At 33.9% G+C, this 55,353-nt stretch carries 50 protein-coding genes and 6 tRNA genes; 44 read left to right on the top strand and 12 right to left on the bottom strand.

What is annotated here, in order from left to right; translation table 11 throughout:
• Positions 1–574: 574 nt before the first annotated feature.
• The 23 genes from GJV76_RS09705 (at position 575) to recN (ending at position 21,610) form a co-directional block, all read left to right on the top strand.
• The gene (locus tag GJV76_RS09705) at positions 575–1,150 is read left to right on the top strand and encodes a DJ-1/PfpI family protein (RefSeq protein ID WP_155092417.1); all 576 of its coding nucleotides are present in this window, start codon (positions 575–577) and stop codon (positions 1,148–1,150) included.
• Positions 1,151–1,238: 88 nt separating this feature from the next.
• Positions 1,239–2,099: a carboxylating nicotinate-nucleotide diphosphorylase gene (nadC, locus tag GJV76_RS09700; RefSeq protein ID WP_155092416.1), complete on the top strand. Its 861-nt coding sequence runs from the start codon at positions 1,239–1,241 to the stop codon at positions 2,097–2,099.
• Positions 2,100–2,109: 10 nt separating this feature from the next.
• Positions 2,110–2,469, top strand: a complete 360-nt coding sequence (locus GJV76_RS09695) for a hypothetical protein (protein ID WP_155092415.1) — start codon at positions 2,110–2,112, stop codon at positions 2,467–2,469.
• Between the two features lie 168 nt (positions 2,470–2,637).
• Complete coding sequence (locus tag GJV76_RS09690; RefSeq protein ID WP_155092414.1) at positions 2,638–4,029, top strand: hypothetical protein; 1,392 nt, start codon at positions 2,638–2,640, stop codon at positions 4,027–4,029.
• 3 nt (positions 4,030–4,032) lie between these two features.
• Positions 4,033–5,040 carry an SPFH domain-containing protein gene (locus GJV76_RS09685; protein WP_155092413.1) on the top strand — a complete coding sequence of 336 codons (1,008 nt, stop codon included), beginning with the start codon at positions 4,033–4,035 and terminating at the stop codon, positions 5,038–5,040.
• A complete protein-coding gene (locus GJV76_RS09680) occupies positions 5,037–5,276 on the top strand; it encodes a hypothetical protein (protein WP_155092412.1) in 240 nt (79 codons plus the stop codon). The genes GJV76_RS09685 and GJV76_RS09680 overlap by 4 nt, the downstream gene beginning before the upstream one ends.
• Positions 5,277–5,307: 31 nt before the next feature.
• A complete protein-coding gene (locus GJV76_RS09675) occupies positions 5,308–6,207 on the top strand; it encodes a YihY/virulence factor BrkB family protein (RefSeq protein ID WP_155092411.1) in 900 nt (299 codons plus the stop codon).
• 39 nt (positions 6,208–6,246) lie between these two features.
• On the top strand, positions 6,247–6,675 hold the full coding sequence (locus tag GJV76_RS09670) for a DUF2147 domain-containing protein (RefSeq protein WP_155092410.1): 429 nt from the start codon (positions 6,247–6,249) through the stop codon (positions 6,673–6,675).
• A 470-nt stretch (positions 6,676–7,145) separates the two neighbouring features.
• On the top strand, positions 7,146–9,596 hold the full coding sequence (priA, locus tag GJV76_RS09665; RefSeq protein WP_155092409.1) for a replication restart helicase PriA: 2,451 nt from the start codon (positions 7,146–7,148) through the stop codon (positions 9,594–9,596).
• Positions 9,597–9,704: 108 nt separating this feature from the next.
• Positions 9,705–10,247 carry a DMP19 family protein gene (locus GJV76_RS09660; RefSeq protein ID WP_155092408.1) on the top strand — a complete coding sequence of 181 codons (543 nt, stop codon included), beginning with the start codon at positions 9,705–9,707 and terminating at the stop codon, positions 10,245–10,247.
• 133 nt (positions 10,248–10,380) lie between these two features.
• Positions 10,381–10,722 carry a 30S ribosomal protein S6 gene (gene rpsF / locus GJV76_RS09655; protein WP_155092407.1) on the top strand — a complete coding sequence of 114 codons (342 nt, stop codon included), beginning with the start codon at positions 10,381–10,383 and terminating at the stop codon, positions 10,720–10,722.
• A gap of 5 nt (positions 10,723–10,727) precedes the next feature.
• Complete coding sequence (gene rpsR, locus GJV76_RS09650; RefSeq protein WP_155092406.1) at positions 10,728–11,024, top strand: 30S ribosomal protein S18; 297 nt, start codon at positions 10,728–10,730, stop codon at positions 11,022–11,024.
• 64 nt (positions 11,025–11,088) lie between these two features.
• Positions 11,089–11,532, top strand: coding sequence for a 50S ribosomal protein L9 (gene rplI, locus GJV76_RS09645; RefSeq protein ID WP_155092405.1), 444 nt, complete (start codon positions 11,089–11,091; stop codon positions 11,530–11,532).
• Positions 11,533–12,054: 522 nt separating this feature from the next.
• The gene (locus GJV76_RS09640) at positions 12,055–12,528 is read left to right on the top strand and encodes a DUF6495 family protein (RefSeq protein WP_155092404.1); all 474 of its coding nucleotides are present in this window, start codon (positions 12,055–12,057) and stop codon (positions 12,526–12,528) included.
• 11 nt (positions 12,529–12,539) lie between these two features.
• Positions 12,540–14,537, top strand: coding sequence for an NAD-dependent DNA ligase LigA (gene ligA / locus GJV76_RS09635; RefSeq protein WP_155092403.1), 1,998 nt, complete (start codon positions 12,540–12,542; stop codon positions 14,535–14,537).
• Positions 14,538–14,599: 62 nt separating this feature from the next.
• A complete protein-coding gene (locus tag GJV76_RS09630) occupies positions 14,600–15,115 on the top strand; it encodes a DUF6913 domain-containing protein (RefSeq protein WP_155092402.1) in 516 nt (171 codons plus the stop codon).
• A 15-nt stretch (positions 15,116–15,130) separates the two neighbouring features.
• Positions 15,131–16,015, top strand: a complete 885-nt coding sequence (dapA, locus tag GJV76_RS09625) for a 4-hydroxy-tetrahydrodipicolinate synthase (protein ID WP_155092401.1) — start codon at positions 15,131–15,133, stop codon at positions 16,013–16,015.
• A 5-nt stretch (positions 16,016–16,020) separates the two neighbouring features.
• Positions 16,021–16,536 carry a ferritin gene (locus GJV76_RS09620; protein WP_155092400.1) on the top strand — a complete coding sequence of 172 codons (516 nt, stop codon included), beginning with the start codon at positions 16,021–16,023 and terminating at the stop codon, positions 16,534–16,536.
• A 165-nt stretch (positions 16,537–16,701) separates the two neighbouring features.
• Positions 16,702–17,508: an outer membrane protein assembly factor BamD gene (locus tag GJV76_RS09615; protein ID WP_155092399.1), complete on the top strand. Its 807-nt coding sequence runs from the start codon at positions 16,702–16,704 to the stop codon at positions 17,506–17,508.
• A gap of 10 nt (positions 17,509–17,518) precedes the next feature.
• On the top strand, positions 17,519–17,836 hold the full coding sequence (locus GJV76_RS09610; RefSeq protein ID WP_155092398.1) for a DNA-directed RNA polymerase subunit omega: 318 nt from the start codon (positions 17,519–17,521) through the stop codon (positions 17,834–17,836).
• A 15-nt stretch (positions 17,837–17,851) separates the two neighbouring features.
• Positions 17,852–19,060 (top strand): bifunctional phosphopantothenoylcysteine decarboxylase/phosphopantothenate--cysteine ligase CoaBC, encoded by a 1,209-nt coding sequence (gene coaBC / locus GJV76_RS09605; protein WP_155092397.1) that lies wholly within the window; start codon positions 17,852–17,854, stop codon positions 19,058–19,060.
• The gene (porD, locus tag GJV76_RS09600) at positions 19,053–19,937 is read left to right on the top strand and encodes a type IX secretion system protein PorD (RefSeq protein WP_155092396.1); all 885 of its coding nucleotides are present in this window, start codon (positions 19,053–19,055) and stop codon (positions 19,935–19,937) included. Before coaBC ends, porD begins: the two co-directional genes overlap by 8 nt.
• Positions 19,938–19,954: 17 nt before the next feature.
• On the top strand, positions 19,955–21,610 hold the full coding sequence (gene recN, locus GJV76_RS09595) for a DNA repair protein RecN (RefSeq protein WP_155092395.1): 1,656 nt from the start codon (positions 19,955–19,957) through the stop codon (positions 21,608–21,610).
• Between the two features lie 55 nt (positions 21,611–21,665).
• On the opposite strand, the gene GJV76_RS09590 is transcribed toward recN, so the two are convergent.
• A complete protein-coding gene (locus GJV76_RS09590) occupies positions 21,666–22,508 on the bottom strand; it encodes a DUF4249 domain-containing protein (protein WP_155092394.1) in 843 nt (280 codons plus the stop codon).
• A 4-nt stretch (positions 22,509–22,512) separates the two neighbouring features.
• Positions 22,513–24,840 (bottom strand): TonB-dependent receptor, encoded by a 2,328-nt coding sequence (locus GJV76_RS09585; protein WP_373425579.1) that lies wholly within the window; start codon positions 24,838–24,840, stop codon positions 22,513–22,515.
• 245 nt (positions 24,841–25,085) lie between these two features.
• Here GJV76_RS09585 and GJV76_RS09580 point away from each other — a divergent pair, with 245 nt between their 5' ends.
• Complete coding sequence (locus tag GJV76_RS09580; protein ID WP_155092392.1) at positions 25,086–26,087, top strand: sensor histidine kinase; 1,002 nt, start codon at positions 25,086–25,088, stop codon at positions 26,085–26,087.
• Positions 26,063–26,755, top strand: a complete 693-nt coding sequence (locus GJV76_RS09575) for a LytR/AlgR family response regulator transcription factor (RefSeq protein ID WP_155092391.1) — start codon at positions 26,063–26,065, stop codon at positions 26,753–26,755. Before GJV76_RS09580 ends, GJV76_RS09575 begins: the two co-directional genes overlap by 25 nt.
• 144 nt (positions 26,756–26,899) lie before the next feature.
• Here the strand turns inward: GJV76_RS09575 and GJV76_RS09570 are convergent, their stop codons facing one another.
• The 6 genes from GJV76_RS09570 to GJV76_RS09545 form a co-directional block, all read right to left on the bottom strand.
• Positions 26,900–29,122, bottom strand: a complete 2,223-nt coding sequence (locus GJV76_RS09570) for an NADP-dependent isocitrate dehydrogenase (protein WP_155092390.1) — start codon at positions 29,120–29,122, stop codon at positions 26,900–26,902.
• Positions 29,123–29,363: 241 nt separating this feature from the next.
• A complete protein-coding gene (locus GJV76_RS09565) occupies positions 29,364–31,769 on the bottom strand; it encodes a GumC family protein (RefSeq protein WP_155092389.1) in 2,406 nt (801 codons plus the stop codon).
• 5 nt (positions 31,770–31,774) lie between these two features.
• The gene (locus tag GJV76_RS09560) at positions 31,775–32,563 is read right to left on the bottom strand and encodes a polysaccharide biosynthesis/export family protein (RefSeq protein ID WP_155092388.1); all 789 of its coding nucleotides are present in this window, start codon (positions 32,561–32,563) and stop codon (positions 31,775–31,777) included.
• 220 nt (positions 32,564–32,783) lie between these two features.
• The gene (gene lptB / locus GJV76_RS09555) at positions 32,784–33,524 is read right to left on the bottom strand and encodes an LPS export ABC transporter ATP-binding protein (RefSeq protein WP_155092387.1); all 741 of its coding nucleotides are present in this window, start codon (positions 33,522–33,524) and stop codon (positions 32,784–32,786) included.
• Positions 33,525–33,526: 2 nt separating this feature from the next.
• Positions 33,527–34,345 carry a twin-arginine translocase subunit TatC gene (gene tatC, locus GJV76_RS09550; RefSeq protein ID WP_155092418.1) on the bottom strand — a complete coding sequence of 273 codons (819 nt, stop codon included), beginning with the start codon at positions 34,343–34,345 and terminating at the stop codon, positions 33,527–33,529.
• 37 nt (positions 34,346–34,382) lie between these two features.
• The gene (locus GJV76_RS09545) at positions 34,383–35,348 is read right to left on the bottom strand and encodes a KpsF/GutQ family sugar-phosphate isomerase (protein WP_155092386.1); all 966 of its coding nucleotides are present in this window, start codon (positions 35,346–35,348) and stop codon (positions 34,383–34,385) included.
• A 90-nt stretch (positions 35,349–35,438) separates the two neighbouring features.
• Here GJV76_RS09545 and recQ point away from each other — a divergent pair, with 90 nt between their 5' ends.
• Positions 35,439–37,634, top strand: a complete 2,196-nt coding sequence (recQ, locus tag GJV76_RS09540) for a DNA helicase RecQ (RefSeq protein ID WP_155092385.1) — start codon at positions 35,439–35,441, stop codon at positions 37,632–37,634.
• Between the two features lie 200 nt (positions 37,635–37,834).
• Here the strand turns inward: recQ and GJV76_RS09535 are convergent, their stop codons facing one another.
• Together GJV76_RS09535 and GJV76_RS09530 are read right to left on the bottom strand one after the other, a co-directional pair.
• Complete coding sequence (locus tag GJV76_RS09535; protein ID WP_155092384.1) at positions 37,835–38,218, bottom strand: DUF805 domain-containing protein; 384 nt, start codon at positions 38,216–38,218, stop codon at positions 37,835–37,837.
• Positions 38,219–38,230: 12 nt separating this feature from the next.
• A complete protein-coding gene (locus GJV76_RS09530) occupies positions 38,231–38,485 on the bottom strand; it encodes a hypothetical protein (RefSeq protein WP_155092383.1) in 255 nt (84 codons plus the stop codon).
• A 673-nt stretch (positions 38,486–39,158) separates the two neighbouring features.
• On the opposite strand from GJV76_RS09530, the gene idi reads away from it, so the two are divergent.
• The 12 genes from idi (at position 39,159) to GJV76_RS09470 (ending at position 45,096) form a co-directional block, all read left to right on the top strand.
• Positions 39,159–39,686, top strand: a complete 528-nt coding sequence (idi, locus tag GJV76_RS09525; protein ID WP_155092382.1) for an isopentenyl-diphosphate Delta-isomerase — start codon at positions 39,159–39,161, stop codon at positions 39,684–39,686.
• A 3-nt stretch (positions 39,687–39,689) separates the two neighbouring features.
• On the top strand, positions 39,690–40,103 hold the full coding sequence (locus tag GJV76_RS09520; protein WP_155092381.1) for a 6-pyruvoyl trahydropterin synthase family protein: 414 nt from the start codon (positions 39,690–39,692) through the stop codon (positions 40,101–40,103).
• 105 nt (positions 40,104–40,208) lie between these two features.
• Positions 40,209–41,177 carry a type I phosphomannose isomerase catalytic subunit gene (locus tag GJV76_RS09515; RefSeq protein WP_155092380.1) on the top strand — a complete coding sequence of 323 codons (969 nt, stop codon included), beginning with the start codon at positions 40,209–40,211 and terminating at the stop codon, positions 41,175–41,177.
• A gap of 68 nt (positions 41,178–41,245) precedes the next feature.
• Complete coding sequence (locus GJV76_RS09510; protein WP_155092379.1) at positions 41,246–41,509, top strand: hypothetical protein; 264 nt, start codon at positions 41,246–41,248, stop codon at positions 41,507–41,509.
• Positions 41,510–41,640: 131 nt separating this feature from the next.
• Positions 41,641–41,714 (top strand) — tRNA-Thr (locus GJV76_RS09505).
• A gap of 41 nt (positions 41,715–41,755) precedes the next feature.
• Positions 41,756–41,829, top strand: a tRNA-Thr gene (locus GJV76_RS09500).
• A gap of 43 nt (positions 41,830–41,872) precedes the next feature.
• Positions 41,873–41,946 (top strand) — tRNA-Thr (locus GJV76_RS09495).
• Positions 41,947–41,989: 43 nt separating this feature from the next.
• Positions 41,990–42,063: transfer RNA gene (locus tag GJV76_RS09490), tRNA-Thr, on the top strand.
• Between the two features lie 41 nt (positions 42,064–42,104).
• Positions 42,105–42,178, top strand: a tRNA-Thr gene (locus tag GJV76_RS09485).
• Between the two features lie 36 nt (positions 42,179–42,214).
• Positions 42,215–42,335, top strand: a tRNA-OTHER gene (locus GJV76_RS09480).
• Between the two features lie 188 nt (positions 42,336–42,523).
• A complete protein-coding gene (cls, locus tag GJV76_RS09475; protein ID WP_155092378.1) occupies positions 42,524–44,002 on the top strand; it encodes a cardiolipin synthase in 1,479 nt (492 codons plus the stop codon).
• Between the two features lie 155 nt (positions 44,003–44,157).
• Positions 44,158–45,096 carry an alpha/beta hydrolase gene (locus GJV76_RS09470; RefSeq protein WP_155092377.1) on the top strand — a complete coding sequence of 313 codons (939 nt, stop codon included), beginning with the start codon at positions 44,158–44,160 and terminating at the stop codon, positions 45,094–45,096.
• Between the two features lie 94 nt (positions 45,097–45,190).
• Here GJV76_RS09470 and GJV76_RS09465 read toward each other — a convergent pair whose 3' ends face one another.
• The gene (locus GJV76_RS09465; RefSeq protein WP_155092376.1) at positions 45,191–47,590 is read right to left on the bottom strand and encodes a TonB-dependent receptor domain-containing protein; all 2,400 of its coding nucleotides are present in this window, start codon (positions 47,588–47,590) and stop codon (positions 45,191–45,193) included.
• A gap of 172 nt (positions 47,591–47,762) precedes the next feature.
• Between GJV76_RS09465 and GJV76_RS09460 the strand changes: the two genes are divergently transcribed.
• The 4 genes from GJV76_RS09460 to GJV76_RS09445 all read left to right on the top strand — a co-directional run bounded on the left by GJV76_RS09460 (position 47,763) and on the right by GJV76_RS09445 (position 51,956).
• Positions 47,763–48,338, top strand: a complete 576-nt coding sequence (locus GJV76_RS09460; RefSeq protein WP_155092375.1) for an LOG family protein — start codon at positions 47,763–47,765, stop codon at positions 48,336–48,338.
• Positions 48,339–48,444: 106 nt separating this feature from the next.
• On the top strand, positions 48,445–49,191 hold the full coding sequence (locus GJV76_RS09455; RefSeq protein WP_155092374.1) for an NYN domain-containing protein: 747 nt from the start codon (positions 48,445–48,447) through the stop codon (positions 49,189–49,191).
• Positions 49,192–49,260: 69 nt separating this feature from the next.
• Complete coding sequence (locus GJV76_RS09450) at positions 49,261–49,824, top strand: DUF1572 family protein (RefSeq protein ID WP_155092373.1); 564 nt, start codon at positions 49,261–49,263, stop codon at positions 49,822–49,824.
• 98 nt (positions 49,825–49,922) lie between these two features.
• Positions 49,923–51,956: a dipeptidyl-peptidase 3 family protein gene (locus GJV76_RS09445; RefSeq protein WP_155092372.1), complete on the top strand. Its 2,034-nt coding sequence runs from the start codon at positions 49,923–49,925 to the stop codon at positions 51,954–51,956.
• 60 nt (positions 51,957–52,016) lie between these two features.
• Here GJV76_RS09445 and GJV76_RS09440 read toward each other — a convergent pair whose 3' ends face one another.
• Complete coding sequence (locus GJV76_RS09440; protein ID WP_155092371.1) at positions 52,017–52,793, bottom strand: AraC family transcriptional regulator; 777 nt, start codon at positions 52,791–52,793, stop codon at positions 52,017–52,019.
• A 101-nt stretch (positions 52,794–52,894) separates the two neighbouring features.
• Between GJV76_RS09440 and GJV76_RS09435 the strand changes: the two genes are divergently transcribed.
• Positions 52,895–54,091, top strand: coding sequence for a CynX/NimT family MFS transporter (locus tag GJV76_RS09435; RefSeq protein ID WP_155092370.1), 1,197 nt, complete (start codon positions 52,895–52,897; stop codon positions 54,089–54,091).
• Positions 54,092–54,586: 495 nt separating this feature from the next.
• Positions 54,587–55,291, top strand: a complete 705-nt coding sequence (locus tag GJV76_RS09430) for a DsbA family oxidoreductase (RefSeq protein ID WP_155092369.1) — start codon at positions 54,587–54,589, stop codon at positions 55,289–55,291.
• The last annotated feature ends 62 nt before the right edge of the window (positions 55,292–55,353 follow it).

Raw genomic sequence — 55,353 nt, 5'->3', positions numbered from 1 at the left:
ACAATCCTACTATGTATGCTTATGTATGGGATAGTAATGGGCAGGTGGATGTTTTTGGGTTGATTACTTCTGAAGCATTAAAAGAATTACAAAGTGAAATAAATTCTGTTTTTAGTAAATATGTACCTGATATAAAAGCTATTGATCCTGATGCTATTATTGGCTATAGATGAAGTACAGCTAGTGGTATTAGTACAGCTCATTTATCTTTAGATCAACAGAAGCCATTGAATTTAAATAGCTTTGATATTGACGCTTTTATACAATCGGATAAACTTTATAAGCAGTACAAGAAGAATCCATTATTTAAAAAGTCAGTAGAGTATTTAAAAATAAAAGAACTTCAAATGCAAATTAATAGTGAGTTAAAAACAAAATTTCCTGGGAACGATTTTAAAAAACAAAAATTTAGTTTTTACTTTTTAGTCAAGGAGCTTTTGATTTTAAAGAGATAGAGTAAGTAGCAGTATTGGTTTCTTTTTCGAGAGCTTTCTTACAATTTTACATTCCCTTAATACTACTGTCTAAATAAAACTGTAAATTACAAGGGTATAACTAATAATATCAAAACAATATGGCAAAAAGAGTTTTAATGTTGGCAGGTGATTTTGTGGAAGATTACGAAGTAATGGTTCCTTATCAAGCACTTTTATCTATTGGAGTACAAGTGGATGTAGTATGCCCTGGAAAGAAAAAGGGAGAAGTAATTGCTACTGCAATTCACGATTTCGTTGGTTTTCAAACTTATGCTGAATTAAGAGGGCATAATTTTGTAATCAATAAATCTTTTGATGAAGTAAAAGAGGGGGATTACAGTGGATTATACATTTGTGGAGGGCGTTCTTCTGAATATATTAGGTTGAATAAGAAAGTGATTGATATCGTTAAGTATTTCTTTGCACAGAATTTACCAGTAGCAGCTATCTGTCACGGTATCCAAGTGTTAACTCCAGCAAATGTGTTAAAAGGAAGGACATTGACAGCTTATCCTGCAGTAGGACCAGATATTGTACTGGCAGGAGGTAAGTATGAGGAGGTAGGTGCAGATAAAGCAGTAGTTGATGGGAATTTGGTGACTTCACCAGCTTGGCCTGGTCATCCCGATATTCTTAGAGAATTTTATAAAATGTTGGGCATTGTGATTGGCTAACATTCGAATAAATTATCCACATTTGCGATGCTAAAAAAGGAGAATTGATTTAACATTTCTTATTTTAGCATCGCAAATTTTTTTAAATATGATTACGAAAGAACAATTTCAAAGGGAATTAGATATAATTATCAGTAATGCTATTCGAGAAGATGTAGGTGATGGGGACCACAGTTCTTTGGCTTGTATTCCCAGTACAGCAACAGGTAGAGCAAAACTACTTGTAAAAGAAGATGGGGTAATAGCAGGAGTGGAGTTTGCTAAAATGGTATTGAATTACGTAGATCCAACTTTGGAAGTACAGGTGTGTATCGAAGATGGAACTCCTGTGAAGATTGGCGATATTATTCTTTATATATCAGGTAATTCTCAGTCAATTCTAAAAGCGGAACGTCTTATGTTAAACAGTATGCAGCGCATGAGTGCTATTGCAACTAAAACCAAGTTTTTTGCTGATTTATTAGAGGGGACTAATACGGTAATATTAGATACGCGTAAGACAACTCCAGGTGTTCGTGCTATTGAGAAATGGGCAGTTAAAATTGGCGGTGGTGGCAATCATCGATTTGCTTTGTATGATATGATTATGTTGAAAGATAACCACATTGATTTTGCAGGAGGGATTAAGGAAGCTATTGAAAAGACAAATCAATATTTAAAAGACAATAATAGAGATTTAAAGATTATTGTAGAGGCAAGAAGTATTGATGAGGTTAAGCAAATCTTGGCTTGTGAGAACGTTTATAGAATTTTGTTAGACAACTTTGATTATGCTATGACTCGTGAGGCTGTCGCTTTAATAGGAGATCAATGTCAAACAGAGTCTTCTGGCAATATTGATGAAACTACTGTTAGAGAATATGCGTTATGCGGTGTGAATTACGTTTCTTCTGGAGCATTGACACATTCAGTGCACAATATGGATTTAAGTCTAAAAGCAGTTGTTTAACCCGTAAAAGATGGTTGACGGTCAAGGTAGAGTAGTTTGTCCTTCTTGTGGTAGTACACAGGTAATGGAGTTTAAATATGAGCAATATTCTTGTGCTAATTGTAGGGAGTTATTTGTTGTCCTCGAAGGAGAGAAGACTGGTGAACTTAAGACTGAAGCTGTTGAACACATTCCTTTGAGCAATGAAAGTGGACGAAAGATGATTTCTATAGGGCTATTAATTTTTATGGCCATTGTCACCACAGTTGGTCAAAGATATAAGGAAAGTAAAAAGCCTGCAAAAAGCCTGAAACTTCACAAAGAAATGAAGATCTATCATATACCAAAGGTTTCAACGGATACAATTGCGTTGCGTTTGAAAAAAATGTAATCTAAATTATTATAATCTATACTACGCACTATTTTTATTGAGTTATATTTTATAGATAATGGTAATTTAAGTTGAATAGATTGCCTTGACTTAATGCTGTGTTCGGTGATTTTGCAGAGGTGATTTTGAGAAAGATAAAAAGAGAATTAGTAAATATACTGTTTCATAATGGCAAAGACATTAAAAAAAATAATTTGTCCACAATGTGGAAGTAATAAGATAAAAGAGTTAAAGGATGATTACTATAAGTGTGAAAGTTGTCAAACCAATTTTTTCTTAGATAGTGATGATATTAATATTAATCACAAATACACTTATAATGACAGTTATGATCCTAATGCAGAGAAGAATAAGAAAGCTGCCATAAAGTTTGTAATTATCTTTTTAGCTGTGATTTTGGTGTTAAGCTTTATAGGGCCAATTATCAGTGTAATTTCATCTTCAAAATCTAAGAATACGACAATAGTAGAACCTGTTCAAGAAATTGTACCTCCTAAAAAAGAGGTTAAGATGGTTCCTATGAGTATTAAGGCAAATACACTTTATAGGTTAAAAGAGAATAAAGTAACCTTAGTACAAGTGGCAACGACTAATGATTTTTTCGCAAAAAGAGATAAAGTTCGTTTATTTTTAATACTAAACGATGTGATAACGGGAGAAGAACTCAGTAGGAAACCAATTGATGTTGACTTGTCACTGAAAGGCGTTGGTCTAATGACTGACTTTTCAGTTGAGTTCTTTAAGATTTCAGATCGTGATTTATACCTTATTGTAAATAATTATCACTTACTGAAATTCAATGATGTTTTACAATGCTTTGAGAAAGTAGACGAAGAATTGTTTAGAAGTCACAAAGAGTTTAGTGAAGGTATCGCAGGATTAAAATACAATACTTTTGATGAAGGTATAGAAGTCACTAACAACTTGGGTAAAAAGTTTATGTATTATATATATTTGAACAAGGTGTATTCAAGTGATGAAGTCTATAAAGTCTATGATTTGCCATTGCCAAATGGAGTTAAAAAGACTGGTTACCTTTTTACAAGAAAGAGTTTTGATTATCCAGATGAAGCGAGACAACTAATTCAATATGATTATTGGTATCAAGAAGGATATCCGATGTATTATTTTTACTTTGAATGGAGGAGGGATTATGGTGGATCTGGTGTGTTTTCAAGTAGTTCACCACACAAGAAGGTATTAATATTGGATTATACGCGAAAAAAAGCGAGAATAGGAAAAGTAAGGGACTTTACGCCTAATCGAAAATATGCAGTAGGTACTGTTGTCGGATCAGATGAGGAAGGGGTGATCATTGCAATCAAACAGTCTATATTGGAGAATGAAACTTATTCTTTGCAAAAATTATCAAGCAAAGATGGCTCGATTTTATGGACGAAGAAAACAGAAATGAAAGGATTTAGAAATGTTGAAATGATCGATGGCGTATTCAAAGTAGGAGTAGATTATAATGTGTTTCAAATCTTTGATACAAAGGGTGAAGTACTTTCAACAATCGATCAATCCAATTTAAAAACACCAGTAGAAGAAAAAGAGTAAATTATGGGAATATTCAATTTGTTTAAAAAGCAATTGGCTACTGTTATTGAGTGGTCAGAGCAGAACAGAGAGATATTGTGGTTTCAATATCCCTCAGCAACAAGTGAAATTAAGAATGCTTCTAAGCTAATTGTCGGACCTGGACAAGGGTGTGTATTAGTCTATGAAGGAAAAGTGCAAGATACAATCACAGATGAAGGAGTGTATAGTCTATCTACTGATAATCACCCTTTTATTACTACACTGAAGAAGATTCGTCAGAATTTCGAAAGCGAACATAAGTTGTGCGTATTTTTCTTCAGAAAAGCACAAGTTGTGAATCAACAATGGGGAACTGCTACCCCTGTTAAGTATGTGGATAAAACCTATAATATCCCTATTGAGATGGGAGCTAATGGTAATTTCTCTTATAAAATCAACGACGTTGCTTTTTTATTTAATGAGCTATTGGGACAAGAAACTCACTTTGAAACCAAGGATATGAATGAGGTAATAAGTGGTAGAATACCTCAGGCAATTTCATCCTATTTGGCAAGTCAAAGTTTCGGTTATCAAGAAATTGATAGTCAATTAGAACTGATATCAAGTGAGGTCACTGCTAAATTAAATAATGAGTTTGCCAAATTAGGGTTAGAGTTAACTGATTTTAGAATTGTAGGAACTCTATTCGATGCTAATACCCAAAAGCGAATTGACAAAGTATCAGATATTGCTTCGGATGCAAAAGCTGCAGAGATGGCTGGTCTGTCTTTTGTTGAATTAGAGAAATTAAAAGCATTGAGAGATGCAGCTCGTAACGAAGGAGGAATGGCAGGAATGGGGATGCAGTTAGGGGCAGGTATGGAGTTGGGAAAACTATTTTCGGCAGAAACAAAATCTATTTTGGACGATGAAGGAGAAGATGTCTTAGAGAAGTTAAAGAAACTACATCTCTTGGTGAAAGAAGGAGTACTCTCTCAAGTGGAATTTGACGAGTTAAAATCAGAAATACTAAAAAAATATAAGTCATGAAATATATAATTGGAGTGCTTCTTACTTTGCTATTGCTTCTTGTGACAATGTATTTGGCACTTGGTTTTTGGGGGATTAGCATGTTTGACGCAATGCATTTAAACAATGCGTTTAAGACGATTGGAATTTTATTTGTTGCATCTATATTGTTAGTTCTGATTGTGTCTTATTTCTTTAAGAATCCTCACAAAGGATATGATACAACAAAAGGCAATATTGCGCATCCGAAGAAATAATCACTACCTTTGAATAGTAAAGAAGTAGAGTATGTCAAAAGAGATAGAGGATAAATTAGAACGTATTCCTATTCTCAATCAAATTGTATGTTTTTTTAAGAATATTAAGTTTTCTTTTTTAGAAGGATATTCTTTGTACGATTTGATTGAGTTGTATTTTGTGGGAATTGTCAAGGGAGCTTTTTCTTATAGAGCGGGGTCTATTGCCTTTAGTTTCTTTATGGCTCTGTTTCCTTTTGCCTTGTTTATTCTTAACTTGATACCGTATATTCCTGTAGATAATTTTCAAGCTGACTTTATGCAGTTTATTGCAGATTCGGTACCACCTACAACATTTGAAGCTGTGAAGTCCACGTTGGATGATATTATGAATAATAGTTACAAATCCCTCTTGTCTTCTGGTTTTTTGTTGTCTATTTTTTTAATGACAAATGGTGTTTTTGCTATCATAGGAGGATTTGAGTCATCATATCATATTACAATCTCTCGCAATATCATAAGACAGTATTTGGTAGCATTAGTACTGTCTGTTTTTTTAGCATTCCTACTTATTTTCTCAGTAGCTTTTTATGTGGGGTTAGAAGTTTTGATGTTTAAATTTGAGATTGATAATACTTTGATACAATGGTCGAGAAGTCTATTTTTATTGTTGATCGTCTTAGTGACTACTTCTATACTCTACAAGTTTGGCGCTAAGGAAACGAAGAATGTTTCATTTATCTCGATAGGATCCGTTTTTACTACTATTTTATATATTCTTACTTCCTTTTTATTTGGTGTGTATGTACTTCGTTTTGCGCGATATAATGAACTCTATGGGTCTATTGGAACTTTGCTTGTTGTGATGTTTTACCTTTGGATTAACTGTATGATTCTATTGTTAGGTTTTGAATTAAATTTAGCTATAAGTAAACTTAAGTCAAAAAAATAATTATATTTGGTTATAAACCTTAAACCAAAACGATATTTTATGAGAAACTCATTTTTGACAATAGTGTTTTTGTTCGTAGCTGTATGCACGGCAAATGCACAAGGCATAGTAGGTAAGTGGAAAACGATAGATGATAGTACAGGAAAAGAAAAATCTATTGTAGAGATTTATGAGAAAGACGGAAAGTACTACGGTAAAGTAGCTAAACTACTTAATCCGAGTAAACCAAATCCCAAATGTGAGAAATGTGAGGGAGATGAAAAAGGAGCGCCAATAGAAGGATTGGTTATCATTAAAGGCTTGCAGAAAAAAGGAGAGGAATACACAGGAGGTAAGATTACAGATCCAGAAAGTGGTAAGCAATACAAGTGTACTGTAAAGCTCAATGGAAAGGACAAATTAGACGTTAGGGGGTATGTTGGAATTTCTCTAATGGGGCGAACTCAAACTTGGGTGAAGGCAAATTAAGATTGTAGGATTGAAAGATAAGATAAAGAAAAGGTCATTGGCTATTGCCAATGACCTTTTTTATTGGATGTAAGTCTTGTACGGTATATAATTGGGTAAAAAAATAGAAGGGACTGCGCATTGTGCTATTTATACTTGGGATTATTCATAAATATTCATCGCTTCATTACATATAGGGCTATCTATATTTAGGAAATTTAAGACACTGTGTTATTTCGGTGTAACATAGGTTGAGTTATCAGTGAGCTCTATTGGTGTGGCGGTATAAATTTACACCAACCTGAAACATACTGATGTGTTGTTGTATACTATAGTGTTTTTTATGTAGATTATAAATTATATTGGCTGTATGTGATAATTATATATTTGTTTGTGTATTCAATCTTGCGATAAATAAGTACGAATGCAGTGAGGTTGGGAATGATGTAAACTGAAAAAGTTATCTTTGTATTTAGTATTAAAAAAGTGAGATGAATTATTTCGTTGAGGTTATTATTCCGTTAGCATTAGAGCCAACATTTACTTATCAAGTAAGTGAAGCTGAATTTGAGTTTATCCAAGTAGGGATGCGCGTAGCCGTTCCCTTTGGTAAATCAAAAGTTTACACTGCTTTAGTGATAGAGAAGCACAATAGAGTTCCTCAATTGTATCAAGCTAAGGAGATTAATGAAATCATAGATATTACTCCAGTGGTGACTGAAAAGCAGATTGCTTTGTGGAAGTGGATGGCAGAGTATTATATGTGTACGATTGGAGAGGTTTATCGTAGTGCAATGCCTTCTCGTTTACTTTTGGAGAATGAAACACTTGTACAGTATAACGATAAGGTGACGATCAATACAGACGAATTAGATGATTCTGAATATTTAATTTACGAAGCCCTACAATCGCAGGCTATACTTAAAATAGAAGAGATTATAGCTATTTTAAATAGGAAGAAGGTGTTTCCTGTCATCAATACCCTCTTGGAAAAGGGAATTATATTCCTTCAGGAGGAGATGATAGAGAAGTATAAACCAAAGCAAATACGCTATATTAAATTAGCTGATCAGTATATTCAAGACAATGGTTTGGCAGATTTGATGGAGATGGTGTCAAGAGCCGAAAAGCAAAGGGAGATGATCTTGAAGTATTTTCAATTGAACGCTTCGATGAAAAAACCAATAACTGCAAAGCAGTTAATGGACGAGTCAAATACAACCAATGCCGTACTAAAGGCGTTATTAGATAAGGGAATCTTTGTTGAATATTTCTTACAGCAAGATCGCGTTGTTTTTGGTGAGGCTACACAAGAAGTCATTGTTTTAAATGATGAGCAAAGCAAGGCACAATGGGAGATTGAAGAATCATTTAAACAAAGAGAGGTAACCTTGTTGTACGGGGTGACAGCATCAGGTAAAACAGAAATTTACATCAAGTTAATTGAAAAGTTAATTGCCCAAGAGGGACAGGTGTTGTTTTTGGTACCTGAGATAGGGTTGACAACGCAGTTGGTACAACGCTTGACAAATTATTTTGGCAATCAAGTGGCCGTTTATCACTCCAAGTATTCTCATAATGAGCGCTTAGAGGTGTGGGATCAGGTATTGAATCAATCAGAAAAGGCGAAGGTAGTGATAGGTACTCGTTTGGCGGTTTTTTTACCTTTTCAAAATTTGAAGTTTCTCGTTATTGATGAAGAGCAGGAACCGAATTATAAGCAGCATGATCCTGCTCCTCGATATCACGGGAGGGATTGTGCAGTCGTTTTGGCAAAACAACATGGTGCAAAAGTATTAATGGGTTCAGCTACGCCGAGTTTAGAGACGTATTACAATGCCAATCAAGGTAAGTATGGATTAGTTCAATTGCGCAAACGATACACTAATGTTCGCTTGCCAGAGATAGTCTTAGTTGATATCAAGGACAAGTATAAGCGCAAGCAGATGACAGGCCATTTTTCTGATTATTTGATTGATGCAATTAATATGTCTTTGTCTTTGGAGGAACAGGTTATCTTGTTTCAGAACAGAAGGGGATTTTCTCCTGTAGTTGAATGTATGACATGTGGTGCTGTACCAGAGTGTCCACATTGTGATGTGAGTTTGACCTATCACAAGTATCGAAATGAATTGAGATGTCATTATTGTGGGTATACTTTGCCAATGCCTAAGCAGTGTTATCGCTGTCATAGTGTTGATTTGAATACAAAGGGGTTTGGGACAGAGCAAGTAGAAGAAGAGTTGAAAGAGTTGTTTCCCAATAAGCGCATCGGCCGCATGGATCAAGATACGACTCGAGGTAAATATGGTTATGAAAAGCTGGTAGAGGCATTTGAGAAGAAGGAGATTGACATCCTTGTAGGTACACAGATGTTGGCGAAAGGCTTTGATTTTAGTAATGTGAATTTGGTAGGGGTGATGAACGCTGATAATAGTTTGTATCATCCAGATTTTAGGGCACATGAGAGAGCTTATCAAATGTTAGTGCAAATCTCTGGAAGAGCGGGAAGAAAGGATAAAAAAGGGAAAGTTATCATACAGACATTTAATCCATATCACAATATCATACAGCAAGTGACTAATAATGATTATTTAGGTATGTTTAAGGAGCAGATGTATGAAAGACATAATTTTAAATACCCTCCTTTTTATCGCTTGGTAAAGTTGACTTTAAGACATAGGGAGTTTGAGAAGTTAAAAGAGGCCTCTTTTTGGGTGTATAACAGTTTGAAACAACAGTTTCAAATTCCAGTATTAGGGCCAGAAGAACCTGCTATCAATAGAATAAGGAATCAGTATATTCGCGTGATTTTAATTAAGATTCCACAGCAAGTGTCATTGAATAAAACAAAATTAGAGATCAAGCAGATTTTGAAAAGCTTTGAGGCTATTGGCGCTTATCGCTCAGTAAAAGTGACTATTAATGTAGATTTTTACTAAAGTAAGAGAATTAGGTAAAGGTGTATTTGATGCAAAAGTATTACCTTAGTTTAGAAAATAATGTTAGGAGGTGTTTTGTGTATAGCGCTCCATTTAAAAGAAATAAATATGAAAGATTTAAAGATTGTTGTTTCAGAGAATGCAATGAAAAGTGAGGATGCGTACGATGTAGTGTATTCAAATATTACATTTATTAACTTAATCAGAGAAGAAGCTGAAACAGATCCAGCAGAGTTTATTCATCCAGATGCATTTTTAAGTTATTATGTAGATTACTATTTGGCAGAGTATAATAATGGCAATTTCTCTCAATTAGTTTGGAATACACAAGCTGATTATGATTTCTTCGATGTAGTTATCGAGGGATTAGAAAAAATGGGAGCTGTGAAACATTTGGCTTTTTTACAAAAACAAGTAGCGTTTTTGAAAGACTATGATGAAGTGGCATTAGAAGCTTTTATTGAAACGGATTATTTTGGTGAGAATCCAACGAGAGATGCTTTAAAGAATGATGAGTTTTACGATATTGAAGAAGACTTAGTTGAGTTAAATGCGAAGTGGTTAAAAGCACACCCTGATTTATTGGTACTGTCAATAGAGGGAATGTATGAAAGAGCAGAAGCTTTGTTAGGTAAGGAAATAGAACGATAATAGATTATCGTGTTGATAGCTTATTCTAACTATTAGAATTAGAATGAAATAAAAAAGCAAAAATAGCTTGTGTTGAATGATATTAATACTTATTTTTGCACCCAATTTTTATAACAAATAAAATTTTTTATTTATGAATCATTATGAAACTGTTTTCATCTTGAATCCCGTTTTATCTGAAACTCAGGTAAAGGAAACAGTAGCGAAATTCGAAGAATTTCTTACTTCTAGAGGAGCTGAGATGGTAGCTAAAGAGGACTGGGGCTTGAAAAAATTAGCTTATGAGATCCAACACAAGAAAAGTGGATTCTACCACTTATTCCAATTCACAGCACCAGCTGATATCATTATCAACTTAGAGACTGAATTCAGACGTGACGAAAGAGTTATGCGTTTCTTAACTGTAGCTTTAGACAAACACGCTGTAGCTTGGGCTGAAAGAAGAAGAGAGAAATTAAAATCTAAAAAAGCTTAATTGTTATGTCAAGTATAGAGCAATCTGCAAAAGGTAAAAAAGACGGAGATATCAGATATCTAACGCCTTTAAACATTGAAACAAACAAAACTAAAAAGTATTGTCGTTTCAAAAAATCAGGAATCAAATACATCGATTATAAAGATGCTGATTTCTTATTAAAATTCGTAAACGAGCAAGGTAAAATTTTACCACGTCGTTTAACAGGGACTTCTTTGAAATTCCAAAGAAAAGTTTCTGTAGCAGTAAAAAGAGCACGTCACTTAGCTTTAATGCCGTACGTAGCTGACTTATTAAAATAATTAAAAACTTAAGTTGTTGGTTTTCATTCGTGAAACCTAACTTCTTCTTAAAAGGACATCAACAATGGAAATTATCTTAAAACAAGACGTTCAAAAGTTAGGATTTAAAGATGACGTAGTAACTGTAAAACCAGGATACGGACGTAACTATTTAATTCCTCAAGGAATGGCTGTATTGGCTACTCCTTCTGCTAAAAAAGTATTAGCTGAGAACTTAAAACAAAGAGCGCACAAAGAAGCTAAATTAATCGCTGACGCACAAGTTATTGCAGAAGCTTTGAAAGCTTTGGAAATCAAAATCGCTGTTAAAGCTGGTGGTGAGAAATTATTTGGATCTGTAACTAATGCAGATATCGCTGAAGTTTTCGCTAAAAACGGACAAACAGTTGATAAAAAATTCATTACTTCAGGAGTTATCAAACGTTTAGGTAAATATACTGCTAACGTTCGTTTACACCGTGATGTAATCGTTGAAGTAGATTACGAAGTAATCGCTGAGCAAGAATAGTCTTAAAAGATTATATATAGAAAAGGCCTCCTAATTTAGGGGGCCTTTTTTGTTTTGTGAAGTGCTTACTACGTACAGGTATCATAAGTGAGTTTTTTAGATTCAATCTCCAGTATTTTGATAAGGTGTAGTGTGGTGAAGGTTTTAGGGTTGTGTATTTTTTTGAATAGTGTAAAGAATCAACGTGAAAGTTGTAGAATCCGTTTTGTTTGAATTTTATTTGAAATCGTTTACTAATATTTGTTATTGTTTTTTAACAATAGATAAGGATGTCTACTTTTGAATTGTAATAATCATTTTTCATGGGTGATTTAGATTATTAACGATTAGATTTTTTTTGAAGCAAATAGGTTTGTCGGCTATTTGTTAGAAAGTTTTAGCTTTAGTAGAGAGTTTTTAGGCCCTTTGGTTTACCAAAGGGCTTTTTGTGTTTATTTAAGATATTATATTGTATTGTTGTATTTGCTTTTGGTTTTTATGTTCATTAGAATTAGTATTTTTGACAGTTGAAATTAAGTAATCATGAAATATACACGTCTTACAAAAGAGCAATTTGAAGAAATGCACCCGGAATTCACTAATTTTCTTGCTTCTCAGCAGATAGATAAGCATGAGTGGGATAAATTGAAGGAAGAGAAACCAGAAGTCGCAGAACAAGAGTTAGATGTTTTTTCGGATTTAGTATGGGAAGGAGTGTTGAGTAATGCTCGTTTTTTAGAGCACTATTCAAAAAATCATATATTTCTTTTTGGTTTTGATGAGAAGCACATACATACAATTGTTATAAAAGCGTTATTAACAGATATCGACTTTATGACTCAAGAAGGATTACAATGGTTAAGTGATGCTGTTTTTACAAACGATGTAGAGATAAAGCACGGAGGTAAAGACTTTGGAAGTGACAGAAATAAGGAGGTTTTTGATATTATCCAACAAGGAGCTATCCTGAGTGATGGAGTGCTGTATCAGCAGTTTAAAGATTTGTTGAAGTTGTAATTTTGCTTAGAATGAATGTACAAGAACAGATTATTGCGTTAAGAGAGGAATTGAATTTACATAATTATAATTATTATGTATTAGATACGCCTACCATTTCTGATTTTGAGTTTGATCAAAAGTTAAAGGAATTAGAAAAATTGGAGCTTGCTCATCCAGAATATTTTGATAGTAATTCACCAACACAGCGTGTTGGCGGGGCTATAACTAAGAATTTTGATACAGTAGTTCACCGTTATCGTATGTATTCTTTGGAAAATTCTTATTCTAAAGAAGATTTACTGGATTGGGAACAACGCATTCAAAAGAACTTGGGCGATGTTCCTGTAGAGTTTACCTGCGAGTTAAAGTACGATGGAGCATCTATAAGTATTACTTATGAAGATGGCGAGTTAATAAAGGCAGTTACTCGAGGAGATGGTGTACAAGGAGATGATGTGACAAATAATATTCGCACTATTCGTTCTGTTCCAATAAAATTGAAAGGTGATTATCCAAAGAGTTTTGATATACGCGGAGAAATAGTTTTGCCATTTGCAGGTTTTGAGAAAATGAATCAGGAGTTGATTGAAATTGGAGAAACTCCTTATTCAAATCCCAGAAATACCGCTTCTGGAAGTTTGAAATTACAAGACAGTGCAGAAGTTGCCAAACGACCTTTGGATTGCTTGCTTTACTATGTTGTAGGAAGTGATTTAGGTTTTGCAACCCAGTATGAAGGCTTAGAGAAGGCTCGTGAATGGGGGTTTAAGGTTCCAATAGTGTCTAAATTAGCAAAGAATATAGATGAGGTTTTGGAGTTCATTGCCTATTGGGATGAACACAGACATGAGTTGCCTTATGAGACAGATGGTGTGGTAATTAAGATAAACTCACTTCATTACCAGGAAGAATTAGGATATACTTCTAAGTTTCCACGATGGGCTATTGCTTATAAGTTTAAAGCAGAGCAAGCAGAGACAATATTGAATACTATTTCTTATCAAGTAGGTAGAACAGGGGCAATAACACCCGTTGCAAATCTGGAGCCAGTGCAATTAGCGGGTACGATCGTTAAGAGAGCCTCTTTGCACAATGCAGATCAAATTGCTAAATTAGATATCCGAGAAGGTGATTCTGTATATGTAGAAAAAGGAGGAGAGATTATACCAAAGATTGTAGGGGTGAATTTAGAAGCAAGACCAGCTGACTCTCAGCGTACCGTTTATATAAAAGAATGTCCGGAATGTCAAACTAAATTGGTTAGAAATGAAGGAGAGGCACAACATTACTGTCCTAATGTATATGGTTGTCCTCCTCAAATCGCTGGTAGAATTCAACACTTTATTTCCCGTAAAGCGATGGATATTGATGGACTTGGAGAAGAAACAGTTGTATTGTTGTATAAAAATGAATTAGTGGAGAACTATGCGGATTTATATGAACTTAAGAAAGAACAGCTTTTGGGATTGGAACGCATGGGAGAGAAGTCCGCAGATAATCTAATAAAAGGGATAGAACTATCTAAGCAAGTTCCTTTTGAGAGAGTATTGTATGCTTTGGGAATTAGATTTGTTGGAGAAACCGTAGCTAAGAAGTTAGCAGCACATTATAAGAATATAGATGCTTTATCTCAAGCACCTTTGATGGAGATGATAATGGTGGATGAGATTGGAGAAAGAATTGCACAGAGCGTAATAGATTTCTTTAGCAATGAGAAAAATAAAGAAATTATAGAGCGATTAAAGTCTTATGGTCTACAATTTGTAATAGAGGAGAAAGAATCAACTGTAGTGTCTGATATATTAAAAGGAAAGACAATTGTGGTTTCTGGTGTTTTTACTAAAATGTCCAGAGATGAGATAAAACAAGCTATAGAAGATCACGGAGGAAAGAATGGAAGTTCGATTTCTTCTAAGACTGATTATGTTGTAGCAGGAGATAAAATGGGACCATCTAAATTAGAGAAAGCAAATAAGTTAGGAATTACCATTTTGAATGAAGAGGAATTTTTAAGTATGATTCAATAAATCGATGTTAAATACGCAACATGGTTTACGAATTTTTTTAAATTTACAAAAATCACAATGGTATGTTGTTTAATGCAGTAAAAAAGAAAGCTTTACGCAAGGCGGTGGAAGGGACAAAATTACCTTCAGTTCCTTTAGAATTTAATTATCAAGTAAAGACAATAGGAATTTTGTCTGAGAAGAAGGAACAGTCTACTGTAGAGAGTATGATAAATATTTTAGTAGATAGAGGTTTTAAGAGGGAAGATATTTTAGTTTTGTATTACGATGGAAGTAATTCGAAGGTAAAAGAGGAGGATGCGTATGTTTTTAAGTTGAGAGATTTTGAGTCAAGTTTGAAAACATCAAATGAATCGTTGAAGGTATTTGTTGAAAAACCATTTGATCTATTGATTAGCTTTTACAAGAGTGATACAATACCTTTGTTATGGGGTACGAGTCAATCTAAAGCGAAGTTCAAAGTTGGTTTGGCATCAGTAACGTCTTTTGTCAATCATTTTAATATAGAGATGAATGGATTAGATGCGGAGTTATATGTAAAATTATTATTTGAGTATATAAATATTTTTAAGAACTAATAGTCAAGAATCATTATGCAATCATTAAAAGGGACAGGTGTAGCTTTAATTACACCATTTAGAAGTGACCTTTCTGTAGATGTAGCAGCTCTGCAAAATTTGGTAGAGTATGTAATCAAAGGAGGAGTTGAGTATCTTGTAGTTTTGGGAACTACAGGAGAATCTGTAACTTTAACTACAGAAGAAAAACAGTTAGTCAAACGCGTAGTAGTGGAGGCTAATAAGAAGCGATTGCCATTAGTTTTAGGAGTAGGAGGAAACAATACTCAAGCCGTAGTGCAAGAGTTGTCTCATGATAATTTAGAAGGATTTGATGCTATATTATCAGTATCGCCATATTACAATAAGCCAACACAAGAGGGAATATATCAACATTTCAAAATGATAGCTGAACATAGTCCTCTACCTATTATACTTTACAATGTTCCAGGACGCACAGGAAGTAATATGATGCCGGGAACAGTGGCGAGGTTAGCGAATGACTTTAAAAACATAATAGGTATTAAAGAGGCAGCAGGAAGTATAGTTCAAGGAATGGAGATTTTACGTCAAGTAGAGCGCAAGGACTTTTTAGTTATTTCTGGGGATGATACTATTGCTTTACCACTTGTATTAGCAGGAGGAGCAGGTGTGATTTCTGTTATTGGTCAAGGAATTCCTCAACAGTTCAGTGAAATGATACGCTTGGGATTAGCGCGTAAAGTAGATGAGGCATTTGCTTTGCAATTTGATATGATGCCTATCATTGATATGATTTTCGAACAAGGAAATCCTGCGGGTATTAAGGAAATTTTAAAATTTGCTAAAATATCTGAGACTCATTTGCGTTTACCTTTAGTAAATGTCGATCGTTCTTTAGCAGAGAGAATAGAGAATGAAAGCAAAAGAATATTAAAATAAGAAATATGTTATCAGATAAATTACAAGCAGCGTTAAACAACCAGGTTAAATTAGAAGGAGATTCTTCTCAGATTTACTTGGCCATGGCATCGTGGGCAGAAATACAAGGATTTGAAGGAATTGCAACTTTTATGTTTGCTCAATCAGATGAAGAGCGTCAGCATATGTTGAAGTTAATTAAGTATATTAATCAAAGAGGTGGTGAAGCGGTTATTCCGGATATAGCTAAACCGGTATTAGATCATTCTTCTTTTAAAACTCTTTTTAAACAATTGTTTGAACACGAGGTTTTTGTGTCTAAAAGTATAAATGACTTAGTACATATCGCTTTAGAAGAAAGAGATTATGCAACACATAATTTCTTACAGTGGTATGTTTCAGAACAAATTGAAGAAGAAGCGACGGCTCGTACAATTTTGGATAAGATAAATCTTATTGGTGACGATAAAGGTGGTTTATACTTATTTGACAATGATATTAAAGGGTTTAACCAGCAAGGAACTAATAACACAACAGTGTAATTTAGTCTATTAAGAATAAGTATCTTAAGAAAAGGTGTCAAAAAAGTGGCATCTTTTCTTTTTAGTGTAAAAAGGTTTTTGTATAATGCAATTAATAACTAAATTTGCAATTGCTTTCTAATAAGTATGCAGCAAAACTTTTGTTTTAAAAAACTATAATTATTTATGAAAAGATATATCGGTTTATCTTTTTTAATGCTTTCTCTGGTGGGGTGTAGTCCTATGCAAAAAGCATTGAAGTCAGAGGATCTAGAGTATAAAAAAGAGGTAGCAAACCAATATTATGAACAAAAGAAATACCGACGTGCAATACGTTTGTATGAGCAATTAGAAACAGCTTATAGAGCTCGTCCTGATGCTGAAGAAATGTATTATAATTTTGCTGAAGCAACGTTTGTTACTAAGGATTATGAGTTAGCAGGTTCTAGATTTAGGATTTTTGCAGCAAGTTATCCTCGTAGTGAAAAAAGAGAAGAAGCGCTATTAAAAGAAATTAAATGTGGTGTGAAATTGTCACCAGTTTATTCTTTAGATCAACATATTACCAATGAGACTATTGATAAACTGCAACGATTTATAGATCAGTATCCAACATCTGATTTTGTGTTTGAAGCCAATAGCATTATGTCAGAGATGAATAAGAAGCTGGAAAGAAAGGCCTTTGAAAATGCAAAACAGTTGAATACTATTGGAGCATTCACGCGTAATTATACAGCAGCTATTATAGCTTTGGATAATTTTATATACGATTTTCCTGGAACAGAGCTGAAAGAAGATGCATTGTACTACAAGTTTGATTCTGCATATAAATTGGCAATGAATAGTGTCGTTTGGAAAATGGAAGAGCGTTTAAAGAATGCACAATTAATGTATGACGGTTTAATTCGCTTTAATGCTGAGACAAAGTACAGATCGAAAGTGGATAGTATGATTACTGATATTAATAAAGAATTAGAAAAATTTTCAAAATAATTTAAGCGAGATGGATTTAAAGAAAACAAATGCTCCTGTAAACACAGTTACTTATAACAAGAATAAAATTGAAGAACCAGTAGGTAACGTTTATAAAGCTATTACAATCATTGCTAAGAGAGCTAGCCAAATCAATACGGAGATTAAAGGTGAATTGATTGAAAAATTAGAAGAGTTCGCTACTTATAACGATAGCTTAGATGAAGTTTTTGAAAATAAAGAACAAATCGAAGTATCAAAATTCTATGAGAAACTTCCAAAAGCTCATGCTTTAGCTGTTGAAGAATGGTTAGATAATAAAGTGACTTTTAAAGAAGCTGTAAAATAATTATATACTAAGAACATGTCAGTATTAAGCGGAAAAAAAGTAATACTGGGTATCACTGGTGGAATTGCCGCTTATAAAACGGCTGGCTTAGTACGTTTACTTATAAAGGCAGGTGCAGAAGTACAAGTACTTATGACACCTGCTTCTCATCAATTTGTTACTCCTTATACCTTATCTACTTTATCGAAGAAACCAGCTTTTACAAACTTCTTTCATGCTGGTGATCAAGGAGGAACATGGAATAATCACGTTGATTTAGCTCTTTGGGCTGATTTGATGATTATTGCTCCTGCAACGGCAAATACATTAGGTAAAATGGCTAACGGTATTTGTGATAATCTGCTTATGGCAGTATACCTTTCGGCAAAATGTCCTGTTTATATTGCTCCTGCAATGGATTTGGATATGTATGCACATCCTTCAACGGAGATGAACTTAGATCGATTAGCTTCTTTTGGGAATATTATTATTCCTGCAGAGGAAGGTGAATTAGCAAGCGGATTAATCGGAAAAGGTCGTATGGCTGAACCAGAGAATATCGTAGCGTTTGTTTGTGAGGAATTGTCAAAATCTTTGTCTTTGATCGGTAAGACCGTTTTAGTAACAGCGGGACCAACTTACGAACCTATTGATCCTGTTCGCTTTATTGGGAATCACTCATCTGGTAAAATGGGATATGATATTGCTAATGAATTGGCAAGATTAGGTGCGGAGGTAATTTTGGTTTCGGGGCCTACCAACCAGAAGGTGAAAGATAAAAGGGTTAAAGTGATCTCGATAATGTCTGCCATGGAAATGTATACTGTTTGTCATGATTATTTTGAGCAAGTAGATGCTGTTATTGCTGCTGCTGCTGTAGCAGATTATCGCCCAAGGCATATTGCCAATCAAAAGATTAAAAAGAATACTGAGGAATTTGTTATCGAAATGGACAAAAACCCAGATATACTTGCGTCCTTAGGAGCAATTAAAAAAGAACAGTTTCTCATTGGTTTTGCCCTTGAAACAGAGAATGAGATAGAACATGCGAAACAGAAGATAACAAAGAAGAATCTGGACTTAATTGTTTTGAATTCTTTAAATGATAAAGGTGCAGGTTTTGGTAAACCAACAAATAAAGTTACCTTTATAGATAAGGATTTTAATATTCAACCCATGGAGTTAAAATCAAAAGAAGATGTTGCAAAAGATATTGTGCAAAAAATTGTAGAGCATTATGAATAAACTTATTTGGCTGATTAGTTGTTTTTTTTTGATGATAAACTCTTACTCACAAGAGTTACATGCAACTGTAAATATTAATCATAGCCAAGTAGGAAATAGTAATCAAGCTTATTTTAAAAACTTAGAGAAGTCCTTACAAGAGTTTATAAATAATACAAGTTGGGGATCGAAGAAGTATAATGCGGTAGAAAAGGTAGATTGTGTATTTATCCTTACTGTAACTTCGTATAATAATAACTTGATAGGAGGTAGTATGCAAGTGCAAGCTACTAGACCAATTTATAATTCTTCTTATTCTAGTCCTATCTTAAACTTTAATGATAAAGATATTTCATTTTCTTATATAGAATTTGAAAATTTGTTTTATAATCCCAACTCTTTTGACTCTAATTTAACCAGTTTAATTGCTTTTTACGCTAATATGATACTCGGTTTAGATGCAGATAGTTTTCAGTTAGAGGGAGGAAGTGAGTTCTATCAGAATGCGTCTTCTATTGTTTCAATTGCACAGCAATCTGGGGCAAAAGGTTGGAAGCAAGGAGATGGGACGAATACTCGATATTATCTTGTGAATGATGTAATTGCTGGAACGGGTATGCCATATAGAAAAGCGCTTTACAATTACCATTTAAAGGGATTGGATGTTATGTCTTCTAATTTAGAAAATGGTCGAGATGGAATTTTTAAATCACTTCAAGATTTGGAAGTGTTGCACAAGAATAGACCTGGCTCTTTTTTAATGCGTATCTTTTTTGATGCAAAAACGGAAGAGTTAAGTAATATTTATTCGGGTGTTACAGATAAAAATAAAAAGTTAGTTATCGAATTATTGAATAAATTAGCTCCGCTGAACTCGGCAAAATGGAATAATTTATAGTTTAAAACTAAAGGTATATGTTGACTTTATTGACTATTAAAAACTTTGCTCTAATCGAATCTTTAGAGCGAAAATTCTACAATGGTTTTTCTATTATAACTGGAGAGACAGGGGCAGGTAAGTCTATTTTACTTGGTGCTCTGGGATTGTTGCAAGGTAAACGAGCAGATTTAGGGTCATTAAAGAACAAGGAGGAGAAATGTGTAGTTGAAGGACATTTTAATATTAAAGAGTATAAATTAAAAGAGGTTTTCGCTACTTTGGATATTGAATATGAAGAGGTAACTATTATTCGCAGGGAGATACTCCCTTCTGGGAAGTCTCGCGCCTTTGTCAACGATAGTCCAGTTAACCTTGCTGATTTACAAGAATTAAGTAGTTATCTTATTGATATACACTCACAGCATCAAACAGGTGAATTGTCAGATGAAAATTATCAATTGCACATTATAGACGCTGTTGCTGATAATAATAGTGTTTTAGAAGAATATCAAGCTCATTTAAAGCAATATAAGAAACTGCAAAGTAAGTTAAAGGAGTTTTTGCAGACACAAGCAGAACTTTTAAAAGAACAAGATTATAATGCTTTTCTGTTACAAGAATTAGAGGAAGCTCATTTATCAGATTTGAATCAAGAGCAATTAGAAGCAGAGTTTGACAAACTTAATAACGTTGAGTTTGTGCGTGAGAACTTTAGCCATGCATTGACTGTATTTACTGATGAGCAAGTAGGTTTGGTTGCTGGATTAAGAGAAGCCCGTAATATACTGTCGAAGTTAGCTTCTATTTCTAAAGAGTATGAGGAACTGTCTAATCGCATTAGTAGCGTTGATATTGAGGTAGAAGATATCGTCGGTGAAATTGAGAACATGGTAGATAGCGTTATATCGGATCCAGAACAGCTCGCGATTACCAATGAGAAATTACAGTTGTTGTATTCTTTGCAAAAGAAACATCAAGTTGCTACAGTTGAAGAATTGATTACAATTGAGAATGAGTTAAGTGGGAAAGTTTTTCTTGCCACTGATTTAGAGGATAAAATAGTAGAAGTTACAAAAGAGATAGAGAGCTTAGAAAATGTGTTAGAGCGATTAGCTAAGCAGTTATCAGAAGCCAGAAAGAAGGCAGTTCCAGTGTTACAAAAACAATTAATAGATATTTTAAAGCAAGTTGGAATGCCAAATTCAAATTTCAAGTTTGAGTTTGAATATACTGCCCATTTTATGTCAAATGGAAAAGATCAGATGCAGTTGTTATTTTCTGCTAATAAGGGAATGGATTTTGGACTTTTAAAGAAGGTTGCATCTGGAGGTGAAATGTCTCGTATCATGTTAGCTATAAAATCGACTTTGGCCAAGTATTCTAATCTACCAACAATTATTTTTGATGAGATTGATACTGGAGTTTCAGGAGAGGTTGCTGATAAGATGGGGGAAATTATGCGTGAGATGAGCAAGGAAATGCAAGTTTTTGCGATAACCCATTTACCGCAAATTGCAGCCAAAGGAGATACCCACTTTAAAGTATTTAAGACTGCGAAGGGAGAAACAACAACGTCACAAATAGAAGAATTGACGTATGAAAGTCGAATAACGGAAGTGGCTCAAATGCTATCAGGTAAGGATATATCGGAGTCGGCATTAGTTCACGCAAAAGAGTTATTACAGCGATAAATAAAAAAAGAGTTCAATTAGATTTAGTAAAATCGCATTGAACTCTTTTTTTAGTTTACGGTTTTGGTTGTTCAAAAATCTTGTGTTTATAAGTTTGTTTCTCTGTTATCCTAAAGTATCCAAAAGCTTGTTTGTCTGGAGAGGTTAGGTTCTTTACATTGCCTTTTACTTGACCTGGAGGTACTTGAAAAGGGCCACCTGCAGAATTAGTGTTTGATGTAAGTTGTTTTAGATAATTGTAATAGTTTCTTGATATTTGATAAGAACTAATATTTATTTCATCATCAACTTTTGTATCCTTGTCAATGTATAGCTTTTCGATTTGATTTCCTTTCGAATGTTCATTTGAAATTACACTTAAGTAAGGTCGGTCGTTGTTGCGCTCTATTTTGCTGTAATAGTAATTAAGAGTGCCATCTTCCTTTGGCGTATCTTGGAAGTAATACCTTAACACATATAAATCTTCGTTGATTAGTTTTTCTCTTGTTTGTTTTAATTCAGTAATGACAGGTGTACTTAAAAGTATCTCATTTGCTTCATATACATCATTGTCGTACTCTATGTGAAGTTTGTATTTTTTGTTGATTTCTTTTGGAACTTCAGTTGATATATAGACTCCTGTATTATTCATTTCATGGAAGGTATAAGTTGTACCATTCTCTCTTTCGACCCAAACGATTGCATTATTTACAACTGGGATATTGGAGTTGTAATAGTCTGTAGTTAGAGATAATTTAATTTTTAATGTATCATTGATGTTTTCAGGGGTAAAATCAATATTTCCCTCTACAACTAATCTTGCTGGAGCAGTAGGGAGATCCAAATCAATTACCTTTTCACATGAGGTTAAAAGAAAGTAACTAATGATTATGGAATATAATAGATATGCTTTTTTCATGTTTTTAAAATTTAAAATTATAAGTAACACTTGGTACTAATCCAAATATTGACATACGTACTGCTTCATTCTGTCCTCTCACATCTTCATTTTCTCTGAAGGTTATAGATGCTGCATTAGATCTACCATACAAGTTGTAGATTCCGAAGACCCATTCTCCTTTCCATCTTTTTGTAGAGTTTGGATTTGGTATATAGGTAGCGGACACATCTAAGTGGTGGTAAGCAGGAAGATTATGTGCATTTCTTTTGCCAAAGTTAGGGACTCTCACACCGTCATATTCATATTGACCTTCAGGATAGGTTATAGGTCTACCAGATTGTAGTGTGAAACTTGCACTAAAACTCCACTTGGGATTTAGCTCATACATTGCTGTAACAGATAAATCATGTAATTTGTCATAAGGAGTTTTATACCATTCGCCATTGTTTATACCAGGTTCATTAGCATTTCTACCAGGTGTTCTTTGTTCTGATTTGGAAAGAGTGTAGGCAATCCAACCAGTGAGTGCTCCTGTATTCTTTTTAAGCATTAACTCTAAACCATATGCTCTTGATTCTCCATTTAGTATAACTCGTTCTATAGCTTCATTTCCAATTAACTCTGCGCCGTCTATATAATCAATACTATTTTTACCTTTTTTAAAGAATGCTTCTGACTCGATACTATATTTTCCGTCATTTAAGTTTTGAAAATACCCAAGCGCAACTTGATCTACTAATTGTGGTTTTATATATGAACTACTTGGCGTCCAAATATCTAAAGGAGTTGGAGCAGATGTGTTTGAAATTAACTGTATATATTGTGTCATTCTATTGTAACTGGCTTTAATAGATTGATCGTCATTTATGGCATAAGAAATACCAAATCGCGGTTCAATATTAGTAAAGTTATCAATTGATTTCCCTTTGCTATACGATTTAGTTCCTATTGGATCCGCCATATCATATATACCTAAATCAGCGTTATAAATAACAGCCTGATCGTTTTCATACAAATTAATTGTTTCTTTACCTACACGGTTAAAATTAGATAATCGAAGTCCATAGTTAAAACTAAAATGTTGTCCAATATGTTGTTCTGATTCGATGTATGCATTTGTTTCTAAGGCATATTTATTGTCAATCTTCTTGTAGTTAATTGGTGAATCTGCTTTAGTAGGTTTTATTGTACCAGGTGCAAAATCATAATAAGTTGAGACAGCACCGTATTTTAGTTGCCAATTTGGTTTTACGTCATGCGTAAAGTCTAGCTTGAATTGATATGTTTTAATACCAGAATCCCATTTGAAACCTACCAAATCCATATCTAAACCATAGTAGTAATCACTGTAAATTAAAGAAGCATTACTTACCAAATTATCATTGAAAAGGTGGTTCCATTGAAGTGAAGCTGCTGTATTTCCAAAGTTATTCTTTAGCAAATCAGTGAAGCTAAAAATATCTCTACCAAAATACCCAGAGAAAAATAATTTGTTCTTAGGCGACAAATCAAAGTTTAGTTTTGTATTTAAATCATAAAAGTAAGCAGAGTTTTTGTTGTCTGACATTTTTAAGAATAAATGAGCATATGAAGCCCTACCTGCTACTAAGAAAGAGGATTTATCTTTTTGTATAGGGCCTTCCGCCATAATTCTACTTGAAATTAAGCCAATACCTCCCATAGCGTTAAAAGCAGTATTGTTTCCCGTTTTTTGGAATACTTCTAATACTGAAGAAGATCTCCCTCCAAAACGAGCTGGAATTCCTCCCTTGTAAAGTTTGATATCCTTAACAGCATCTGAATTGAAAACAGAGAAGAAACCAAACAAGTGTGAGGAACTATAGATAGGTGCATCATCCAGAAGGACTAAGTTTTGTCCAGCAGAACCTCCTCTAACGTTAAAACCAGCTGCTCCTTCTCCTGCATTAGTTACACCAGGTAATTGAAGAATTGATTTTAGAATATCTGTTTCACCAAGAACAACAGGCATTTTCTTTATGTCTTGAATAGAGAGTTTATTCACGCTCATTTCAGGAGTTCTGATATCAGCTTTCTTGTCATTTTTTACAATAATCAGCTCATCTAATTGCTTGCTGTCCTTTACTAATTGAATGTTTAATGTGTAATCATCTGTTAGTTCTAATTTTCTAGATTGATTTTCATAACCTAAATAGGAAACAGTGACAGTATACTCTCCTGCAGGAAGTTGAAATTGGAATTTACCCAATTCATCTGTGGAAGTTGCATATTTAGTTCCTTCTATATAGACAGTAGCTCCAATTAAAGGAGATGTTTTATCCATAATTTGTCCTTGAAAAGTCAATAGCTTTTGAGAATAGAAACTTGACATCGCATGGGTATCGATAGAAAAAGTTGACAATACTCCAATATGAAGTATTATGCCAATTAATAAATTGGTAAACTTTTTGTGTTTTCTCATTTGTAGTGTTTTTAATTTCAATGTAAATGTAGTAAAGGTAGTAACGTAAATATTAATTAAATATATATACCTAAAAGAGTATTATTTTAATGGTTTTCAAATAAATAATAATAAATTATAAGTTTGTAGAGTATTGATTATCTACATTTGTTTGTATGAAGTCACTTTGGAAGATATATTCAAACTTTTGGTTGAGAAATGTGATGGTAGTTCTTATACTATTATCCATTTTTACTTTTGCCGCTTCTGTAGATCGTGGAGATCGAACGCTTCCTGAAATATGGAAAGAACTTCTACCTACCTTTTTCATTATTTATGGAGCTATCATGGGAAGTAATATTATATTGATTAAGCGTTATGTCATGACCAAACAATATGATAAGTTCTTTCCTTTATCGTCTTTTTATTGGGCAACAGTTGTCATAGGAATAGCATATATGAATATGTTAACAGGAGATTTTGACTCCTGGTTGATAGAAATTGTCAATATTCTGTTTTTTGCCTTTTTAGGTACGGGTGCATATTTTATTCACTTATGGATATTTAATGATATTACGGTTAGAGAAAAACGCCTTGTCTCTACTGTAGCAGAATTAGATTTCTTAAAGATGCAACTCAATCCTCATTTTCTGTTGAATGCTATGAATAATCTCTATGGAGAAGCTTTGACTAATCCAAGTGAAACGCCTGAACGCATTTTGCAACTTTCTCATTTACTTCGCTATCAGTTAGAAGCGACAAAGAAAGAATTTATCAGTTTAGAACAAGAGATTGATTTTTTGAAAGAGTATTTTAACTACTATAAGTTTAGAAGTAATAATCTTATAGTGGATATTGCTTATGAAGGAGATATATCAAAGTATAAAGTACCTCCTCTTTTGTACTTTAGTTTAGTAGAAAATGCTATTAAGTTTGCTCTGCAAACGGAAGAACCCTTTATAAAGTTAAGAGGAACTGAAAAGAATAATCATTTGTTTTTTGAAATTGAGAATAGTTGTTTAGCGGATGAGTTGATACAGACAGGGACAGGAGTGGGGATAAAGAATTTAGAGCGTCGATTAGAAGTGTCAAAGTTGAAATATAAATTTACAAGGACTAAATCGAAGAATTATTATAAAACAAAATTAGAGTTATGGGAGTTACCTATAAATGTTTAATTGTTGATGATGAGAAACCTGCTCATCAAGTACTTTTAAGTCATATTAATCAATGTGCCGACTTAGAATGTGTAGGGCATGCATATAATGGTAAGGATGCGTTGTTATTTATGCAAGAAAAGGATGTGGATATTCTTTTTTTAGACATTAATATGCCTTTAGTTTCTGGATTAGAATTTTTGGAAATGTTATCTGTAAAGCCAACAACTATTGTTACAACTGCTTATTCCGATTATGCATTAGAATCTTATCAGAATGATGCAGTAGATTATTTATTGAAACCGATTTCTTTTGCTAAGTTTTTAAAAGCAGTAGAAAAAGCGAAAGTATTTTGTAAAGATAAGCTTCAATTGAAGGAAGTACCTTCTTTTATTACCATCAAAGAGGATGGGATGGATTATAAAATTAATTTAGACGATATTATTTATGTAGAAAGTGCAGGAAACTATATCAAGATATTTACGAACAGCCGACGCAAGAGCTATTTTGTGTATGGCTCTTTAGTAGGGATAAAGAATGACCTATCTGGATCTAATTTTGTTCAAGTTCACCGTTCTTTCATTGTCAATAAATTGAATATAAAAGAGCGCTCTATTGGCAAAATGACTATGACAAACAATGATGAAGTTCCAATAGGAAGAAAGTATCAAATCTTGTTAGATCAATAGAGGATAGAGCTATTGCGATTAGCATTTGTAGATGCGTTTATTGTCTCTATTCGCTTTATTAGATTGATAGAATCGTATGAAACAGAAATAAGAAAAGGTCGTCAATATATTGACGACCTTTTAATTTTATACTTAATCTATAATTTATGCTATAGATGAGATAATTTTATTCAAAGTAGCACTTGGACGCATAGCGTTTGAAGTGGCTTCTTGATTTGGTTGATAGTAACCTTGGATAGCTTGAGCTTTTCCTTGAGCACTAATCAACTCTTCATTAATTTTTGCTTCATTAGCAAGCATCTCTTTTGCAATTGGAGCAAATTTAGCTTTTAAGTCAGCATCTTTGCTTTGGTTTGCTAATGCTTCTGCCCAGTACATTGCTAAGTAGAAGTGAGAACCGCGGTTATCTATTGAACCAACTTTACGAGCAGGTGATTTGTCGTTGTCTAAAAATTTAGCTGTAGCTTCATCTAAAGTTTCAGCTAAAACTAAAGCTTTAGCATTATCTTGAGTTTGGCTCAAGTGCTCAAATGAAGCACCCAAAGCTAAGAACTCTCCTAATGAATCCCAACGTAAATAACCTTCTTCAATGAACTGCTCAATGTGTTTTGGAGCAGAACCTCCTGCACCTGTTTCGAATAATCCCCCACCATTCATCAATGGTACAATAGATAACATCTTAGCTGATGTACCTACTTCTAAGATAGGGAATAAGTCAGTTAAGTAGTCACGTAATACGTTACCTGTTACAGAAATAGTATCTAAACCTTGACGAATTCTCTCTACAGAAACTTTCGTAGCCTCTACCGGATTTAAGATTCTAATATCTAAACCAGTCGTATCGTGATCTTTTAAATAAGTATTTACTTTCTTAATAATTTCTCTATCGTGAGCTCTGTTTTCGTCTAACCAAAAGATAGCTGGTGTATCAGATAAGCGAGAACGGTTTACAGCAAGTTTTACCCAATCTTGAATTGGAGCATCCTTAGTTTGACACATTCTGAATATATCTCCATTCTCTACATTTTGTTCGAAGAAGATATTACCTTTTTCATCAGATACTCTAATGATTCCGGCAGCATCTGCTTGGAATGTTTTGTCATGAGAACCGTATTCCTCTGCTTTTTGAGCCATTAAACCAACGTTAGGTACAGATCCCATTGTTGTAGGGTTATAAGCACCATTCGCTTTACAGTCTTCGATTACAGTTTGATATACACCTGCATAACAACGATCTGGAATAATAGCTAATGTATCTTGTTGTTTTCCTTCTTTGTTCCACATTTGACCTGAAGTACGAATCATAGCAGGCATAGAAGCATCAACAATAACATCCGATGGTACGTGTAAGTTAGTAATTCCCTTGTCAGAGTTTACCATTGCTATTGCTGGTCCATTAGCTATAGCTGTATCAATAGCTGCTTTTATTTCGCCTTCTTTAGCATGTCCTGCAATTTTAGCGTATAAATCTCCTAATCCATTGTTAGGTATGATTCCCAATTCAGCAAAAACGTCTGCATACTTTGCATATACATCCGCAAAGTAACCTTCTACTACAGCTCCAAAGATAATTGGATCAGACACTTTCATCATCGTTGCTTTCAAGTGAGTAGAAAATAGAATACCTTTTGCTTTAGCTTCTTCTTTGCATTCAGAAACAAATGCTTTTAATTTATTTAAAGTCATTACTGATGAGTCAATAACTTCACCTGCTAATAAAGGTGCAAAATCTTTTAGCAATTTAGTGCTACCGTCTTTCGCAATGAATTCAATTTTGAATTTGCCATTTTCAGCAACAGTTACAGACTTTTCTGTTCCATAAAAATCTCCTTCTGACATAGAAGCAACATTTGTTTTAGAACTTGCAGTCCATGCTCCCATTGAGTGTGGGTGTTTCTTTGCATAGTTTTTTACTGCTTTTGGAGCTCTACGGTCAGAGTTACCTTCACGCAATACAGGGTTTACTGCAGAACCTAATACTTTTGCATATTTTGCTTTAATAGCTTTTTCTTCGTCATTTTTTGGTTCAGCTGGATAGTTAGGAATAGCATACCCATGTGCTTGTAATTCTTTTATAGCAGCATTTAATTGTGGTAATGAAGCAGAGATATTAGGTAATTTAATAATGTTTGCTTCTGGTGTTTTTGCTAATTCACCAAGTTCTGTTAGAGCATCGCCAATTTTTTGGTCCTCTTTTAAGAATTCTGGGAAGTTTGCAAGGATACGACCTGCTAAAGAGATATCACGTGTTTCTACATCTATATTTGCTGTTTTAGCAAAAGCTTGAACAATTGGCAAAAATGAAAACGTAGCTAACATTGGAGCTTCGTCTGTTAACGTGTAAAGGATTTTAGATTTTTGTGTCATTCTTTTTTATTTTAAATGAAAACAATATTATCAAAGACTTGAGTCTGTTCGTTTTTCAAAACTTTAAGGCAAATATACTAAATCATTAATACAATTGTTAGTAAAATGCCCCTTAGTTATAGCGATTTATCAATTTGATATTCTCGTCTTTCTATATTTCGAAATCGGTATATTTTGATATAATATTTTGTCAATTAATGAAAAAAGGTCACTCATAGTTGAGCGACCTTTTTTATATATTTTATCTATTCAATAGTTTTTTCCACCATGGACGTTCTTCAGTTTCCATTTCTTGACCATATCCGTAACCATATCCGTAACCATATCCATATCCTCCATAACCTTTTGTTGTAACAGTGTCATTTAAAATGACAGACATATTCGAAAGTTTTCCTTCTTTATGTAAGTCATTTGGAAGTTTTAACATGCGTTTATCTAAATAGTTAGCTCTCGCAACATAAATAAATGTATCTGCATATTTGGCTACCAATAATGTATCTGTTACTAAGCTAATAGGAGCTGTATCTACAATGATATAATCATATTTGTTTTTCAATTCTTCAAATAATTGACCAATTCTTTCTCCCATAAGCAATTCTGCTGGGTTAGGAGGTATTGTACCTGCTGGTAAAGCGTAGAAGTTGTCATAACCATCTACTTTTACAATGAATTGATCTATATTTTCTTCTTTTCTTAATAAGTAATCTGATACACCTTGAGTAGGTAGCATAATGTAATCATCTAAGCGAGGATTACGCAAATCAAGTCCTATTAACAATGTTCTCTTACCTGATAAAGCAATTGTCGCTGCTATATTTACAGATGTAAAAGTTTTTCCCTCTTTAGGGAAAGTAGAAGTTAAGAAGATCATTTTTGCTTTTCCTTCTTCCGTATGACTTAGCATAAATTCTAAGTTGGTACGAATGATACGCAATGCTTCTGCAGTACTTGTTCTACTTGAAACATCGACAATTTGCGCGTTATTATCTGAGTGTGGAATATCTCCTAAGAAAGGTAAATTAGTTCCCTCCTCAATGTCAAGACGCGTTTTCACTTTTGTGTCTAATAAACTGCGCAAGTAAATAATTGCAAAAGGAATAAGTCCTCCTAAGATTAAAGCAGCCAATAATATAATTGCTTTTTTAGGTGATACAGGCTTATCCGAACTTTTTGCTAAGTCGATCACTTTAGCATTTAAATCTGTTGCAGCTAACGCAATTGCTGTTTCCTCTCTTTTTTGGAATAAGTAAAGGTAGATTGCCTCTTTTACTTTTTGCTGTCTATCAATAATTCTAAACTCTCTTTCCTGTCTTGGAACTTGAGAAAGTCTATTTTTAATTTCTGATTCTTTACTGGCTAATTCCTTTTGTGTAATTTTTAGAGAACTCTGTAGCGTAATTAAGCTTTCCATAACTGAAGCTTTCATTGCTGAAATTTGGTTGTCTAATTTGATTACAGCAGGGTTTTTTGAAGTTGAGCTTGCGCTAATTCTATTTCTATCTAATACTATTGTATTATATTGATTAATCAAGCTATTCGAACTTGCATCTGAAGAAATAATATTTCCAGGGATAAGTTCATTAGGCTCACTTTTTTTCAAAAATTCAATCATTGAAGTAACCACTTTTAATTCGGTTTCATTTTCAATGATTTGCTTTTCATATACATTAGTATTCTGTAAGTACAGACCTAATTCTGTTGGTATATCTGTAATATTGTGTCTGGATTTATATCCCTCAACACTTTTCTCTACATCACCTAATTCTTCAGTGATTAAATTTAATCGACTTTCAATAAATTCAGATGTCTTTTCTGATATAAATCGCTTGTCTGCAATTGCCGCATCGTTGTATAAGGTAACTAATGTGTTTAGATAGTCAATTGCTTTAGTAGGTGTTGCATCAAGTAAAGATAAGTCTAAAACACTTGAAAACTTATCAGTAGGAGCGATTTGAAGGTTTTTTACATAATCATCTACCACCTTTTGTACTGGAAATATCTCTACAGTAACATCTCTAATTGGCTCTTCTTCTTTTTCCTCTTTTAGTTTTTTAAGCGTAGGCAGGGGTTTTTCTTGATTTTTAGTAACGACTAATGTTCCTAAAACAGTTTCAATATTCTCTGTATACTTATAAGTTCCAATCTCTTCTTTATCTTCATTTAATAAAGTAAATTGGTTCTCATCGATATTTTTTACATAAAAAGTATAGCGTATAGTATCAAAGTCAAATACGCGCTTTACAAAGTTGAATGAAATAGGTGTGTCATTGTATAAATTGCTCTTTACGACTCTGCCTTCATTTATATATGCAATGTTAAGTTGTAGTCTGCGTACAGTGCGTTCAGCTAAGCTTCTCGACTGTAATACTTGCATTTCATTCTCAACGTTACTCTTACCACCCGATAATAATCCTAAATCAGAAAAAGCTGCCATCTCAGAAGCGATACCACCACCCCTTTTTTCATCTTTTACGATTATCGTAGTATTTATTTTGTATGTCTTTTCTGTATATCTTAAATATACAAAAGCCAAAATAATAGTAATAATTACACTAACAACAAACCAGCGCCAGTGAATTAAATATTTTTCTAATTCTTCTCTTATATTAATGTTGCTGTTGTCGTTGTTGTCAAATTTGTTTTCCATAGTAATTATTTAGTTGATAACGCAATAATAGTAACAAGAAGTGAAAGTGCTGATAGACCTAAACTTAAGTTCGGTCCCACTACTGAAGAATTTACTCTTGTTTTATTTGGTTCTACATAGACGATGTCATTCTGGTTCAAATAGTAGAAAGGTGAATTCATAAAGTCTGATTTTGTCATATCCACGCGGATAGGGACTCTATGACCGTCAATTTCTCTGATAATTAAAACGTTTTCTCTTTTTCCATAAACAGTCATATCACCTGACAAAGCAATTGCTTCTGATAAGGTTAATCTTTCACTGTTTATTGAGTGGACTCCTGGTTTATTAACTTCTCCTTGAACAGTTACTTTAAAGTTCATTATACGCAAGTTAATAATAGGATTGTTGATGTATTGTCCGATTTCTTTTGATAGGTAGTTAAGAGCGTCTTTACGCGTCATTCCTCCTAATTTTATATTTCCTAACACTGGGAATTGAACATACCCGTTGTTGTCAATTAAGTAGAGTTGTTGTTGCATTTGACCTGTACCTGCTGGATTAAGAGGGTTTGAGGTCATACTGTTGATTAAGTTGAATGGAGCTGCTGCTTCAACATCTTCTGCTGAAACGATAATCATTAACAAATCATCAGGTTGTAGTCTTGTTTGAAATTTTGTATCCTGTAAATTGTTCATTAATACACTGTCAGCATCTTGGTAGTACACTATTTTCTCTCTTGATGCACAAGAGGTCAATAGAAGTGTAAAAACTGCAATTACAACAGTTATATTTAAGGAAATTCTACTTTTCATTTTCTTTTTTTTTGTGCAAATATAAAATTTAAAGATAGTCAAAAAAATAAAAATGTAATTTAGGTTTCGCAATTGTTGTGTTTTGACGAGTCATTACATTTTTAAATAAGTCTGATTAGTGATACTTCTTTGTGTTTTTTCTTAGAAATAGAACTGTTATAGAAAAGGAAATGTATATAATCAAACAATCCTTAATAATTTAGTATTAAGGATTGTTTGATTAAAAAGTTAATTTTTTCTTACGCAATTCAAAGTTTTGTCCTAAGTATACTTTTCTGACCATTTCGTCCGCAGCAAGTTCTTCAGGAATTCCAGCTTTTAGGATTCCTCCTTCAAACATTAAGTATGTTTTGTCCGTGATTGCTAAGGTTTCTTGCACGTTGTGATCAGTGATCAAGATTCCAATATTCTTGTTTTTTAGCTTTGCTACGATTCTCTGTATATCTTCTACTGCTACAGGGTCAACTCCTGCAAATGGTTCATCTAATAATATGAATTTTGGGTCGGTAGCTAATGCTCTTGCAATTTCGGTACGACGTCGCTCTCCTCCTGAAAGTAAATCTCCTCTGTTGGTACGGATATGTTCTAAGCTAAATTCTTCGATTAAAGATTCCATCTTTGCTATCTGTTCCTGTTTAGAAAGTTTAGTCAATTGCAGCACACTCAGTATGTTGTCTTCAATACTTAATTTTCTAAATACTGAAGCTTCTTGTGCTAAATATCCAATACCATGTTGAGCTCGTTTATACATTGGGAAATCAGTTATATCTGTATTGTCAAGATATATATGACCCGCATTGGGTTTTACAAGTCCCACAATCATGTAAAAAGAAGTGGTCTTTCCAGCTCCGTTAGGTCCCAGTAGACCAACGATTTCTCCTTGATTTACTTCAACAGAAACTCCTTTTACTACTTTTCTCTTTTTATATATTTTGATGATATTGTCTGCTCTTAATTTCATTCTTACTCTGATTTAGTAATATTGGTATTGGCTAACTCTTTTCTCTTATTTGATCCTTGTACGAATTTAGAAATATATATACTAACTTCATAGAGAATTAATAAAGGTATTGATACGATGATTTGACTAACCACATCCGGAGGTGTAATGACTGCCGCAACAATCAAAATTAGTACAATCGCATACTTTCTGTAATCTCTTAAAAATTCAGGGGTAACTAAATTCATAACAGACAGAAAGTAAATGATAATAGGTAATTCAAAAACTAATCCACAGGCAATAGATGTTGTTTTAACAAGACTGATATACGAGTTTATATCAATTTGATTTTTGACAATCTCGCTGACCTGGATATTTGCTAAGAAATTAATCGATAATGGAGTTATCATATAATAGCCAAATAATACTCCCAAGAAGAAGAGCAAAGAGGATACTACAATAAATAGCTTCGCATATTTTTTTTCATTTTTGTATAAAGCAGGGCTGATGAATTTCCAAACTTCCCATAAAATAAAAGGCACAGCAATTATGAAACCTGCACTGATACACGTCCATATAATTACAGAGAATTGACCATCCATTGTACGGTTCTGTATTTCGAAAGGTAATTCTTGATTGCAAAAGCCATCTTCAAAATTAAAGTATTGGGCTACTTTGCAAAACATTTTATATGTAATGAAATTGGGATCTTTGGGGCCAAAGATTACTGTGTTAAAGATGAAGTCCCTAAAGAAGAATGCTACAGCACCTCCACCTAAAATAAATATAGATGAGCGTACCAATAACCAACGTAATTCTTCTAAATGATCAAGGAAAGACATTTCCTTTTTTTCGTTCTTTACTTTTTTCGTCATAATTTTAAACTATTCCTTCTTTAAGGATATCATGTAAATGTATCACACCAGCGTATTCTTCATTGTCTGTTACCAATAGTTGAGTGATTGAATTATCCTCTAATATCGACAATGCTTTTGATACATGTTGGTTGACATCTATTGTTTTTGGATGTTGAGTCATGATATCAGCGGCTACAAAGTTAGCTAAAGAATCGCTTTTTTGTAGCATACGACGCAAATCTCCGTCTGTAATGATACCAATTATTTTATTATTTTCCACTACAGCTGTCACACCGAGGCGTTTTTCTGATATTTCGACAATCACATCTTTGATAGAAGATGTAGGTGAAACTGCCGGTTTGTTTTGACTTTTCAAGATGTTCTTTACCAATAATAACAGTTTTTTACCTAAAGCTCCTCCAGGGTGATACATTGCGAAGTCATTTGAAGTGAATTGTTTTAACTCAATTAAACAAGCAGCAAGGGCATCTCCTAATACTAATTGAGCTGTTGTACTATTCATAGGGGCTAAATTATTTGGATCAGCTTCTCTGTCTACTTTTGACAGTAATACAAAATCAGAGCCTTTCGCCAAGAAAGAGTTTTCGTTAGCTGTTATGGCGATTAATTTATTGCCTTGTCTTGTTAACAATGGAGTTAATACTTTTATTTCTGGACTATTTCCACTATTTGAAATACAAATGACACAATCTTCAGGTTGTACGATTCCCAAGTCACCATGTACAGCTTCTGCAGCGTGCATATAAATGGCTGGAGTACCTGTTGAGTTGAATGTTGCTACTATTTTTGCGCCAATTAGTGCACTTTTGCCTATTCCTGTCACTACGATTCGCCCTTTGCAGTTGAAGATAGCCTCAACAGCATGTGCAAAATCATCAGATAAATAATTAACAAGTTTCTTAATGCTTTCACTTTCAGATAACAAAGTGTTTTTAGCAGTATTCAGTATAGTTGATGTTGTATTCAAAATTAGTGAATGTTAAATGTTTAGGATTGAACTAAAGAAATTTTGTACCTTTAGGTACTGCAAATTTATGTAAAATACCATACAAAAATAATGAAATCAACTGAATTTGACTTGTACAAGGAGTTAAAGAGATTTTTCGGCTTTTCACAGTTTAAAGGTCTACAAGAGGATGTAGTTAAAAGTATTATTTCGGGACATAATACTTTTGTAATTATGCCTACTGGGGGAGGTAAATCTCTATGCTATCAATTACCAGCTTTAGTTCTGGAAGGTACTGCTATTGTTGTTTCACCGCTTATTGCATTGATGAAGAATCAAGTAGATGCAATACGCAGTTTGTCAACAGAGCACGGTATTGCGCATGTATTGAATTCATCTCTTACTAAAACAGAGGTGAATCAAGTTAAGCAAGATATTAAAAATGGTGTAACTAAATTGTTATACGTTGCTCCTGAATCTTTAACAAAAGAAGAATATGTCACTTTTTTACAAGGAGAAAAGCTTTCTTTTGTCGCAATAGATGAAGCTCACTGTATATCTGAATGGGGGCATGACTTCCGTCCAGAATATAGAAATCTTCGAAATATCATAAAGCAATTAGGAGATATTCCTATTATAGGGTTAACTGCAACTGCAACTCCAAAGGTTCAAGAGGATATTCTTAAGAACTTGGAGATTCCAAATGCAAACGTGTTTAAGGCTTCTTTTAATAGACCTAACTTGTTTTATGAAATTAGACCCAAAACTAAAAATGTTGAATCTGACATCATTCGCTTTATTAAACAGAGAGAAGGTAAATCAGGTGTAATATACTGTTTGAGTCGTAAGAAAGTAGAAGAAATTGCGAATGTTTTGCAAGTAAACGGTATTAGTGCTGTTCCATATCATGCTGGATTAGATGCTAAAACTCGTGCAAAACACCAAGACATGTTCTTGATGGAAGAAGTAGATGTTGTTGTTGCAACAATTGCTTTTGGTATGGGAATCGATAAACCAGATGTGAGATATGTAATCCACCACGATATACCGAAATCGCTTGAGAGTTATTATCAGGAAACTGGTAGGGCTGGTCGTGATGGCGGTGAGGGATATTGCCTTGCTTATTACTCTTATAAAGATATAGAGAAACTTGAGAAGTTTATGGCAGGAAAGCCAATTGCGGAACAAGAAATTGGCTTTGCACTATTACAAGAAGTAGTTGGATATGCTGAAACTTCTATGTCGAGAAGAAAATTCTTACTTCACTATTTTGGAGAAGAATTTGATGAAGTAAATGGCGAAGGTGCTGATATGGATGACAACGTCCGAAATCCCAAGAGTAAAATCGAGGCTCAAGATAGTGTCAAGAAGGTAATTGAAGTCGTTCGCGATACCAAACAGATTTACAAGACTAAAGAAGTGGTGAATACTTTGCTTGGAAAGCTTAATGCTTTAATTAAAGTGAATAAAACGGATAATCAAGTTTATTTTGGTTGTGGAAAAGAACACGACGATAAGTACTGGATGGCTTTGATTCGTCAAATGCTTGTTGCAGGACTATTGAAAAAAGATATTGAGACTTATGGTGTTTTGAAATCTACTGAGGCAGGACTTGAGTATTTGGAGAAACCTTACTCTTTCTTGATGACTGAAGATCACGTATATTCAATCTCAGATAGCGAACAAGATTTAGGTGTTTCAAAATCTGCCTCTGTGGTAGACGAGGTACTGATTGGTATTTTGAAAGATTTACGTAAGAAAGTTGCCAAGAAATCAAGTGTACCACCTTTTGTGGTGTTTCAAGATCCTTCATTAGAAGAAATGGGGCTGAAGTACCCTATTACTCTTGAGGAAATGGCAAATATCATTGGAGTTAGTGATGGTAAGGCCAAGAAATATGGTAAAGAATTTGTCGAAGTAATAAAGAAATATGTAGAGGAAAACGACATTATTCGACCGGACGATTTAGTGGTGAAGTCTACAGGTGCTAACTCTGCTCTTAAATTATACATTATTCAGAGTGTTGATAGAAAACTTTCGCTTGATGATATTGCCAAAGCAAAAGGATTAGACATGGATGGTCTATTGAAAGAAATGGAGCAGATTGTTTACTCTGGTACTAAATTGAATATTGATTACTGGTTAGAGGAAGTACTTGATGAAGATAGTCAAGAAGAAATCTACGATTACTTTATGGAATCTGAGACAGACAATATTAAAGTTGCAATGGCGGAATTTGAAGGTGATTATGATACCGATGAACTACGATTGATGAGAATTCAATTTATGAGTAAAGAGGCAAATTAGATTTGTTAACTGATAAATTAAAATATAAAAAGCGAGTTTCTAATTTATAGAAACTCGCTTTTTTATTGATTTGTATTCATCATTCTATGATTAGGAAATAGTACGTTGTGTATTATTGAACTTATTTGTTGTACTCATAACAGTGTAGTACTAAACTTAATTCGCATTGATACACCTTTTGATATGTGTAAATCTGTCGTTTAGTCCTTATAAAGAATGCGCTCACGGTCTGTTGCTATAGTCTTATTATTAACTGATGTCTTTTTGATACAGAGATAAATAATTAAAAAGTACTTAACAACAGGTATCAAATAGAGTAAAAACCAATGTAAAGACAAATTAGCGTCTTTTAGTCTACGCGTGGTTGCAGCCATTGTAGGGGTAGTGATTAGGATATGCAATACTAAAGCATATGGCCAGTTTAAAATGCTGCGGTTGTAAAGGTCGATATTGTCTATCAAGCGATAAATAACAATAGTCGTCAATGCATAGATTATCGAATAAATAAAATATTCGGTTCTATTAGCTCTCCCGGTTATGTTAAAAAGATAGTAATAGATCTTGGAGAAAAAGTTGTTTAGCACTTGGTTTTAGATTTAATTATGAGTTATATCTCCTTCGTACAACTCTCCACGATGTGGTTTTAGGACATCTCTTAGTTGGAGCATTTGCTCATCATTTACGACAATATAAGCCAAGCTGTATGATTCGTTTATATTTTCCATGTCAATTATCGCAATAGGAAGTTTTTCGATTGCGATGTACTCTTTTAAGTGAATGACATGGTGTTCTGCTGTTTTTGAAGCTCCAGGTCCTCTGAAGTCCCAGATTAATTTTATTTTTCGTTCCATAGTGTTGTAAAGTTCTTGTCAAAAGTAAATAAAATATGTTGATTCAAGTAAGCGAATCTTTAACAGTATTCAATCCAAAGCAATAGTGAACATCAGAATGAATCATATCGCGTCGTTTGTATGTGGTGGCCTCTTGTGTTTTAATCATCGCGATTGTGGTATATAGGGTGTTAAGTAGTGTTAGCATTCAAAGGAAATGTTAGGTGTATGATTTCATATTGATAGGTAGGTGGTCGGCTAAAAAACAGGGTAAATAAGCCGATCATAAGCCGATCATAAGCCGACCACATGCCGATCACAAGCCGACCACCCCCTTTTGTTTTCAAATTTCATTAGCAGTTGTACTGTTGTTTTAAATAGATTAAACAATTGAATTTTGAATTGCAAACAGAGATAAATTAGTGGTTGGTGAAGTGCTAATGGGATTGATCTTAGCATTGCTTTAAAGAGAGGTCTGAGTCTTAAGTGGAAGTGTTAGTCAAAAGGCAAGTGATTAGGTAAAGTGTTGCCAATAAGAGAATCGAGAATAATGCATGGGCTTGTTTTTGAATCACATAAAATGTTTTGAGTTTGGAAACAAACAAATCACAGCAAAACATTGGGCATTGAGAGAAGTAATTAGATAAACAGTTTCTTTTTTTGTATTTTTGGATTTGATATAATTAAAAAAGAAATGGCAAAAGAATTTGTAATATTAGTTAATGAAAACGACGAGGAAATAGGAGTAATGGAAAAAATTGAAGCTCATGAGAAAGCTTTGTTGCATCGTGCCTTTTCAGTTTTTATTTTAAATGACAAGAATGAAGTTATGCTCCAACAAAGAGCATCAGAAAAATATCACTCCCCTTTATTATGGACCAATACTTGTTGTAGTCATCAACGAGCAGGAGAAACAAATATAGAAGCAGGTAGAAGGAGAATGGTGGAAGAAATGGGTTTTGAAGTACCGTTAAAAGACGTTTTTAGTTTTATTTATAAAGCTCCGTTTGACAATGGATTGACAGAGCATGAGTTTGATCATGTAATGATAGGATATTACAATGGCGAACCAACTGTTAACCGAGAAGAAGTAGAAGCTTGGAAGTGGATGGGGATAGATGACATTAAAGAAGATATGGAAAAACAACCCGAACTATATACCGCATGGTTTAAAATCATATTCTCGAAATTTTACCATTTTATTGAAGCTCAAAAAAAGTAAATTATGCGCTTAACAATCAGTAGAAAATCACATTTTAACGCAGCCCATCGATTATTTAATAAAAATTGGGACGATAAGAAAAACCAACTTGTCTTTGGGAAGTGCAATAACCCTAATTACCATGGACATAATTATGAATTGATTGTACATGTAACAGGAGAGTTAGATCCAGAAACTGGGTTCGTTATGGATTTAAAAGAGTTGTCTGATTTGATAAAGGCTGAAATAGAAGAAGCTTTTGATCACAAAAACTTGAACTTAGATGTTGCGGAATTTGCAGAATTGAATCCAACTGCAGAAAATATAGCTGTGGTTATCTGGAAAAAATTAAGACCTTTTATTAGCGAAGACAAGGATTTAGAGGTGGTGTTATATGAAACTGCTCGTAATTTTGTTTCTTTTAAAGGAGATTTTTAAAAATACGTTTTGTATATACTAAAATTCGTAAATTTGTAGCTTGAATTTTTTTAAGGGAAGAGAGGTAGGTTTAGCCTACATGTTTTATAATAGGAAAAATATTATATGAGTTTTATTCAATATCCTATCGTATTTGTACCAATCCTAAAAGATCGCATATGGGGCGGTACAAAATTAAATACAGTATTAGGAAAAGAAATACATTCTGATCAAGTTGGAGAGAGTTGGGAAGTTTCTGGAGTTACAGATAATGTTAGTATTGTAGCAAATGGAACTTATAAAGGTTGCGATTTAGAAGAGCTCATAAACCAATATCCAGAGGAATTATTAGGTAGTTATATATACAATCGCTTTGGCAAACAATTTCCATTGTTATTTAAATTTTTAGATGCCAAGGAGGATTTGTCTATACAATTACACCCTAATGATGAACTTGCGATGAAAAGACATCAATCTTTAGGTAAGACCGAAATGTGGTATGTTATGCAAGCAGACCCAGGTGCGAGAGTTGTGGTGGATTTTAAGGATGGAGTACATCAAGAGGATTATATGAAGCATCTCGAAAACAAGACATTACCTTCTATTCTAAATGAAATTTTGGTAGAGAAAGGGGATGTTTTTTTTATTGAGACAGGGACTGTTCACGCCATTGGTGGGGGAGTACTATTAGCAGAAATTCAACAAACTTCTGATATAACTTATCGAGTATACGATTGGGATAGAGTTGATGCTGAAGGCAATTCAAGAGAGTTACACGTAGACTTAGCTAAAGACGCGATTAATTATGAGCCAAAACAAGTAGAGTTGGTTTATGAGAAAAAAGAAAATGTAGCAAATTCTATTGTTGAATGTCCTTATTTTTCAGTGAATTACATTCCTTTAAAAGAGGTGTATCACCTAAAAAAGGCAATTGATAGATTCCACTTTTACGTGTGTACAGAAGGAGATTGTACATTCGTAATAAATCAAGATAAATATGAGTTTAGCAAAGGAGATAGTATATTAATACCAGCTGCTATTGCTGAATTTTCTATAGAAGGTAAAGCGACTTTATTAGAAATATTTGTTTCGTAAAAAGACTATAAAGTATAGTATTAAAGTTGTAGCTTTGTTCAAAATTTTAACCCATAAATTAGATTAATATGGCAAGTGTAAAAAACTTAAAAAAGGATATTCATTACGTATTAGGAGACATTATCCAAGCTATTTATATTCACGAAATGGCAACTGATGGAGCAACTCCACAAACTGAAGCGTTGTTAGAAGAAACATTAACTTCATTCGATGAATTAATTGAAGCAGTAAACGCTAAAAACGTTGAAAATAAAAAAGCACATTTTAAAGGAGTTTACTCAAAATTAGAAAATGTTGCAGGTCAGTTAGTTGAGAAAATTAACGCATTGTAGTCTAAAAAAAGAATACAAAAACAAGCCGAAAGGCTTGTAAGATTCAAAAAGCGTGTTATCTTTGCACTCGCAAAANCGAAAGGCTTGTAAGATTCAAAAAGCGTGTTATCTTTGCACTCGCAAATTGAGTCGCCGGTGTAGCTCAGCTGGCTAGAGCAGCTGATTTGTAATCAGCAGGTCGTGGGTTCGAGTCCCTCCATCGGCTCAAATTTTGAAAATAACATATTGCAATAATACTATTGAGTCGCCGGTGTAGCTCAGCTGGCTAGAGCAGCTGATTTGTAATCAGCAGGTCGTGGGTTCGAGTCCCTCCATCGGCTCAATTTTTTGAAAATAATATATTGCAATAAAAACTATTGAGTCGCCGGTGTAGCTCAGCTGGCTAGAGCAGCTGATTTGTAATCAGCAGGTCGTGGGTTCGAGTCCCTCCATCGGCTCAATTTTTTTGAAAGTTAAATATTGCAATAATAATATTGAGTTGCCGGTGTAGCTCAGCTGGCTAGAGCAGCTGATTTGTAATCAGCAGGTCGTGGGTTCGAGTCCCTCCATCGGCTCAAATTTTTAAAATAACATATTGCAATAATACTATTGAGTCGCCGGTGTAGCTCAGCTGGCTAGAGCAGCTGATTTGTAATCAGCAGGTCGTGGGTTCGAGTCCCTCCATCGGCTCAATTTGAAAATTAAATGTTGCGACATTATTAAGTCGCCGGTGTAGCTCAGCTGGCTAGAGCAGCTGATTTGTAATCAGCAGGTCGTGGGTTCGAGTCCCNGCTAGAGCAGCTGATTTGTAATCAGCAGGTCGTGGGTTCGAGTCCCTCCATCGGCTCAAAGGCTTCCTTATTAAGGAAGCCTTTTTGCATTAAAAACTTTCTCTTGAACGCTCGACTGTCAATTTCTTTTTATAATTTTATTGTAAATTATACTTTTTTAAGTAATTGCTTTTATTTACTCGCTTGATTTGCTACCTTTTTTTGCCTATACTATCGTTTGTTATAATTTTTAAAAATAATACCTATGCAAGTTGTTACTGATTCTGGTTGGTTTGTGTATTTAGAGATATTGTACTTTATCTTAACGATTATTGTAGCTATTCGCATTATCTATGACACAGATTCTATATCTAAGACTTTAGCCTATTTGTTATTGGTTGTTTTTGTTCCCGTCTTTGGGATGTTTTTTTATTTCTCTTTTGGCATCAATTACCGCAAGAGAAAAATGTATACTAAGAAATTAGAGCATAACGATGATTACAATGAGCGCTTAACCCAGAGATTGAAAGAAGTTCACATTGATTTTAAGCAGAAAGGGAATAAGATAGTGGAGGAGAATCGCTCCTTTATCAAGATGCTATCAAGTACGGCTATGGGAGAAGGGCCTTTGTTAGTTGATAATAAAGTAGATCTATTGGAGAATGGCGAAGTGTTTTTTCCAAGGTTGTTAGAGGATTTAAAGAATGCTAAGCACCACATACATATTGAGTATTATATTTATGAAAATAGCGAAATCGGTCGACAAATTGAAGAAGTACTCATTAGTAAATTAAAAGAGGGGGTGGAAGTCCGTTTTATTTACGATGATTATGGTTCTCGCTCAATTCGTAAGAATATTGTTCGCAATATTCGCAAGCATGGTGGTGAGGCATTTCCCTTTAACCGAATTATTTGGATAGCTTTAGCTAACCGTCTGAATTATCGCAATCACAGAAAAATTGTTGTAATTGATGGATTAATTAGTTACACGGGGGGTATTAATATTTCTGATCGATATGACAACCGAAATAAGGATCAGAATGACTATTATTGGAGAGATACACATGTTCGCATTGAAGGGACAGGTGCTTATGGTTTGCAGTATATATTTTTAGCAGATTGGAATTTTTGTAGTAAACAAACTATTGCTTTTAGCAAAGAATATTTTCCAAAAGTTGAGTACAGTAAGGATCGTTTAGTTCCTTTGCAGATTATTTCTTCTGGACCTGACTCAGATGTACCTTCTATTTTATACAGTGTATTGAAAGCAATACAAACCGCAAAAAGTGAGATTCTCATAACTACTCCTTACTATATTCCCGATGAATCACTTCAATTAGCTATTAAGATGGCAGCATTGAGCGGTAAGAAAGTGAAGATGATTCTACCTGGTATTACTGATTCAATGATGGTGAAGTGGGCATCAGAATCCTATTTTCAAGAATTATTAGAATATGGAGTTGAGATTTACTTGTACAAGAAAGGTTTTATACACGCCAAAACTTTTGTGACTGATTCAGGAGTATGTTCTGTTGGAACTTGTAATTTAGATCATAGAAGTTTCGATTTGAATTTTGAAGTAAATGCAATTATTTACGATGAGGACTTTGCCTTAAAGATGAGGGAAATGTTTTTTAGAGATTGTAAAGAGTCAATCAAACTTGATTTAAAGCTTTGGAATAAACGTTCAAAATGGCATCGTTTAAAGAACAGTTTTGTTCGTTTATTAGCGCCGTTATTATAAGCGAAATTTATAGTGAGTAGTATTGAGGTTATGCAAAATGCAAGTATAAGTATTAGTGCTACTATATAGGGTGATTTCCTTTTGGTGTCTGGAAGCAGAAGGAATGACAATTTCTATAATTTTTTTAAATAAACTTAGTATTTAAGTAATAGTATATGAATTTACATTTAACATATAAAGAATATATAACACACCAACATCCCTTCGAGAATGACTATGAGGGTAAAGTGATTACTACTTTGATCGAATCACGGGCAAACAAAAAGGAAAATAAGAAGGTCGTTTTGTATATTCACGGCTTTAGTGATTATTTCTTTCAGTACCATATGATGCGTTATATCAATGCAGAGGAGATTAATTTCTTTGCAGTTGATTTGCGTAAATGTGGTCGATCACTATTATCTCATCAGCATCCTAATTATTGTCAATCTATGCGTGAGTATTTCCCTGATTTGAACTATGCTATTGAGTTTATCACGAAGCAAAATAGCAATACTGAAATATATATGATGGGACATAGCACAGGAGGATTATTAGTTTCTTATTACGCAAAATTTGGTTTACTGAGAAATCGGATAAAGGGGATTGTCTTAAACTCTCCATTTTTAGATTTCAATTTACCTTTTTATGTTAAACCCTTTATAACAACTGTTGCTAAGAGCAAGTCTTCTAAGGATGCATATGCTTGTATGGAAAGCTTACCTCCAATCTATGGGGAGTCTTTACATCGAAATTATAACGGTGAGTGGAAGTATAGTCTTGACTTAAAACCGATCAAGCCTTTTCCTGCTTTTTATGCATGGATATTAGCTGTACAACATGCGCAATCTTTAATTAAAGAAGACCCCAATTTAGGAGATTTGCCTATCTTGTTAATGAGAAGTGATAAATCTGGTAACGCATACAGACAAACGGATATTACAAATTGCTCAGATGTTGTACTCAATGTAAAAGATATGACCAAAATAGGTTGTAAACTTAGCGATAACGTCGAAGAAGTTATTGTCGAAGGAGGCGTACACGATTTAGTATTATCAAGTGAAGCTGCAAGAAATTTTGCCTTGCAAAAAATTGTAGCATTTGTTAAGAAGTAAAAAGCAGAAGTATACAAAATCAAAAAGCTGTTATTCACATTGAATAACAGCTTTTTTTTAAGTAATAATTGAAATATGTTGTGATACAATCGGATTAGAATAGACCTCCTCCAGTTCCACCACTTTGCTTTGTATTTGCATCTCTGTATTTTCGTTGTAATGCACGCCCTTTTCCTCCTCCAAACGTATAGTTTAGTCCTATGTAAAGAGATCTACTTTCCCATGTAAATTGACCATTAGAAGGGTAAGGATACTGTGAATCATATTTGAACTTCATGGTATTAAAGATATCGTTGAATCTTGCACTGATACTTAATTTATTTTGAAGTAGAGAATATCTCACACCAGCATCAATCTTATACATCTCTTTAGAGTTCATCGTCAATCCGTCTAAAGGACCTCTATAGAAACCAAATAAGTTAAATCTCAAGTTTTTAGTTGCTTTAAAATTACTATTCAAACGCGCATTAAATGAATTGGCAGTAATGTTGCGCTCGATGAAGTCCATTTGATTTGTAGTCGTATTTAACTTAGAAACAAAACCACTTTGTTTGATACTTGAAAAATCAATTGCCGGTTGCATATCCCACCAAGGTGTAAGGATAAGGTTTGCAGAAAGTTCAAAACCATAAGCATCATTTGATTTATAGTTATCAAAAGTCATTAATAGCGCATTTGGGTTGTCATTTTCTGGGTCATCATAAATAACCTGATTAATTTCTTTATTGATTTTTCTGTAGTATACACCTGCTGTTACACTGCTTTTGTTAGTAAACATTCTTGTGTAGTTAAGTTCCACTGAATTAGTGAATTGAGGTTTTAATTCTGGATTACCTACCATTGTCATTAATGGAGTTGAGAATTGTCTCACAGGGTTTGTTTGTGAAATACCAGGTCTATCTACTCGTCTACTATAACTCAGGTTGAACATATCATTGTCTGTCATTGTATACCCTATGTAAACAGATGGATATAAAGTAAGGTAGTCATCTTTGAAATTGGTTTTGCCATTTAAAGTTGATTCAACTTTATAACTTTCTAATCGGGTTCCTAATTGGTAGTTGAATTTTCCATAGGTTTGGCCGAAGGTTACATAGGCAGAGAAAATGTCTTGATCGTATTTATTGTTTATTTGATGAGTATCCGAAGAAGTCATTGGATTATTAGAGTCAAATGCATTGTCTGCTCTTGATAATCTCGCTTCAGCTCCTAATTCAAGTTTAGTGTGATCATTTAATGGATTAACGTAGTCGATATTAATCGTAGTAAGGTTACTTTTATTTTCGCTTCCATCTCTGTACAATTGGTTTGGGTTCTTTCCAATTGTTGTATCATAATCTCCATCATTGGTAGATTTGTTTCTACTGAAGTTTCCTTCAATATCTAAAGTATGTCCTTTTTTCTCAAACAAGTGTTTGTAAGCTAAGTTATAGGCACTATATTTATTTTCTCCGTCATATTTCGTGTTTTGAAATATATCTTCAAATAAATTATTAGGATATGTAGTAGCATTAGCCATATCCATTGTGTTGTTGTTTGTACTTTGGTTAGTATAGAATGACAAAGTGTTGTTGTCATCAATATAATAATCCATCCCTACTTTGTATAAGTAGTTTTTATTGATAGACTTCATGCGAATCTCCGTTGGTGATTGTATATCAGTACGCATCATATCTCCATCATTTTTGTATTGTCCGTACGAATAACTACCATTGCCATAGAAGTTAAGTTTTCCTTGTCTATAGTTTAGGTTAATTGAGTTTGAGTTTTTAGCATAGTGAGAGAAAGTAGCTCCTGTATCAATTGATCCATTAAAACCATCCATTGTATTTTTGTGTAAGACAATATTGATGATACCAGACATACCTTCAGGATTGTATTTAGCACTTGGATTGGTAATTAATTCAATGCTTTTGATAGAGGTAGAAGGGATTTGTTTTAAAACTTGCTCAGAAGACATATTTGTCGGACGACCATCGATTAGAATTCGCACATTCTCATTACCTCTAAGTGAGATTTTACCATCTTTATCGACATTGACAGAAGGGATATTATTCATTATCTCTCCAGCAGTAGCTCCTGCTGTGGTTAAATCTTTTCCAACATTAATTACTTTTCTGTCTATTTTTTGCTCTATTGTTGACTGTTCAGCAATGATATTAACTCCTTCTAAAGTTGTCGCTTCAGGTTGAAGGAATATTGTACCTAAGTTTAAGATAGATTCAGACAGAACGATGTCTTTTTGGAATGTTTGATAGCCAATGAATTGAACTTCTAATGTGTATTTGTTTTGTGGAACAGATAATTCAAAGTTACCTTGGTCGTTTGACATAGCTCCTGTGATTATCTGCTCTCCATTTTTAATAGCAATTGTAGCATAAGGTACTGCAGATTGCAAATCTTTATCTATTATCGTTCCTGTAATTTTCCCATTTTGAGATAAACCAGTGTAGATAGCAATCAAGAAGAAAATAGCACTAAGTTTAAATTTCATAAGTTATTCTAATTTGAGTTGAGTTTATTTTTTTACTTTAGGTCTTTGTTTAATAGACACCTATTTTGACTTTTTGTTACAGAATAAAATTCAAAATTGTTTATATATAATAATTCTTAATTGTAATTGATTGATAATCAGTTAATTTAATGTATTTGAAAAATTAAAAAAAATGAGATATACTGTATTTTGTGGATCGAGTAGTGGATTTGATGAAAACTTTAAGCGTGAGGCGTATAATTTAGGAAAGGCTTTAGCTTCTAAGACTATTGGATTAGTATACGGTGGGGCTAATGTTGGATTAATGGGAGCTGTGGCCGACGGTTGTTTGGACCATGGAGGTGAAGTTATAGGGGTATTACCTTATTTTTTGAAAAATGTTGAGATAGAACACAAGGCGTTGACAGAGTTGTTTTTAGTTGAGTCAATGCATGATCGCAAGGCTAAGTTAAATGAGTTATCTCATGGAGTGATTGCTCTACCTGGCGGATATGGGACATTAGAGGAATTGTTTGAAATGATAACGTGGGCGCAGTTAGGACTTCACAAGAAACCTGTAGCAATACTCAATACAGATCATTTCTATGATCCTTTATTGCTAATGATAGATAAGATGGTTGAGAAAGGCTTTTTAAAGCAAATCAATAAAGAAATGCTTATTGTTTCTGATCAAATTGAGGATTTGTTGGATAGAATGGAGAAATATGAAGCACCTAAAGAAGGAAAGTGGATAACGAAGGAGAAGTAGATTCATTCAAATTTCACATTTTAGATTTTTTAAGTTTAAATTATCATATCAGAAGAATTAGAAAGACGTAAAAAGTCGTAATTTAGGATTTATTAAAGTTAGGAAAATGGAAAAACACAATAATAATATTGCAATATTGGTTGATGGCGATAATGCACAAGCAAAATTGTTAGATAAAATATTAGAAGAAGTATCAAAATACGGAAAAGTTACAATTAGGCGTATATACGGAGATTGGACAACACCGCAGATGAATAGCTGGAAAGATTTGCTCAATGATTTGTCTTTTTCACCTATGCAGAAGTTCAATTATACTTCAGGGAAAAATTCTACGGATAGCTCTTTGATTATTGATGCGATGGATATCTTACATGATAAGGCTGTTGATGGCTTCTGTATAGTGTCAAGTGATAGCGACTACACTGGATTAGCTAAACGCATTCGAGAGGAAGGTATTTTCGTGATGGGAGTAGGAGAAAAGAAAACACCTAATGCCTTTGTTCAATCGTGTGAGATCTTTACTTATTGCGAAACACTTATGCCAAAAGAAAGTACGGTGAAAGGAGATAATGGGAGTAATAAGAAAAGTGCTCAGTCTGATGAAGATGACAATAAAACTTTGACAAAAAAAGAGTACAAGTTGATTGATCGCGCTTTTGATATGTCCGTTGATGAGGAGGTTGAGGCTTATATTGCAACTGTAGGGCAAAACTTGAGAAAGCTAAATCCAAGTTTCGATGCTCGTGATTATGGCTTTAGAAATTTGACAGAGATGTTCAAGCACTTAAAGACCTACGAAGTAATCAACAATAATGTAAAGGGACTGAATCACCCATTGGTGAAAAAGAAATAAAACAAGGAAACGCTTTTTTATAAAGCGTTTTTTTATTTTTAGGCTTTAGAATAGAAAATATTAATAGTTATGACATTAGACGAAATAAAGGGAATACGCAAGCAGTTTGAATATTATCGCATGTTAGCAGATAAAACTGTTTTACTATTATCTCAGGAGGAGTTAAACTGGAAAGTAAATGAGGAAAGTAATACGGTAGCTGTACTGATGCGTCATATTACGGGTAATTTACTTTCGAGATTTACTAATTTCTTTACAGAAGACGGAGAAAAGGAATGGAGAAAGCGCGACGAGGAGTTTGCGGAAGGCTTTTACGATAGACATGAGTTGATTTCTAATTGGGATAAAGCGTGGAATGTATTGTTTGCTACGATAGACAGCATTGATGAGCATAATATCGAGACTATAATTAAAATTAGAAACCAAGATCACACGGTAGGGGAAGCACTATATCGTCAATTAGCCCATTACCCTTATCACATTGGGCAAATAGTTTTTATCGGAAAGATGATAAAGAATAAAGATTGGCAATCTTTAAGTATTCCTAAGAATAAATCAACAGATTACAACCAAGAAAAATTTAGTAATCCTAATTCTGAGAAACATTTTACAGATAATTATTTAAATAAATGAGTTTAAAATTTTGTAGTTCGTAATTATGTGTGGACATAATTATAGATGTTACGTATAGAATTTTATATATTTGTTGCTACACGAATAAATAACACATTATGAAATTAAACACAGTAGCTTGTATGGTATTAGCTTCAACTATGTTACTTTCTTGTGGAGAAACAAAAGATAAAAAGGAATCTCAAGACACAACGGAAGTAGCTGAATTTAAATACAGTGTTGACAAATTTGCTGACATTGAAGTATTGAGATACCAAATTCCTGGATGGGAAGACTTAACTCTAAAGGAAAAAGAATTAGTTTATTATCTAAGCCAAGCTGGTTATGTAGGTCGCGATATTATGTGGGACCAAAACTACAAGCATAACTTAAAAATTCGCAAAGCACTTGAGAATATTTATGTGAACTATAAAGGAGACAAAGAATCAGAAGATTGGAAAAACTTTGTTACTTATTTAAAGAGAGTTTGGTTTTCAAATGGAATACACCATCATTATTCAAATGACAAAATAAAACCAGCTTTTGATAAGGCATATTTTGACACGTTGCTAAAAGAAACAAATACAACATTAGACAATGCAGTTGCTGAAATCTTGTTTAATGATGTGGATAGTAAAAAGGTTAATCTTGATTCAAAGAAAGGTTTAGTTACTGGATCAGCTATTAATTTTTATGGAGAGGGAATTACTGATGAAGAAGCCGAAACTTTTTATGCAAATATGAAAAGTCCAGATCCTAATCGACCATTATCGAATGGATTAAATTCTAAACTAGTAAAAGAAAATGGAAAGTTAGTTGAAAAGGTTTGGAAAAGTGGAGGAATGTATGGTCCTGCTATCGATCAAATCATCTATTGGCTTGAGAAAGCGATAACAGTTGCAGAGAATCAAAAGCAAGCTGATGCAATCGCTTTGTTAATTAAATTTTACCAAACGGGAGATTTAAAATCATGGGATGATTACAATGTAGCATGGGTTCAAGCGACAGAAGGTAATATTGATTACAACAATGGCTTTATTGAGGTTTATAATGACCCATTGGGACATAAAGGTTCTTATGAAAGTGTTGTTCAAATTAAGGACTTTGATATGTCAAAGAAAATGGAAGTACTTTCTCACGAAGCGCAGTGGTTTGAGGATAATTCTCCATTAATGGATGAGCACAAAAAGAAAAGTGTGGTAGGAGTAACTTATAAAACAGTTATTGTAGCATCCGAATCAGGTGATGCTTCACCGAGTACACCTATCGGTGTGAATCTACCGAATGCTGACTGGATTAGAGCAGAACATGGATCTAAATCTATTTCATTGGGAAATATTATTGATTCTTATAATCACGCTGGTGGATCTGATCGTTTAAAAGAGTTTGTTCACGATCAAGAGGAATTTGACTTAGAAGAAAAGTACGGTGAATTAGCAGATAAGTTACATACAGCCTTACACGAAGTAATTGGACACGCTTCAGGACAAATTAACGATGGAGTAGGACAACCACAGGTAACACTGAAGAGCTATGCTTCTACCTTAGAAGAAGGTCGTGCAGACTTAGTAGGATTGTTCTATTTATATAATCCTAAATTACAAGAGTTGGGATTAGTGGATGATTGGAAAGCAGTAGGAAAAGCAGCTTATGATGGATATATTCGAAATGGATTAATGATGCAATTAGTGCGTTTAGAACCAGGTGCTGATATTGAAGAAGCACATATGAGAAATCGTCAATGGGTGAGTGCTTGGGTCTTTGAAAAAGGACAAAAAGACAATGTGATTGAAAAAGTAGTTAAAGACGGTAAGACGTACTTTAATATTACAGATTATGAGAAATTACACGATCTATTTGGACAATTATTAAAAGAGACACAGCGTATTAAATCGGAAGGAGATTTTAATGCAGCAAAAGCATTAGTAGAAAACTATGGTGTGAAAGTAGATCAAGCTATTCACAAAGAAGTTTTAGAACGCAATGCAAAATTTGATTCGGCTCCTTACAGAGGATTCGTTAATCCGTATATTGTTCCTGTTAAGAATGATAAAGGTGAGGTAGTTGATTATAAAATCGAACAACCAGAATCATTTGCAGATCAAATGTTGTACTACGCTAAAGAATATAGTTTCTTACCTGAAAATAATTAATAGTTATTTTTTTACAATATGTAAAGCCAACCTCCAATAGAGGTTGGCTTTTTTTTATGATTACTTTGTTTGATTTATAAAATCAGTAGGTCGTTGGCCCAATAGTTTAGTAAAGACATTGCTGTAAGACTGCGCACTGTTATAGCCTACGAGTATGGCGATTTCACTGATACTATATTGTCCTTCACTGAGTAGTTCGATTGACTTGATGATGCGTACCATCTGTATATATTTTGCAATGCTAATCCCTGTTTCCTTTTTAAACTGCCGCTCTAATGTTCGAATACTCATAAAGCATATAGCAGCTAATTCGTCTATCGGTATGGTTGATTGATAATGTTGGTGAATATAAGCTGTTGCATCTAATAATACTTTTGTTCGGGGAACTGGTGTAATAAGGGGAACAGCATTCTTGACAAACGAGGGAAGTTCTAACAGTATCGCTCTTAAAAACGTCTGTTCACTTTCGTCATAATTCATATTCATTGACCATTTTTCGGTGTACATTATCATTTCCCTAAGAACGGTAGGAATTGCAAACAGGTATAATTCCTCATAGAAGTTTGGCAAGTCCTCAACGTCAAAATACAAAGTACGCAAAGAAACGTGTTCTGATGCATGTGTTGTTTTATGAGGCACATTCGAAGGAATATAAGCTACGTGGTTTTGTGGTAATAAAAATTGGCACGATTCCACGTGTAGATATTGATACCCTGATTCAACATAAACTAACTGAGCTTTCTTGTGATGATGAAACTCATTATTGTGTTTCCAGTATTCTGCATGCCATGAAAAAGCAGGCTTTTTTACTTCATCGACTAATTGCGGTTTACTCATACTTGTCGTTTTAGTTATGATATATGGCGAATATAATCATTTATCTGAACTTACCTTTGTACTCTTAAATAACAATAGGTAATTTTTTAAAACAAACAACCATGGAAAAAGATATAGAACAAGTTTCTAAATTAAAGAAACTACTAATGTTTTTGGGGATCATCTTTGTCGCTTCGAATTTGAGAGCTCCACTTACATCTGTTGGACCAGTAATAGCAGAGATTACAAAGGCACTTGAGTTGTCTAATACAACAGCAGGTTTGATTACAACGATTCCCTTAATGGCTTTTGCTTTTCTATCTGGGATTGTACCGCGTTTTTCACGAAAGTATGGAATGGAAGTTATTCTGTTGCTTTCATTAATTATATTGACAATAGGGTTGATTATTCGACCTTTGGGAAGTATTGCGAGTTTATTTATTGGAGCAGCTTTAGTGGGAACGGCTATTACAGTAGGGAATGTTTTAATGCCTGCATATATTAAGAATAATTTTCCAACTAAGGTAGGAACAATGATGGGGATTTACTCTGTTGCGATGAATTTAACTGCTGCTTTAGCTGCTGGTTTTAGTATTAGTTTAGGACATTTTACGGAGTTAGGATGGAGAGGTTCTATCGGTATATGGGTGGTATTGAGTATTACGACAATTGTCATTTGGATTCCTCAAGTAAAGAAAAAACGAATTGATCCTGTTAAAGGGAATTTTGCAATTGATGAAAATAAAGTGAATTTATATAAATCAGGATTAGCTTGGGCTGTAACTGTTTTTATGGGTGTACAATCGCTTTTGTTTTACTGTTTAGCAGCTTGGTTGCCAAAGGTTGTGCAGACTTGGGGAGTATCGGAGGTTGAATCAGGTTGGATTTTATCTTATGTACAATTCGCCCAGTTGCCAATGACGTTTATCGGAGCTATTATTGCCAGTAAAATGAACAACCAAAAGTTCTTAGCTGCTTTATCAGGGATATTGTTTACTATAGGGATTTTAGGTGTTGTCGTTTTTAAGACAGAGTATTTATTACTGTGGTGTATATTAATAGGTGCAGCAAGTGGATTGGCATTTAGTTTATCAATGCTCTTCTTTGTGTTGAGAACCAAAAATGCAGTACAAGCTGCTGATCTTTCAGGAATGGCACAATCGTTTGGTTATATGATAGCAGCAGTAGGACCACCATTGTTTGGAGCGTTTTACGACATGACACAATCTTGGACTACCTCGTTAGGTTTTCTGTTAGCGATGTCTATAACACTGATTATTTCAGGTATCATCGCAGGACGAGATACTTGGGTAGAATAGAATAGTGAAAAGAGCGGTTGTATCATTTAACAACCGCTCTTTTTGCATTTAGATAAAGTTTATTTCAATCTACATAACATTTCTATTAAGTAACATAGTTTGTTGTTGTCGCTATAAGTAGGAGTTTTTATAGCGGTTGGTTACAATAGTTAAATACTGCATAATGTCTTATTTATTAGCTTCTCCACTATTAGTACCCTCTAAACTATAGCTTGCTTGTATTGTTTATTTTGACTTGGCTTGTATAGTTTCTTTCGCTTAATAATTTATAAGAGATATTGAGGTGATAATTGTTTTGTAAAATATCTAAGAGCAATTTTAAAGTGATAATAGCAGTAGTCATCTAAATACTAAAATGTGTGTTTTATTTTTAGTAAGGTGCTGAGGTTACCAGGGTATATATTTTATGTAATGTTAAAAAGGAAGTGAAACACAGATTAAAGCTGTATTTTTGAGAATAGACATTTTTGTCTATAATTTTTTAAAATGAAAAATATGAAAGTAGAGATATGGTCGGATGTTATGTGTCCGTTTTGCTATGTTGGGAAAAAGCACTTTGAAAGTGCATTAGCAGCATTGCCTTTTAAAGATAAGATAACAGTAGAATGGAAGAGTTTTCAATTAGACCCTACTTTACCAGCAGAAGGTGCTGATATTTCTACAAAGGAATACTTAGTACAACGCAAAGGTATGCCAATGGAGCAAGTTGAAGGTATGCTAAATCATTTAAAACAAGCAGGAGAAAGTGTAGGTATTGTATTTAATCAAGACAAGTCAATTCCCGTAAACACTTTTAGAGCTCATCGATTTATTCATTTTGCACAAGAACAGGGCAAAGGGAATGAAGCAGAAGAGGCATTGTTTTATGCTCACTTTACAGCAGGTAAAAACGTAGGTAATGTAGATGAATTAGTTAGCTTAGGGGAGCAAATTGGTTTGGATGCTACAGCTGTGAGAGCTTTTTTATTAACTGATGAACAATCGGATGAGGTGAAAGCGGATATAGTTGAAGCTCAAACTTTGGGAATTTCTGGTGTACCATTTTTTGTACTTGATAGAAAGTATGGAATCTCTGGAGCACAACCAGTAGAGGCTTTTGTAGAGGCATTAACTCAAGCTTATCAAGAGAGCCAACCTGGTTTTGAAATGAAAGGTGATAATGGAGCAGGTGCTTGTGGACCTGATGGCTGTGAGATTTAAGGATCTTAAAATAACAATTGAACGAGGGTGTCCCAAAAGGTCACCCTCTTTTGTATTATATA

Source organism: Myroides albus (assembly GCF_009711045.1).
Classification (GTDB): domain Bacteria; phylum Bacteroidota; class Bacteroidia; order Flavobacteriales; family Flavobacteriaceae; genus Flavobacterium; species Flavobacterium album_A.
Note: the sequence above shows the minus strand (reverse complement) of the source record. Positions and strands in the feature narration are given on the sequence as shown.

Excerpts from the sequence above, each read along its gene's own strand:
- recN (WP_155092395.1), top strand. The coding sequence starts at position 19,955 with ATGTTGACTTTATTGACTATTAAAAACTTTGCTCTAATCGAATCTTTA.
- GJV76_RS09590 (WP_155092394.1), bottom strand. The coding sequence starts at position 22,508 with ATGAAAAAAGCATATCTATTATATTCCATAATCATTAGTTACTTTCTT.
- GJV76_RS09530 (WP_155092383.1), bottom strand. The coding sequence starts at position 38,485 with ATGGAACGAAAAATAAAATTAATCTGGGACTTCAGAGGACCTGGAGCT.
- GJV76_RS09705 (WP_155092417.1), top strand. The coding sequence starts at position 575 with ATGGCAAAAAGAGTTTTAATGTTGGCAGGTGATTTTGTGGAAGATTAC.
- GJV76_RS09445 (WP_155092372.1), top strand. The coding sequence starts at position 49,923 with ATGAAATTAAACACAGTAGCTTGTATGGTATTAGCTTCAACTATGTTA.
- GJV76_RS09580 (WP_155092392.1), top strand. The coding sequence starts at position 25,086 with ATGAAGTCACTTTGGAAGATATATTCAAACTTTTGGTTGAGAAATGTG.
- GJV76_RS09430 (WP_155092369.1), top strand. The coding sequence starts at position 54,587 with ATGAAAGTAGAGATATGGTCGGATGTTATGTGTCCGTTTTGCTATGTT.
- GJV76_RS09450 (WP_155092373.1), top strand. The coding sequence starts at position 49,261 with ATGACATTAGACGAAATAAAGGGAATACGCAAGCAGTTTGAATATTAT.
- tatC (WP_155092418.1), bottom strand. The coding sequence starts at position 34,345 with ATGTCTTTCCTTGATCATTTAGAAGAATTACGTTGGTTATTGGTACGC.
- GJV76_RS09620 (WP_155092400.1), top strand. The coding sequence starts at position 16,021 with ATGTTATCAGATAAATTACAAGCAGCGTTAAACAACCAGGTTAAATTA.
- GJV76_RS09575 (WP_155092391.1), top strand. The coding sequence starts at position 26,063 with ATGGGAGTTACCTATAAATGTTTAATTGTTGATGATGAGAAACCTGCT.
- GJV76_RS09610 (WP_155092398.1), top strand. The coding sequence starts at position 17,519 with ATGGATTTAAAGAAAACAAATGCTCCTGTAAACACAGTTACTTATAAC.
- idi (WP_155092382.1), top strand. The coding sequence starts at position 39,159 with ATGGCAAAAGAATTTGTAATATTAGTTAATGAAAACGACGAGGAAATA.
- GJV76_RS09680 (WP_155092412.1), top strand. The coding sequence starts at position 5,037 with ATGAAATATATAATTGGAGTGCTTCTTACTTTGCTATTGCTTCTTGTG.
- dapA (WP_155092401.1), top strand. The coding sequence starts at position 15,131 with ATGCAATCATTAAAAGGGACAGGTGTAGCTTTAATTACACCATTTAGA.
- GJV76_RS09640 (WP_155092404.1), top strand. The coding sequence starts at position 12,055 with ATGAAATATACACGTCTTACAAAAGAGCAATTTGAAGAAATGCACCCG.
- rpsF (WP_155092407.1), top strand. The coding sequence starts at position 10,381 with ATGAATCATTATGAAACTGTTTTCATCTTGAATCCCGTTTTATCTGAA.
- GJV76_RS09455 (WP_155092374.1), top strand. The coding sequence starts at position 48,445 with ATGGAAAAACACAATAATAATATTGCAATATTGGTTGATGGCGATAAT.
- GJV76_RS09470 (WP_155092377.1), top strand. The coding sequence starts at position 44,158 with ATGAATTTACATTTAACATATAAAGAATATATAACACACCAACATCCC.
- GJV76_RS09465 (WP_155092376.1), bottom strand. The coding sequence starts at position 47,590 with ATGAAATTTAAACTTAGTGCTATTTTCTTCTTGATTGCTATCTACACT.
- coaBC (WP_155092397.1), top strand. The coding sequence starts at position 17,852 with ATGTCAGTATTAAGCGGAAAAAAAGTAATACTGGGTATCACTGGTGGA.
- cls (WP_155092378.1), top strand. The coding sequence starts at position 42,524 with ATGCAAGTTGTTACTGATTCTGGTTGGTTTGTGTATTTAGAGATATTG.
- ligA (WP_155092403.1), top strand. The coding sequence starts at position 12,540 with ATGAATGTACAAGAACAGATTATTGCGTTAAGAGAGGAATTGAATTTA.
- priA (WP_155092409.1), top strand. The coding sequence starts at position 7,146 with ATGAATTATTTCGTTGAGGTTATTATTCCGTTAGCATTAGAGCCAACA.
- GJV76_RS09690 (WP_155092414.1), top strand. The coding sequence starts at position 2,638 with ATGGCAAAGACATTAAAAAAAATAATTTGTCCACAATGTGGAAGTAAT.
- GJV76_RS09565 (WP_155092389.1), bottom strand. The coding sequence starts at position 31,769 with ATGGAAAACAAATTTGACAACAACGACAACAGCAACATTAATATAAGA.
- recQ (WP_155092385.1), top strand. The coding sequence starts at position 35,439 with ATGAAATCAACTGAATTTGACTTGTACAAGGAGTTAAAGAGATTTTTC.
- GJV76_RS09585 (WP_373425579.1), bottom strand. The coding sequence starts at position 24,840 with ATGTCAAGTTTCTATTCTCAAAAGCTATTGACTTTTCAAGGACAAATT.
- lptB (WP_155092387.1), bottom strand. The coding sequence starts at position 33,524 with ATGAAATTAAGAGCAGACAATATCATCAAAATATATAAAAAGAGAAAA.
- rpsR (WP_155092406.1), top strand. The coding sequence starts at position 10,728 with ATGTCAAGTATAGAGCAATCTGCAAAAGGTAAAAAAGACGGAGATATC.
- GJV76_RS09460 (WP_155092375.1), top strand. The coding sequence starts at position 47,763 with ATGAGATATACTGTATTTTGTGGATCGAGTAGTGGATTTGATGAAAAC.
- nadC (WP_155092416.1), top strand. The coding sequence starts at position 1,239 with ATGATTACGAAAGAACAATTTCAAAGGGAATTAGATATAATTATCAGT.
- GJV76_RS09660 (WP_155092408.1), top strand. The coding sequence starts at position 9,705 with ATGAAAGATTTAAAGATTGTTGTTTCAGAGAATGCAATGAAAAGTGAG.
- GJV76_RS09685 (WP_155092413.1), top strand. The coding sequence starts at position 4,033 with ATGGGAATATTCAATTTGTTTAAAAAGCAATTGGCTACTGTTATTGAG.
- GJV76_RS09570 (WP_155092390.1), bottom strand. The coding sequence starts at position 29,122 with ATGACACAAAAATCTAAAATCCTTTACACGTTAACAGACGAAGCTCCA.
- GJV76_RS09515 (WP_155092380.1), top strand. The coding sequence starts at position 40,209 with ATGAGTTTTATTCAATATCCTATCGTATTTGTACCAATCCTAAAAGAT.
- GJV76_RS09630 (WP_155092402.1), top strand. The coding sequence starts at position 14,600 with ATGTTGTTTAATGCAGTAAAAAAGAAAGCTTTACGCAAGGCGGTGGAA.
- GJV76_RS09560 (WP_155092388.1), bottom strand. The coding sequence starts at position 32,563 with ATGAAAAGTAGAATTTCCTTAAATATAACTGTTGTAATTGCAGTTTTT.
- GJV76_RS09510 (WP_155092379.1), top strand. The coding sequence starts at position 41,246 with ATGGCAAGTGTAAAAAACTTAAAAAAGGATATTCATTACGTATTAGGA.
- GJV76_RS09520 (WP_155092381.1), top strand. The coding sequence starts at position 39,690 with ATGCGCTTAACAATCAGTAGAAAATCACATTTTAACGCAGCCCATCGA.
- GJV76_RS09435 (WP_155092370.1), top strand. The coding sequence starts at position 52,895 with ATGGAAAAAGATATAGAACAAGTTTCTAAATTAAAGAAACTACTAATG.
- GJV76_RS09440 (WP_155092371.1), bottom strand. The coding sequence starts at position 52,793 with ATGAGTAAACCGCAATTAGTCGATGAAGTAAAAAAGCCTGCTTTTTCA.
- rplI (WP_155092405.1), top strand. The coding sequence starts at position 11,089 with ATGGAAATTATCTTAAAACAAGACGTTCAAAAGTTAGGATTTAAAGAT.
- GJV76_RS09615 (WP_155092399.1), top strand. The coding sequence starts at position 16,702 with ATGAAAAGATATATCGGTTTATCTTTTTTAATGCTTTCTCTGGTGGGG.
- GJV76_RS09675 (WP_155092411.1), top strand. The coding sequence starts at position 5,308 with ATGTCAAAAGAGATAGAGGATAAATTAGAACGTATTCCTATTCTCAAT.
- porD (WP_155092396.1), top strand. The coding sequence starts at position 19,053 with ATGAATAAACTTATTTGGCTGATTAGTTGTTTTTTTTTGATGATAAAC.
- GJV76_RS09670 (WP_155092410.1), top strand. The coding sequence starts at position 6,247 with ATGAGAAACTCATTTTTGACAATAGTGTTTTTGTTCGTAGCTGTATGC.
- GJV76_RS09695 (WP_155092415.1), top strand. The coding sequence starts at position 2,110 with ATGGTTGACGGTCAAGGTAGAGTAGTTTGTCCTTCTTGTGGTAGTACA.